Raw genomic sequence first — 50,786 nt, forward strand, 5'->3', positions numbered from 1 at the left:
GGTGGCGCACACCAGCAGCCGCTCGTCGCCCTCCCGGAATCCGGGGATCAGCTTGAGCAGCTCGTTGGTGACCCCGTGGATCCCGCCGGGCTGCGCGGGCTCGGTGCGCACGGGCGCGATCTCCTCGACCTCGTCGATGAAGACGAGGACCCGCTCCAGCTCGGCGATCCGGGCGAACGCGTCGCGCAGCGCCGCGGCCAGATTGCCCTCGTCGGCGAGGCGGGAGGGCAGCAGTTCGACGAAGGGCCAGCCGAGCCGGGAGGCGATGGCGCGGGCGAAGGTGGTCTTGCCGGTGCCGGGCGGGCCGAAGAGGGTGATGGCGCGCGGCGGCCGCACGCCGTGCGCGGCGGCCCGCTCGGGCTCGGCGAGCGGCAGCACCACGCGCCGCTCTATGAGGTCCTTCTCCTGCTCCATGCCGGCGACCTTGTTCCACAGGTCGTTCGGCAGGAAGCGGCCGCCGAGATCGTCGAGGAGACCGGCCGCCGGTCCGTGCAGCGGCTCGGTCTTCTCGAAGTAGGCGACGGCGGGCTGGCGCGTGTAGCCGGCGTTGAGCAGGCCCTCTCCGAGCAGGTCCTCCTCGGGCAGGACGTACGCGATCCGGCCGACGCGGGCGGCGATCAGCCGCCGCTCCAGCTCGACGAGCAGGGCACTGGCCAGGCCCCGGCCGCGCCAGCCCGCGGCGATCGCGATGCGCATCACCCAGGCCCGCTCGCCGGTGACGCAGGCGAGGGCCGCGCCGATCGGGACGCCCTGGTGGACGGCGACCACGCACGGCTGCCGGTCGGTGAGGGCGCTGATGCACTCGGCGAGCGAGAAGACGGATTCCTGGCCGAGTTCGGCCGTGGTGTCGATCAGATGGACGACAGCGGCGAGATCGCTCTCGCGGTAGTCGTGGATGAGCCAGTTCACCGGGTACCGCCCCTCGTTCGTGCTCCTGCGGCGAGGCTAGGGGCGGCCGGGCCCGGCGATCACGCTCCGCGGTGCACAACAGCCGGTCCGGAAACCGTCCGTGTCGTCCATAGACTGGTGTCTTCCACCCGAACGCCAGACCGAGGATTCCAGCGCCTTCATGCTTTGCCACATACCCGCGGCCCGTCGCGGGCCCCTCATCTGGCTCATCCCCTCCCTGTGGACCCTGGCGCTCGGTCTGTGGGGGCTCTCCCGGCAGGACAGCGTGTGGCGGGACGAGGCGGCGACCTGGCAGGTGGCCGGCCGGCCGGCGGGCGAGATCCTGGACATGCTCGGCAACGTCGACGCCGTGCACGGCCTGTACTACCTCCTCATGCACGGGCTCTTCGAGCTCTTCGGGGCGAGTACCGCCACGCTGCGGCTGCCGTCGGTGCTGGCCGTGGCGGCCGCCGCGGCCTGCGTGGCCCTGATCGGGCGGCGGCTGGCCGGGTTCTGGGCCGGACTGGGCGGCGGGCTGGCACTCGGGCTGCTGCCGGCCGTGCAGTTCTACCTCCAGGAAGGCAGGCCGTACGCGCTGGTCGCGGCCGGTGCCGGGCTGTCGACCCTGCTGCTGGTGTCGCTGCTGTCGGCGCCGCCCGGGCGGCGGGCCTGGCCGCGGTGGACGGGGTACGCGGTCACGGTGCTGGTGTGCGCACTGCTGAACTGGCTGTCGCTGCTGATCCTGCCCGCGCATGCGGCGACGCTGTGGTGGGTGCGGGCCGGGCGCGGTGTGTGGCTGCGCTGGGCGGCGTACGGGGCGTGCGCCGTGGCGGGGTCGCTGCCGCTGGTGCTGTTCAGCCGCAGCCAGTCCGACCAGGTGTCGTGGATACCGCCGCTGACCTGGCACATGATGATCGGCCCGGCGATCCTGCTGGCCGTCGGCGGCCTCGGGGCCTGGCTGGACCGGCCGCGCGCGGGCCGGCTGTCGGCGGCCGCGGTGGGGCTGCCGCTGCTGGCGGTGCCCCAGCTGGGCCTGATCGGGATCTCCCTGGTCCAGCCACTGTTCCTGGACCGGTACGTGCTGTTCAGCATGCTGGGCCTGGCCCTGCTGATCGGGGCGGCGCTGGGCGCTTGCGTACGGGCCGCCCGGGGTCGGTTCCCGCGGGCGGCGCACCTGCTGGTGCCGGGCGTGACCGGGATCGCGGTGCTGGCGCTGCTGCCGGTGGAGCTGGGCAAGCGGGCTCCGGCCAGCCGGGTCGACGACGTGCTCGCCGTGGCCGGCGAGGTGGCCCGGCTGGGGCGGCCCGGGGACGCGGTGCTGTTCGTGCCGGCCGCCCGGCGGGACACGGCGCTGGTCTCCCCGGGGGCCTTCACGGGGCTGGTGGACGTCGCCCTGGAGCGGAGTCCGGCGGCCTCGGACACCCTCAAGGGCGAGGAGGCGGACCCGGCGCGGATCCGGGCGGCGCTGCTCGGGCAGCGGCGGGTGCTGCTGGTGACGGACGCGGCGAAGGTGGCGAAGCCGTCGGGGGCCGCGCGGGACGCTGCGAAGGCGGCGGTGCTGAAGGAGCGGTTCACCGTGGTGGAGGACCGCCAGGTCCGGGGACGCCGCGTGACGGTGTACGAGCGCCGCTGACGGCTAACGGGCGCCGGTGGACGCTGCCGCCGGTCAGGCGGCGTGGGGGTGGGCCGCCGCGGTATGGGAATCCAGCCACGAGAGCGAGGCCTGGGCCAGGTCCGGCCAGCCGTGGTCGACGGTCAGGGAGTGGCCGCGGTCCTCGAAGCACTGGTACTCGGTGGTCGCGTGGGAGTGCCGGTACTGCTTGTAGGTGGAGCGGGTGAGCAGGTCCGGGACGGTGTGGTCGAGCCTGCCGGACAGCAGGAGCAGCGGGCCGCGGCTGTCGTTCTCCGTGTCGACCTTGGTCGGTGAGTGCGGGGTGAAATTGCCGAGGGCCAGCTGGAACAGCGGGCGGGCGGAGCTCGGGATCGTCCACTCCTCGAAGAGCTCCTCGGCCTCCTGCTCGGAGACGGCGTTGGCGAAGCCGTAGCGGAACTGCTCGCGGTTCAGCGAGACGGACCGCCGGGTGTTGCCGGGGTCGCGCAGCACGGCGAACGTCGACTTGGCCTGGGCCGGGGCGATGGCCTTCACGCCCTTGATCTGCCCGGGGCAGATGGCCACGGCAGCGTCGGCGAGACCTTGGCCGAGCAGGTGCTGGGCGATGAACCCGCCCACCGAGTGCCCCACGAGGACGGGGCGGACCGGCAGGGCGCGGATCACCTTGGCGTGCGCCTCGGAGATCTCGACCAGGCCGACCCCCGCCTGGTCGTCGGGCCGGCGTCGGGCCTCGGTGACGGTGCCGGGGACCCCCGGCCACTCCGGCAGGACGGGCTCGTACCCGGCTTCGGTGAAGGCGTCGGCCCAGCCCTCCCAGCTCGAGGAATGCAGCCAGAGGCCGTGGATGAACACCACGGGCGTTCGGCGCTGTGCGGTCATGGCGGGACACCTCCTGGACCCCCCTGGCGCCTCTGCCAGTCTCGCCCGTGCGACGCGCCCCCGCCTGCGGAGCCCGGATTCACAGCGCATTCATATGGAATACCGGGCTCCGGGCATAGCTTCTGCGGGGAGGCTCGGTGCATGATCCCGCGCATGCTTCCCCGACCGGCCCACGGCACCCGCGCCCGGCGGGCGTCCCGGATCCTGCTGGCGCTGGCCGCGATGGCCGCCCTGGTGAGCGTGGACCTGCCCGACGCCGCGGCGGTGCCGCCGCTCGGGGTGACGGCCGAGGCCGGGTCCGGCCGGGCGGCGGACCGGGTGGGCGCCCTCTTCGCGGGTACCCTCGACGGCGGGCACTTCTGCACCGCGGCCGTGGTGCACAGCGACGACCGCAACGTGATCGCCACCGCCGCGCACTGCCTGGACAACCCGGACACCACGGTGTTCGCGCCGGGCTACCGGGACGGCAAGGCCCCGTACGGGGTGTGGAAGCTGACCGGCGTGCACGTCGCCCCGGACTGGACGGCCGGGCGGGACCCGGACGAGGACATCGCCTTCGCGACGGTCGCCGCGGCGGACGGCGGCACCGGGCGCATCGAGGACGCGGTGGGCGGCTTCCCGGTGGCGCCGGAGCAGCCGGACGACGTGACGGTGACGGTCCTCGGCTACCCCGCCACCGACGAGGCCCCGCTGCGCTGCGCCAACACCACGAGCCTGTTCTCGCAGACCCAGCGCCGGATCGACTGCCCCGACCTCAGCGGCGGCACGAGCGGCAGCCCCTGGCTGGCGAACGGCGCCCTGGCCGGTGTCCTGGGCGGCTACGAGGGCGGCGGCACGGTCCCGGAGGTCTCGTACAGCGCGGTGATGGACGACCAGGCCCTGGAGCTCTACCGCGAAGCCGCCGTCTCCGCCGGCTGACCACCCACCGGCCCGTCAGGCAGGGCGCGGTTCCTCCTGGACCCCGACCGAGGGTTCGAACCAGGCCGGGTCGTGGCGTCGGGCGCGGTGGATGCGGTCCAGTGCGAACTGTTCCAGCGGGGGCAGGGCGTCCGGTTCGAACCAGGCCACCTCCAGGGACTCGTTGTCGTTGGCCCGGGCCTCGCCGCCGGTGGCCCGGCAGCGGAAGGTGATGTCCTGGAACTGGCAGATGTCGCCGTTCGGGTAGGTGATCGGCTCGAGCATCTGGACCAGCACCACCCGCTCCGGGACGCAGTGCACCGCCGTCTCCTCGTACACCTCGCGCACCGCCGTCTGTGCGGGCTGCTCCCCCGGCTCCGCGATCCCGCCGACCACGGCCCACCGGCCGGTGTCGGAGCGCCGGCCGAGCAGCACCCGCCCCCGGTCGTCGAAGACGATGGCCGTGACCCCGGGCAGCAGGAGCAGCTGGTTCCCGGCGGAGGCGCGGATCGCGCGGATGAAGTCAGGTGTGGTCATCCCCCGACCCTACGAGGCTGCGCCCGGCGCCCCGCGTCAGGCTGCCCGGCGGGCCCTGATCCGGCGGACGAGAGTCCAGCCGAGGCCGCCGGCGGCGGCCAGGAGCAGCACGTACTCGGGCAGCGGGCCGAAGCGGGTGGCCGGGGTCTGCGTGGAACGCAGCGGGATCTCGGCGACCAGCGCGTCCGCGGTGAACATCTCGGTCTGCCGGACGATCTCGCCGTCGGGGCGGATGACGGCGCTGACACCGCTGGTGACCGGGACGAGTACGGTCCGGCTGTGCTCGACCGCGCGGACCCGGTCCATCGCGAGCTGCTGGTAGGTCATCTGCGACCGGCCGAACGTGGCGTTGTTGCTCGGTACGGCGATCACCTGCGCGCCGTCCCGGACGGTGGAGCGCACTGCGTCGTCGAAGGCGGCCTCGAAGCAGGTGACCATGCCGACCCCGCTGCCGCCCATGTCGAAGACGCCCGGTTCCTTGCCGGGGCCGAAGTCCCGGCTCACCCGGTCCACGTCGGAGCTGAAGAGCCGGACGACGGAGCGCATCGGGATGCGCTCCCCGAAGGGCTGGATCTTGCGCTTGTCGTACGTGTCGATGGGGCCCTTGACCGGGTCCCAGAGGATCATCGTGTTGCGCAGCGGGCCGGTCTCCGGGGCCAGCACGGAACCGATCGCGACCGGCACGCCGATGGCCTTGACCGCCTTGTCGATGACGCCGTACGCATCGGGCTGGGTGTACGGGTCGATGTCGGAGGAGTTCTCCGGCCAGACCACGAAGTCGGGCTTCGGGACCCGGCCCGCCTTGATGTCGTCGGCGAGCTGGATCGTCCGGTTGGCGTGGTTGTCGAGGACCTGGCGGCGCTGGGCGTTGAAGTCGAACCCTGCGCGCGGGACGTTGCCCTGGACGACGGCGGCCACGACGGTGCCGTCCTCGGCGGCGTCGGACACCAGCGGGCGGGCGGCGAGGGCCGCGCCGACCGGGGCGGCGACGGTGAGGGCCGCGAGGGCCGCGGCGGCCCGGCGCGGGTGGCTGCGGGCGACGCGCAGGGCCTCGTACAGCCCGAATCCGCAGAGCGCGACGGCGAAGGAGAGCAGCGGGGTGCCGCCGAGGGCGGCGAGCGGCAGGAAGAAGCCGTCGGCCTGGCCGAAGGCGAGCTTGCCCCAGGGGAAACCGCCGAACGGGGCCCGGGCGCGCAGCGCCTCACCCGCGATCCAGACGGCCGCGCCCCACAGGGGCCAGGCGGGGAGCCGGCTGACGAGGGCGATCCCGAGGCCGGTGAGGCCGATCAGGAGGGCTTCGAGGGTGACGAGGGCGAGCCACGGGACCGGGCCGACGCCCTCACTGGTCCAGACGAGCAGCGGCAGCAGGAAGCCCAGGCCGTGCAGGAGGCCGAGGCCGAAGCCGGCGCGGGCGCGGCGGCCGTGCAGGCAGCCGCCGAGCACGGCGAGGGCGACGGGGGCCAGCCACCACAGCGGGCGGGGCGGGAAGCTCACGTAGAGCAGTGCACCGGAGCCGGCGGCGAGGGCGGCGCGCACGGGCCACGAGGCCGCCCACCCCTTCCAGCGGGATGCGGCGGCTTCGGTTGCGGCGGTTCCGGTTTCCGCTCGGGCTTCCGCTTCGGCGGTCGAGCCGGGGTCTCGGGTGATGCTGCTGCTCATTTGGCGGAGTGTACGTCCCCACGCGCCGGGGGCGGGAGAGCGACTCAGCGGGCGAGAGCGCGCAGGTGGGCGCGGATGACACGGACCGCGTTCTCGGCGTCGTCGACGGTGACGGTGAACACCTTCCCGTCGCCGAGCCGCAGCTCCACCCCCTCGCCGCGCCGGACGATGACCGCGGTGCCCTTCTCGGGGCGCCAGCGATAGCCCCAGCCGCCCCACTGCTGCGGGGTGATCCGGGGGAGGAACTCGGCGGAGGCCACCTCCGCGAGCTTGATCTTCCGGCGCGGCACCCCGATGTGGCCGCAGCGGACCTCCAGCGCCTCGGCGTCGACGCTGACGGCGACGTGCACGAAGGCGAGGGTGCCGTAGAGGATCAGCAGCCCGACGGCGAGGCAGCCGATGACGGACATCAGCAGCGGGACGATTCCGGCGGTCCAGGACGAGTCGACGGCGAGCTCGATGCCGAGTGCGAGACAGGCCGCGCCGGCGGCGGCGAGCAGCCACTGCACGCGGTTGGAGGCCCGGCCCGTCCACAGCGGACCCGGGGGGTGACCCGTCATGTGTAGCAGCGTACTCACGTTCCGCATGTACGCCACCGCCTCTCGCCCACACGGCGCGGGCGCGTCGGACCACGTGCGCTCCCGCGTGGTCGCGTCTGCCCGGCATTGACCTCAAGCAAACTTGAGGTCCTACGGTCGTCCGCATGACCACTCACGAGTCGGCACAGCACGCCGTACAGACCGTTCCGGAGCGCTACCGCACAGCGGTCGTCGCACACGTCATGGTGGCCGACGCGGCCGCCGCACTCTCCTTCTACGGGCGGGCCTTCGGCGCCGTCGAGGACTTCCGGCTCGACCATCCCGAGGGCGGGGTGATGCACGCCGAGATACGGATCGGCGGGGCCGTGCTCATGCTCGGCGACACCTCCGAGGGCCCCTTCACGGCGCCCTCGGAGCTGGGCGGCACCTCGGTCGCGCTGCACGTGTTCGTACCGGACGTGGACGCACTCGTACGGACGGCGGTGGCCGAGGGCGCGGAGCTGGTCCAGCCGCCGGCGGACCAGTTCCACGGCGACCGGACCGCCATCCTCCGGGACCCGTTCGGGCACCTGTGGGTGTTCCTCACCCACCTGGAGGACGTGTCCTGGGAGCAGTTGGAGGGCCGGCTCGCGGGCGCGTAGCCCGAGGGCCCCGAGCCCCGGGGGCCTCAGCCGGGCAGCAGGCCGAGGAGCGCGTCACCCAGGGCCGGGCGGCGGGCACCCTCGCCGCCGCCGGCCTCGACGACCTGGAAGGCTTCGCACGCGGTGTACTGGCCTGCGTATGCCCCGAACCGTCCGAGGAGGAACCGTGATCACTCGACTCGACCGCGCCGTGGGGGCCGTTCTGGGCTCGGCCGTCGGTGACGCGCTCGGCGCGCCCTACGAGTTCGGGCCCGCCGGCGAGCTGACCGCGCGCGGCGAGGAGATGCGCGGGGGCGGCGGCTGGGACCCGGGCGAGGCGACCGACGACACGCAGATGGCCGTCCTGGTCGGCGAGTCCCTGCTGGAGCACGGCGGTCTCGAACTCCCCGACGTCTTCGGGCGGTTCCAGCGCTGGGCGGCCGGCGCACCCAAGGACATCGGACTCCAGACGGAGGACGTGCTGACCAACGGCGAGGCCTGGGACCTGGCCGCCGCACTGCACTTCCAGATCAACGCGCGGGCGGCGGGCAACGGTTCCCTGATGCGTGCCTCCACCTCGGCGGTGTACTTCGCCTCCGCCGGGCGGGAGGGCACGATGGGCGCCGCCCGCCGCATCGCCGCACTGACGCACGGCGACCGGGCCGCCTGGGAGGGCACGGCCCTGCTGCACGAGCTCGTACGGGTGACTCTCGACGGGGGCGATCCGCTGACCGCCCTCCCCGGGGCGCTCACCGCGGTCCACCCCGACCACCGCGAGCGGTACGGGCTCGTCCTCGGCCACGACTGGCATCCGGGGCTGGCAACCGAGTTCAACGGAGCGGTCTGGCCCTGCCTGGGCTCGGCCGTGTGGGCGCTGCGGACGACCACCGGGTTCGCCGAGGCCGTACGGGCCGCCGTGGACCTGGGCGGGGACACCGACACGGTCGCGGCGGTCACCGGCACCCTGGCCGGGGCCCGCTACGGGCAGGCGGCGATCCCGCCGGAGTGGACCGCCCCACTGCACGTACCGCTGCCCGGGTTCGGGGACCGGGTGCTGGACGCGGACGGGCTGCGCGCGCTCGCTCAGTCGCTCGCGGGGCGGACGTAGCGCTCGGGGAGCAGATCCGCCACGGGCACGGCCCGCAGCGCGCCGCCTGAGCCGACGATCACCCGAAGCCGCGGGTGGAGGTCGAGGAGCACCTGGCGGCAGCGGCCGCACGGCGGGAGCACTCCGCGGTCGCGGTCCCCGACGGCGACGATCGTGTCGAGCCCGCGGATGCCCTGCGCGACGGCCGCGCCGAGGACGACGAGCTCGGCGCAGGGGCCTCCGGTGAAGTGGTACACGTTCACGCCCCCGACGGTCCGGCCGTCACGGGCACGGGCCACCGCCGCCACGGTGTGGTCCTCGCCGTGGCAACGGGCCCGGGCCAGATCGGTGGCGGCCGCGACGAGCGCGAGGTCCTGCGGGGTCATCGCCCGATCATCGCCCGACGGCCGCGCCCTCTTCCGCGAGCAGCCGCCCTTCGGCGTACCCGAGCGCGGCGGCGGGGAGCGCCCCCTCCTGCCCGCTGAGCAGGACGGTCAGGGTTCCGGTCCGGGGCAGGCCCGGCTCGGGGAGGACGCCGAGGCGGCGCAGCGCCTGTACGGCGACGGGCTCGGCGGAGCCGTGGAAGCGGAGGTCGGCGCCACCGGTCCGCTCGTCCAGGGCGGCCCGGATGGGCGCCTCGACGAGCTCGTAGTGCGTGCAGCCGAGGACGACGTCGGTGACGTCGGCCGGGGTCAGCGCGGCGGCCGCGGCGACGGCCGCGGCGATGGCGGTGCCGTCCCCCACCTCGACGGCATCGGCGAGTCCCGGGCAGGGCACTTCGGTGACCCGGGCCCCGGCGGCGAAGTCGCGGATCAGCCCGCGCTGGTACGAACTGCCGGTGGTGGCGGGGGTGGCCCAGATGGCCACGCGCCCGCCCGCGGCGGCGGCGGGCTTGATCGCCGGCACGGTCCCGATCACCGGGATCCCGGGCTCGAGCTCGGCCCGGAGCGCGGGCAGGGCATGCACGGAGGCGGTGTTGCAGGCCACGATCAGCGCGTCCGGCCGGTGCCCGGCGGCGGCCTGTGCGACACCGAGGGCGCGCCCGGTCAGATCGGCGGGGGTACGCGGCCCCCAGGGCATGCCGTCGGGGTCGCAGGAGAGGACCAGATCGAGGTCGGGCCGCAGCCGCCGCATCACGGCGGCTGCCGCGAGGAGGCCGATTCCGGAGTCCATGAGGGCGATCTTCACCTGGTCACCTTAATCGAAGCCCCCGGGAAAACCCCCAATCCGGGGCGGGGGCGGGGTGAGGGGGCGGGGGTGAGGGGGCGGGGGCGGCTGGCGTGGCGGGATCTGACCGGCGGGGTCACCTCGACGGGAGGCGGTTACCGCAACGGGGGCAGAGCGGCAGGGTCAGCCGACCGGGATGCAGGGCGCGGCGGGACCTGAGCGGCGGGATCCGCACACGCGGCGTCGACCAGCCAGTCGGGGCTGCGGGCGGGGCCCGCGGAGGCGGAGTCGCTCGGGCGGCGAGTGGACGGGCGGCCTGCCGAGTCGGCGTCGGAAGCGTCGGTCGGGACGTCGGGGGCAGGTTCCTCTGCTCGGCAACGGAGGTCGATCGGGACGCCGGCGGGCCGCGTAATCGGCGACGGAAACGTCGATCGGGAGGACGGGGGCGGGGGCCGCGGACGCGGGGTCGGTGTGTGTCCGGGGGCGTCCCGTCAGTCCACTGTCCTTCCGTGTCGTGCCGGTCCCTCAAGGGCGCTCCTCCTTCGTCGTCGCGTCGCTTCGCGATGGCCTTCGGCCACCCTTGACCGACCGGCCCGCCCCGGAAAGACAACAGACTGCCGGGAAGCCCCCGAAGGATGGCCGGGGGGTTCATGTTCCGATGAGGGCCCATCAGAGATCCTGACCGGCAGCCCCTGTCCATCCGCACCCAGCCCACCAGGAGCATCGAGAGGGGTCGGAATGGGCGCCCGGGGAGGGCCATGCCTCCCTCAAGGGCCCATAGGCACCCTTTCCGGACCCAGGCAGGGTCAACCTGCACCAGACAGCGGCCAGATGCCCATGCCGGCACCCGTGGCCCGCAGGCGCCCCAAATCGCTACGCGCTCCTCTCTGCTTGGCGTCCTCCCCCCGCCTGGGGCTGGACATAGGCCGCCCACGACCGGCACAGGGACGGCCCGGCATGCGACAGCGGGTCGTTTGCCCCATTTTGTTCGCCAGTTGAGGGTCAGAAGGCGCCCTGTCGGAGTGAGAGGTGGAGAAATCCGACATCAGGCTCCCTCTCGCCCTCCTTTCGCCCCCACTGGCGTGCAGACGCCGAAAACCCGCCCACGGGAGGCATCTGGCGGCCTACGTCCAGCCCCGGACGGCCGCCGGACGCCGAGAGATGAGGAGCGCGTAGCGATCTGACGCGATACGGGCCAACCGGCACCGCAGGGTCATCTCATCGCTGTCTGGTGCAGGTTGACCCCACCTGGGTCCGGAAAAGGTGCCTATGGGCCCTTCAGGGAGCCATTCCCTCCCCGCGGCCCCGTCACCGGCCCGGCTCGCTGGTCCTGGTGGGCTGGGTGCGGATGGACAGGGCCCCTGCCCGGCATCTCCGATCGGGGCTGATCGGAACCCTGAACCCCCTGGCCATCCTTCGGGGGCTTCCCGGCAGTCTGTTGGCATTCCGGGGCGGGTCGGTCGGTCAAGGGTGGAGCGCAGCGACATCGCGAAGCGACGCGACCGCAGGGAGCGCCCTTGAGGGACCGGCACGACACGGAAGGACAGTGGACTGACGGGACGCCCCCGGACCCCTCCCGACCCCGCGTCCGCGGCCCCCGCCCCCTGCCCCCCCGACCAACCCCTCCGTCGCCGAGCACACGAACCCCGCCCCCGCCCTCCCGACCGGCTCCTCCGACCCCGAACACACGAACCCCACCCCCCTCCCGCCCCGCCCCCTCCCGCCCCACCTCCCCGACCCCGAACACAAAGACCCCGCCACCCCAGCGCCCGCCCCCGCCCGAAATGCGGGACACGTCCCGCGGGGTTCGGCAGACTGCCCGCATGGGCCTTCTCTGCGCCGCCTGCGCATCCCTCGTCGTCTGGATCTGGCTCACGTTCGCCCAGGGCATGTTCTGGCGGACCGACGTCCGGCTCCCTCCGCGCAGCGCCCCCGCCCGCTGGCCCTCCGTCGCCATCGTCGTCCCGGCCCGGGACGAGGCCGGGGTGCTGCCCTGCAGCCTGCCCTCGCTCATCGCCCAGGACTATCCCGGCGAAGCCGAGGTCATCCTGGTCGACGACGGCAGCACCGACGGCACCGGCGCCCTCGCCCTGCGGCTGGCCCGGGAGCAGCCCGGGCTGCCCCTCACCGTCGTCTCCCCCGGCGAGCCGGAACCCGGCTGGACCGGGAAGCTGTGGGCGCTGCGGCACGGCATCGCGCTCGCCCGGACCGCCCACGCCACCGAGCCCGAGTACCTGCTCCTCACCGATGCCGACATCGCGCACGAGCCCGACAGCCTGCGTGAGCTGGTCGCGGCCGCGACGACCGCCGAGCTGGACCTCGTCTCGCTGATGGCCCGTCTCCGTGTCGTCAGCCCCTGGGAGCGGCTCGTCGTACCGGCCTTCGTGTACTTCTTCGCCCAGCTCTACCCGTTCCGCCGGATCAACCGCCCGACCGGCCGGACCGCCGCCGCGGCTGGCGGCTGCGTCCTGTTGCGTACCGAGGCCGCCGTACGGGCGGGCGTGCCGGAGTCGATCCGGCAGGCCGTCATCGACGACGTCTCCCTCGCCCGTGCCGTGCGGCGTTCGGGCGGCCGGATCTGGCTGGGGCTCGCGGAGCGGGTGGACAGCGTGCGCCCGTACCCGGGGCTCGCGGACCTGTGGCGGATGATCTCGCGCAGTGCGTACGCGCAACTGCGCCACCGGCCGCTGCTGCTGGCCGGGACGGTGGCCGGGCTCGCGCTCGTCTACCTCGTCCCCCCGGTCGCCTGCTTCGCAGGTCTGGCCGCCGGGCACGCCGCCACAGCGTGGGCGGGCGCTCTCGCCTGGCTCCTGATGGCCGGAACCTATCTGCCGATGCTGCGCTACTACCGGCAGCCGGCCGTGCTGGCTGCGCTGCTTCCGCTCACGGCCCTCCTGTACCTCCTGATGACCGTCGACTCGGCCGTCCAGCACTACCGGGGCCGCGGCGCGGCGTGGAAGGGCCGTACCTATGCCCGTCCGAGTGACGCCTGAAACGGCGAGCTGCCGCCCCTGCCGATGTCATCCCAGGTCACCGTGTTGTGACACTGCGTCAGCAGCAAGTCGGTGCAACACCCAACCGGTGAGTACGAGTAGGAACAACCCGGGGCGGAAGTGGCGAAAACGTGCACATGAACGAGAAGTGAAGGGTGTGGCTCTGACCTGCGAATATGCAGGTCAGGGCGGTGTTCGTCACACCTCGCTATGGACCCGGTGAAGTCGTGGGCTTAACTTAGGTCCCATGACCTCCCCCCGCTCCACTTATGGCGGCGGTTACTACTCCGCGCCCTCCTTCCCGGACACCCCCATCTACGACTCCCTCGTCGCCGAACGCGGCACCCCGCAGATCGCCCCGATCCGCGTTCCCGCCGCGTACGACTCCCCGAGCGCCGGCTATTCGAGCGGTGGGTACCTCCCGGCCCTCGCCTCGTCCATGCCCGCGCTGCCCCCGGCCATGCCGCAGCAGCAGGCCCCTGCGTACGGGTACCCGTACCAGCAGCAGGCGGCGCCCGCGCCGATGCCGCTGCAGAACGCGCCCGCCCCGTACATCCCGCAGCAGCAGCCCGCCGTGGCCCGCGCGGGCTACATGCAGCAGGCGCAGCAGCAGCCGCGACCGGTGGCCACGGGCACCGGGTACGAGGCGATGCGTCCGGCCGCACCGCGCCCGATGCAGGTTCCGGTTCCGGCTCCGGTTCCGGCCGCCTCGTACGAGGACCCGTACGGCCGCCCGTACCAGGGGCGTGGCTACTGACGGGCCTCTGACCTTCGCCGGGGCGTGCGTGGGAGCTCCTGGCAGGATGCTCCCATGGCGAACTTGTATGTCCAGGCGCTCCACGTCCATCCCGTCAAGTCGGTAGCGGGGACAGCTCCCGACGAGGTGGTCGTGGAGCCCTGGGGTCTGTCCGGGGACCGGCGGTGGGCACTCGCCGACACCGAGGGCACGGTCATCACCCAACGCCAGCAGCCCCGGCTGGCGTTGGCCGCGGCGCGTCCGCTGGGGGGCGGCGCCGTCGCGCTGTCGGCGCCGGGCATGGGCGAGCTGGTCGTGGAGGTGCCGGCGCCGGGTCCGCTGGAGCCGGTCGTGCTGTTCGGCAAGAAGGTCGAGACCGTGGTCGCCGCGAGCGCCGCTGCCGACTGGTTCAGCGCCTACCTGGGGGTTCCGGCGCGGCTGGTGCACATGGACGACCCGGCCGTGCGGCGGCCCGTTGACCCGGAGTACGCGCTGCCGGGCGAGACGGTGAGCCTCGCCGACGGCTATCCGGTGCTGCTCACGACCCTCGCGTCGCTGGACGCGCTCAACTCGCTGATCGCGCAGGGGGACCATCCCGAGGAGGGTCCGCTGCCGATGAACCGTTTCCGCCCGAGCCTGGTGGTCGCCGGCGCCGAGGCGTGGGCGGAGGACGGCTGGCGGCGCATCGCGATCGGCGACGCCGTTTTCCGCGGGGCCCGGGAGTGCGGGAGGTGCATCGTCACGACCACCGACCAGGCGACGGCGGAGCGGGGCAAGGAGCCGCTCAAGACCCTGGCCCGGCACCGGCGGATCGGCAAGTCGCTGGCCTTCGGGCGGCAGCTGGTCCCGGTGCGGGTGGGCACGGTGCGGGTGGGCGACGAGGTCCGCGTCCTGGAGTGAACGCGCGGCGGCCCCTCGGAATGACACCTTCGAGGGGCTCTGGGGGAACGCTGGAACCAAGCACCGTGGGCGGGCCGTTGGTGCATTCGACAGGTGTGGCGGGAAGGTGCGGGAGTTCTGCTTCGGCTTCCGTGACTTCGTGCACCGGATCGGGTGACACGACTGCCGCGCGTCCCGGAATGCGCGTTGCCGGGGCATGCGGGAGGCTTGGACCGCAGGCAGACGGAGGCAAAGGGGGTGCCGGACCGTGTGGACAGCCATGGGTGTGTGGCGTTGGCGGCGCAATCCGCTGCGCCGGCCGACAGATCTCTTCGAGGCGTGGGTGGCGTTCGCGGCGCTGGTGTGCGTCCTGCTGGTGGCTCCGGCCGTCGGCACGGTCGCGGGCCTGGAGGTGGACGGTACGCTGCAGCGGGCCGCGCGCGAGCAGCGGCAGGAGCGGTACCTCGTCCCGGCCGTGGTGCTCCGGCCGGCCGCCGAGCCGGCTGCGGGGACGGCCGCGGGTGCGGGGACGGCCGCCGATCCTTCGGCGCAGCGGCAGAGCCCGCAGCGCACGCAGATCGTGGCGTCGTGGACGGCGCCCGACGGCAGCAGCCACCAGGGCACGGTGCCGGCCGCGGAGGAACCGCCGCAGGCAGGGGACCGGTTCCGGATATGGACCGATACGCAGGGCCGGCTCGTGGGGCGTCCGCTCGACGCGTCCTCGGCGAGCGCCCACGCGGCGGTGGTGGGCCTGGCCGCCGCTCTCGGCGCGGCCGCGCTGGTGGAGACGGTCCGCCGGCTCGTCGTACGAAGGCTCATGCATCGGCGGTACACACGCCTGGACCGCGCCTGGGCGGCGGCGGGTCCGGACTGGGGCCGGGCGGGCGCGGGCAGCTGACCTGGCATCTCACTGGCTCCGCGCGCGCTACGGTGGAGCGGCCGGAGTCGATCGCCGCCACTGTGGTGGGCGGCGGCGGTGGTTTCAGTCGCTTCGACAGCGCGAGTACGAGGGCGGGGGCACGACAGCACCATGGCACAGGGCACGGTCCAGGTGACACACGGCGGGTCTTCGCGGTGGCGGCGCCGCTCCGGTGAGTATCCGACGCTGGCCGCCGCGCTCGCCGTCGCGGGTGACGGGGACGTGCTGTCCATCGCCCCCGGCACCTACCGGGAGAACCTGGTGCTCAACCACGCCGTCACCCTGCGCGGGCCGGAGGGCTCGGTGGGTTCGGTGCGGATCGCCCCGCTCGACGGGGTCGCGCTGACGGTGCGCGCCTCGGCCGTGGTCCAGGACCTGCACCTGGAGGGGCAGGACCGGGCGGCGCCCGCGCTGCTCGTCGAGGAGGGCTCCCCCGAGCTCACCGATCTGCGGGTGAGCACCCGGTCGGCGGCCGGCATCGAGGTGCGCGGCGGGGCCCGCCCCCTGGTGCGGCGGTGCACGGTGGAGAATCCGACGGGCGTCGGGATCGCCGTACTGGACGGTGGCGGCGGGGTGTTCGAGGAGTGCGAGGTGGTGGCCGCCGGGCAGGCCGGGGTCTCCGTCCGCGGCGGCGGGCATCCGCGCCTGGAGCGCTGCCGGATCCACCATGCTTCGGGCGCGGGCATCGCGGTCACCGGCGAGGGTTCGGGCCTGGAGGCGCTGGGCTGCGAGGTGTACGAGATCAAGGGCACCGGTGTGCAGATCGCCGCGCGCGCGGCGGCCCGGCTCACCGACTGTGCGGTGCACCGCACCTCGGCGGACGGGGTCACCCTCGACACGGACGCGGTGCTCACCCTGGCCGGCTGCGACATCCACGACATCCCGGAGAACGCAGTGGACCTGCGCTCCCGTTCGGTGCTCACGCTCAGCCGCACCACCGTCCGCCGGTTCGGCCGCAACGGTCTGTCGGTGTGGGATCCGGGTACCCGGGTGGATGCCGAGTCCTGCGAGATCCACGACAGCACGGGCGACTATCCGGCGGTGTGGATCAGCGACGGGGCCACCGCCTCGCTGAACTCGTGCCGGGTGCACGACGTGCCGGACGCGGTGTTCGTGCTGGACCGGGGCTCGCGCGCCGACGTCGTCGACAGCGATCTGTCCCAGGTGCGCAACACGGCCGTCTCGGTGAGCGACGGGGCGACCGCGCAGGTCGACGACTGCCGGATCCGGGAGGCGGCGACCGGGGCCTGGTTCCGCGACCACGGCAGCGGCGGCACCCTCGCCAACTGCACGATCGACGCGGTGCAGACGGGGGTGATCGTCACCAAGGGCGCCGATCCCTCGCTGGAGCGGTGCACGGTGAGCTCCCCGTCAGAGGCCGGGTTCTACGTGTCGGCGGGCGGTCGCGGAAGCTTCCATTCCTGCCGGGTGACGGGCAGCTCCGGCTTCGGCTTCCACATCATCGACGGCTGCCGCACCACGCTGACCCGCTGCCACACCGAGCGCTGTGCGCGTGGGGGTTACGAGTTCTCGGAGGACGGCCCGCTCGCCGAGGAGTGCACGAGCGACGAGTCCGGGTCGCGGCTCGCCGCCCAGTCGGCCGCGGCCGGGGCCCTCACCGGTGAGCGCGCGGGCATCCGCACGGTCGGCGCGGTCCAGAGCCCTGCGGCGCAGACGGCACAGGTGCCCGCTGCGCGCCCGGTGGAGGAGGCGGACCGCGGGTCGTCGGCGGCGCGCGGCTCCGGCGAGGTGCTGGGCCAGCTCGACGCACTGGTGGGCTTGGAGAGCGTCAAGCGCGAGGTGCGGGCGCTCACCGACATGATCGAGGTGGGCCGGCGGCGCCTGCAGGCGGGCCTCAAGGCCGCCTCGGTGCGCCGCCATCTGGTGTTCACCGGATCCCCCGGTACCGGCAAGACGACGGTGGCCCGGCTCTACGGCGAGATCCTCGCCTCCCTCGGGGTCCTGGAGCGCGGCCACCTGGTCGAGGTGTCCCGCGTGGACCTGGTCGGTGAGCACATCGGCTCCACGGCGATCCGTACCCAGGAGGCCTTCGAGCGGGCGCGAGGCGGGGTGCTGTTCATCGACGAGGCGTACGCGCTGGCGCCGGAGGACTCGGGCCGGGACTTCGGGCGCGAGGCGATCGACACCCTCGTGAAGCTGATGGAGGACCACCGGGACGCGGTCGTGGTGATCGTCGCCGGGTACACGGCGGAGATGGACCGCTTCCTGACCGTCAATCCGGGTGTGGCCTCGCGGTTCTCGCGAACCATCACGTTCGGCGACTACGGGCCGGAGGAACTGCTGCGGATCGTGGAGCAGCAGGCGGAGGAGCACGAGTACCGGCTCGGCGAGGGCACCGCCGAGGCGCTGCTGACGTACTTCACGGAGCTGCCGAAGGGGCCGGCGTTCGGCAACGGCCGCACGGCCCGGCAGACGTTCGAGTCGATGGTCGAGCGGCATGCGGGCCGGGTGGCGCAGTTGTCGGATCCGGGCACGGACGAGCTCACCCTGCTGTTCCCGGAGGATCTTCCGGCTCTGCCGGCGCTGCCGGCTCCTTGCTGACCCTGGGGGCCGGCACGGCGGGTGTGGCGGGCGGCCCTGCCGGCGCGGCCGACCGGGCGCGGCGGGCGGGCCCCGCCAACCGGGCCAGGAGGGCGTCGCGTTCGGCGGCGAAGACGGGGTCGGCCTGGTAGTCGAAGTGGCCCAGGATCGGTGCGGGCAGCGGGTGGCGGGCACTGCGCCCGTAGGCGAGCGGGTCGGCGAGCGGCCCCCGGTCCACGGAGTCGGCAGGGGCGGCCGGGCCGATCGGGCCGATCGGGCCTACCGGGGCAGCCGGGTCTACCGGGACGTGGGGGGTTGCCGGGCCGATCGGGCCGTCCGGGCGCGTGGTGTCGCCGGCCTCGGCGAGGACCGGGCCGCCGATCGGGTCGGTGGCGCGCCAGAGGTTGCGCCAGCAGTCCACGTCGCCGTGCAGCGCGTCGAGCGCGCCCGGGCCGAAGTATGCCGGGAACCAGCGCCCGTAGAGCCGCCGGAGCGGGGAGCCGTACGTGAGCAGGGCGACCCGGCGGCGGACCTGCGGCGGCAGTTGCCAGACGGCGGCCGCCGCGAGGACGCTGCCCTGGGAGTGACCGGAGATCACCAGACGGCCGCCGGTGCGGCCGGTCCAGCCGGTCATCCGCCAGGTCAAGTCGGGGACGGCGCGCTCGGCGTAGCAGGGTGGCGCGAACGGGTGGGCGGCGCGCGGCCAGAAGGTGCCGACGTCCCACAGCACGCCGATGGTGCGGCGGGCGGCGGGGTCCCGGTAGGCGCGGCGGCCCCAGGTGACGAACGCGGCGATGCCGAGGCCGATCAGCCAGGACCCGGCGTCCTGCGCGGCGCGGGCGGCGGTCTCCAGCAGCGGGTGGGCACCGCGGGCGGCCTCGCCCGGGACCCGGCCGCTGATCCAGGCTCCGGCGAGGGCGCCCGCGCCGAGCAGCAGGGTGATCCCGGAGACGGCGGCCAAGAACCAGGGCGCGGAGTCGGTGAGCGCGGCGGCGGCCCGGACCCCGGCGATCCGGCGGCTGCGGTCTTCGTCGGGCGGCTCTCCCGGGTACTCGGCGGCCACCCCGGCGGCGAGCCTGCGCCGGGTGCGGATACCGCGTACGGCGAACCAGGCGGCGAGCAGGGCCAGTACGAGGAGCAGCGGGGGAAGTACGGCGGCCTGCCAGGACAGCAGCACGGGCGGCGCGGGCAGCGGAGTCCCGGCCGGGCCGGGGGCTCCTGTTCCGTCCAGCCAGTCGGCGACCCGCTGGGCGACGCCGCCGGACATCACCCCGCCGAGGGCGCAGCCGAGCATGGCGATGGCGGGGCCGCCGAGGCCGTACAGGGCGGTCGCCGGGTCGGGGGCCAGCCGGTACAGGCGGACGGCGACGGCGGCGAGGAGCAGGGCGCAGCAGCCCTGTCCGAGCATGAGGGCGCCGAAGGCGAAGTCGCCGGGGAGCCGTCCGGTGGAGGTCCACCCGGGGCGCGACCAGCCGGCGTACAGCAGGGCGGCGGCGAGCAGCGCGAGGGCGGATCCGGGCAGCAGGGTGACGGCGGCCCGGTCGAGGCGGTGGTCGGCGCGGGCCTCGGTGCGGCCGCGCCGGCAGACGACCCAGGCGACGGCGAGGGCCCCGGCGGCGAGCAGCACCTCCAGGGCCCAGCCGAGGGCCTCGAGCGCGGGGGTGCCGGCGCGGCGGTCGTAGCGGGCGGTGGGTGCGGCGACGGCGGCCGCGACGGTGAGCAGCCCGGCGGCGGTGTGCGCCGCGCGCAGCCGGGCCACGATGCGCCGCCCGTACCAGAATCCGGGCCGGCCGAGCGCGGGCGCAGTGCCGACGGCGGCTGCGGGACCGGCCGTGTCCGCGGGCGGTGGCTGGGACTCGTACGCGCTCCACGTGCGGTTCGACAGGAACCACAGCAGCCCGGTCAGCGCGGCCGGGACCAGCGCGCCGAGGGCGAGCCGCCGCCCGGGCTGGCCCCACCAGCCGCCGGGTTCGAGGAACCCGAGCCAGGAACGGGAGCCGGTGCAGTGCGTGGACCCCGCGCACTGCCAGGCGAGGAGGTCGAGCGAGACCTCGCAGGCGGCCGCGATCAGCAGCAGGGTGAGGCTGAGGGCGAGGACCCGTACGAGGACCCCGTACGTCCGCACCCCGCGCGGTGCCGGACCGGTGGCGGGCGCGGCCGGCCGGGCCCAGTGGGCGAGGTTGACCACCATGAAGGGCAGGAGCAGCAGCCACAGGGCGCGGGCGCCGTTGCCGGAGGTGAGCCGGGACCAGCAGTAGGCCTCGACCACGGGCCGTCCGGCGTACCACTCGGGATGGTCCTCGGCATCGGCGTCCGCGGCGCGGCGGAACACGGCGGCGGTCGAGTCCCCGGTGATCCGGACGGTGCGCGGGTCGCCGAGCAGCTCGTCGGGGGGTGCACCGTGGACTCCGTGCACGCGGAGTTCGAGGGCCAGGGGCCGTGGGGGTGTGAGGAGTTCGAGGGCCAGGGGATGCGGGGGCTTGGGGGTGTCGGGCACGGCGGCCTCCGCTGGGGGCGGGATCTGCGCAGCTCCAGCATCCCGCGCGCCACGCCCCGTGCCTAGGCCCCCTCCGGGCGATCCTCCGGGCGGTCCTCCGGCCCGGGCCCTGCCACCGGCCGGTCCGGGAGGCGGGGCCGCAGCGGACATCTGACGGGGCGCCAGCTATGGTACGCGCACCACACGCGCACGCACGTTCCGCTACACACCAGGAGGCACCGCCATGGCACGCCGACTCCGCCCGGTGGGGCTGGACTTCATCGAGGACGCGCCCGTCCGCCTGAGCTTCGCCGCGCGGACGGCGGCGGCGCCCGGGGCCGTGTACCGGGCCCTGGCCGAGGAGGTCGAGGGCTGGCCGCGCTGGTTCGGGGCGGTGACCCTGGCCCGGCCGACGCAGGGGGGTGCGGGCCGGGAGGTCCGGCTGGTGGGCGGGGTCCGCTTCCAGGAGACGATCATGGCGGCGGATGCCGGGCGTCGTTACGCGTACCGGGTCGACGAGACCAACGCCCCCGGGGTCCGGGCCCTGTTGGAGGAGTGGCGGCTCGCCCCCGCCGGGCCGGGATCCGGCACCGTGATCCGCTGGACCTTCGCCGCCGACGGCCCGGCACTCTTCCGGCTCGCCCTCACCGGTGCCCGTCCGGGCCTGGGCCACTCGTTCCGCTCGGCGGTCCGGGCCCTGGACGCCCGCCTCTCGGCGCGGCGCCCGACGGGCGGCGCCTGACACGCCGCCGGCCCGGGCGCAGGGCGGTCCCCGCCGGTCAGGCCGTCGGCTCGCGCCAGACGCCCGTGGCCAGCAGGGTCTCGAGCGTCTCCGTGTACGGGGCGATGTCCAGGCCCTGCGAGGCCAGCCACTCGTCCGAGTAGTACTTGTCCAGGTAGCGGTCGCCCGGGTCGCACAGCAGCGTGACCACGCTGCCCTTGCGCCCCTCGGCCACCATCTCCGAGATGATCTTCAAGGCGCTCCACACGCCCGTGCCGGTCGACCCGCCCGCCTTGCGCCCTATGGCCTGCTCCAGCACCCGGCACGCGGCGACGCTCGCCGCATCCGGCACCTTCATCATCCGGTCGATCGCGCCCGGCACGAAGCTCGGCTCCATCCGCGGCCGGCCGATGCCCTCGATGCGCGAGCCGCAATCGCTGCTCGCGTGCGGGTCGTGGTTGGTCCAGCCGTCGAAGAAGCAGGAGTTCTCCGGGTCCGGGACGCAGACGCGGGTGTCGTGCTGCATGTAGTGCACGTAGCGCGCGATGGTCGCGGACGTACCGCCGGTTCCGGCCGTCGCCACGATCCACGCGGGCTCCGGATACCGCTCCAACTGCAGCTGCTGGTACATCGATTCTGCGATGTTGTTGTTGCCGCGCCAGTCCGTCGCCCGCTCGGCGTACGTGAACTGGTCCATGTAGTGCCCGCCCGTTCGGGCGGCGAGCTCCGCCGACTCCTCGTACATCTTCATCGAGTCGTCCACGAAATGGCATTCCCCGCCGTGGAATTCGATGAGGCGGCACTTCTCCGGGCTCGTCGTGCGCGGCATGACGGCGATGAACGGAACGCCGATGAGCTTGGCGAAGTACGCCTCGGAGACGGCGGTCGAACCGGACGAGGCCTCGATGACCGGACGGCCGGGCCGGATCCAGCCGTTGCACAGCGCGTAGAGGAACAGCGAGCGCGCGAGGCGGTGCTTGAGGGAGCCCGTCGGGTGCGTGGACTCGTCCTTGAGGTAGAGGTCGATGCCCCATTCCTCGGGGAGCGGGAAGCGCAGCAGGTGGGTGTCGGCGGAGCGGTTGGCGTCGGCCTGGACCTTGCGGACGGCCTCCTTCAGCCAGGCGCGGTAGTCCGCGTCGCTACGGTCGACGTCGATCGTCGTAGCCGTCGTACCGGAGGTACGGGTGGTGCTCATGCGCCTTGCTCCTTCGTGCGGTTCTTCGCCCCCTGCTTTCGCAATGTACCTCCCTCACCTGCACAAACAGTCACTTTGGGTATCTATGCGGATCGCTTTCGATCGCGTTCGGTTGCATACACGGGCACCGTGGGTGACCCTGGTGGAGCATTACTGAGGGTGCAGCACCCGTAACACTCATGTCGGGGAGTCGCAGCCGTGATAAGTCATTCCCGCAGGCACTGCGTCGTAGAACTGCAGGCCTTGCCGTCCCGGATCGGGCAGATCCGAAGGATCGTTTCAGCGCAACTGCGCCACTGGCAGCTCGATCCGCTCATCGACCGCGCCGCGCTCGGTGTGACGGAGCTGCTCAGCAACGTCCACCGCCACGCGCAGCCGGACAAGACGTGCACGGTCGAGATCGAGCTGCGGCTGGGGCGGCTCACGGTCTCGGTGTACGACAGCGATCCGCGGCTTCCCGTCCTGCGGGAGGCGGCCGCGGACGCCCTGGAGACCTGCGGGCGCGGGCTCGCGCTGGTCGCGGCCGTCAGCGAGGCCTGGGGCGCGCGGAACCAGGCCGACGGCCCCGGCAAGGTGGTGTGGTTCTCGCTCCGCGCCGCCCCGGCGGCATCGCCGCAGCAGCGTCCGATCGGCAACGGATCCATGCCCGTACGAGAACCCGTGCCGGCGGTGGTCGTCGCCGTGGACCCGGGCGCCGTCCCGACCGGCATGTCGGTGGCGGCGTCGGTCGGCGCCAGGCCCGGGTGAGGGTTCCGCCGCCGCCCCCAGGGCTCGCCGCCCGGCTCGCCGCCAGGGCGCCGGCCGGCCCTGCATCGCCGCCCCGGCGGTGAGCCGGGCGGTGAGCCGGGCGGTGAACCGGGCGGTGAACCGGGCGGCGAGCCGGGCGGCGAGCCGGGTGACGAGCCCGGTGACGAGGCCGACGGCGAGCCCGGCGGCGAGCCCGGTGACGAGCCCGGCCAGGATCCCTTAAGCCGCCGCCCCCAGGGCCCCCAGCGGGTCGTCCAGCACCGGCTGCCAGGCCAGTTCCGCCGCGCCGACCAGGCTGTTGTGATCCAGGGTGCACGGCAGGATCGGTACTCCCCCGCTGCGGCCCCACAGGCTGCGGTCCGCGACCACCGCGCGCAGCCGCTCCGGGTCCGCGTGCAGCAGCTCCCGGTGCAGGCCGCCCAGGATGATCCGGTCCGGGTTCAGGATGTTCACGAGCCCCGCGAGGCCCAGGCCCAGCCGGTCGATGAGCTCCTCGGCGGCCGCCCGTACCGCCGGCTCCGCGTACTCCTCGCGCAGCAGGTCGCGGGCCTGCTGGAGCAGCGACACCTCGGGGCCCGGGGTGCGGCCCGCCGCGGTCAGGAAGGCCAGCGGGTCCGCCTCCACGTCCAGGCAGCCTCGGCCGCCGCAGTGGCAGGGCCGCCCCTCCGGGTTGACGGTGAGGTGGCCGACCTCCAGGGCCAGGCCCGAACTCCCGCTGTGCAGGCGGCCGTCCAGCACCAGCGCCCCGCCCACCCCGCGGTGGCCCGTGGCCACGCACAGCAGGTGCTGGGCGCTGCGGCCCGCGCCGTGCCGGTGCTCGGCGAGCGCGGCCAGGTTGACGTCATTGCCGGTCAGCGCCGGGCCGTCGATCCCGGCCGCCTTCACGCACTCGGCGAACACGGCCCGTACGGGAGACCCGGCCGGCCAGGCCAGGTGCAGCGGGTTGAGCGCCGTACCGTCCGGCTCCGCGACCGCCGACGGGACCGCGAGTCCCGCACCGATGCAGCGGCGGCCGGTGTCGGCGAGGAGCGCCGCACCCGCCTCGACGACGGCGCCCAGCACCTGCGCCGGATCCGCGGAGACGGTGACCTTGCCCGGGGCGGTGGCCACGATCCGGCCGCCGAGTCCGACCAGCGCGGCCCGGAACCCGTCTGGGTGCACTTGCGCGGCCAGCGCCACGGGGCCGTTCTCGTCGATGGAGAGCCGGTGCGAGGGGCGGCCCTGGGTGCCGCCCGCGCCGCCCGGGCGGGAGTCCACGCGGATCAGGCCGAGCGCCTCGAGCTCGGCGGCGACGGCCCCGGCGGTGGCGCGGGTGACGCCGAGCTCGGCCGTCAGTACGGCGCGGGTCGGTGCCCGGCCCGTGTGGACGAGCTCCAGCGCCGGGCCGAGGGCGCCGCGGCCCCGCTCCAGCTTGGTCCTCGAAGACGCCGACGCCGCGGAGGACGCCGACGCCGACGACGCAGATCCAGCGGACGCTGCGGACAGCGCGGACACCGTGGTCAGATCCCCCACCCGCGGCGGGGCCCCGTTGCCGTTCATGACAGCGATCCTCGCATGAGCGGCGGTGTGCGGGGCGCCGCCGGTCAGTCGGGGGGTGTCCCCAGCCCGCCGACCCGCAGGGTGATGTTCAGCCGCCCGGCCAGCCCGAGCCAGGGCGGGGCGGTGCCGGGCAGGACCTTCGGCACCCCGTGATAGGCCAGCCGGGCCGGGCCGCCGAAGACGAACAGATCGCCGCTGCGCAGCGGCACGTCCTGGTACGGGCGTCCGCGGAAGGCGGTGTTGCCGAAGCGGAAGACACACGTATCGCCGAGGCTGAGGGAGACGACCGGTGCCCCGGACCTCTCCTCGGCGTCGCGGTGCATGCCCATGCGGGAGTCGCCGTCGTAGAAGTTGATCAGCGCGATGTCGTACGCCTCGGCGGTTCCGATTCCGGTTCCGGTTCCGATTCCGGTTGCGGTCACCGCCTCGCGCCCCAGCTCCGCGAGCCAGCCGGGCATCGGTTTGACCGGGGCCCCGTCGCCGTCCACCGCGGTGCGGGCGTACCCGTACGGATACCAGTGCAGTCCGAGGCACACCTGGCGGGCGGTCATCGTCCCGCCGCCGGGTGTCCGTACGGTGCGCAGCCCGGCGGGCGGGCGCGCCCAGGCACGGCAGGCCTCGAGCAGCTCCCGCTGGCGCTCGGGCCCGAGCCAGTCGGGCACGTGTACGGCGCCGGGGGCGATCTCGGTCCGCTCGCGCGGGAAGAGTTCCCCGGGTTCCCCGTCCATGGCCCCATTGTCGCCGGTCGGTGGGACACTGCCCGCATGAAGATCACAGAGTATGTGGAGGCCCTTGCACGGGAGGGCGAGTTGCTCGCCGACACGGCCGAACGGGCGGGTACGGACGCCCCGGTGCCCACCTGTCCGGGGTGGCGGGTTTCCGATCTGCTGCAGCACACGGGTGCGGTGCACCGGTGGGCCGCCGGGTACGTCAGGGACGCCGTCGTGGAGCCGGGCCCGTTCCCGGACGCCCCCGAGCTGGTCGGCTCCGAGCTGCTGGCCTGGTACCGGGAGGCGCACGAGGCCCTGGTCCGGACGCTGACCGACGCTCCGGCGGATGTGCAGTGCTGGACCTTCCTGCCGACGGCCGCGCCGTCGCCGCTGGCGTTCTGGGCGCGCCGGCAGGCGCACGAGACGGCCGTGCACCGGATGGACGCGGAGGCGGCGCTCGGCGCGGTCTTCGCACCGGTGGCGCCGGAGTTCGCCGAGGACGGGGTGGACGAACTGCTGACCGGCTTCCATGCACGGCCGCGCAGCCGGATGCGGACCGGGGAACCGCGGGTGCTGCGGATCCGCGCCGCCGACACGGGCGCGGTGTGGACCGTGCACCTGTCGCCGGAGCCGCCCCGCACGGTGTCGGGCGACACGGGTGAGACGGCGGACTGCGAGGTCACCGGCGAGGCGTCCTGGCTGTACGCGGCGCTGTGGAACCGTCTCCCGCTGCTGGGCCCGGGGGTGGCCGGGGACGAGTCACTGGCGCGGCAGTGGGCCGAGACGGCCGGCATCGGCTGACCGGAGCGCTGCGACCCTCTTGTGACCGTACGGTACGTGCTGTGACACTGCGTGGATGGGGAGACGGACGCAGGCGGACCGCGACGCGATCACGATAGAGATCGGCTACGCCTTCGTCAGCGCGTGCTTCGCGGCCGCCCTCGTGTTCGGGGCGGTGTACGGTCCCGCCCTGTTCTTCGACGTCTCCCCCACCACCGATGCCGTCCTGACCCTGACGGGCGGGGTGCTGGCCGCGGTGGTGTTCCTGTTCCGGGTCACCCACGTCCTGTGGCGCTTCGCCCGCCGCCCGGAGAACAACGGGCGCTGACCGTCTGGTTCGGATCGTGCTGGTCCGGGTCGTGCTCGGGCCTCGGCCCGGTCACGGCCGGGCGGGCGGGCGGGCGGGCGGCAGCACACCCCTGGCGATCGTCGGGGGTGCGGCCCGCCGTTCGGCGGGGGTGCCCGGCCTGCGGGATTCCTACCGTCGGCGCCATGGACATGCTCACGCGGTATGGACGGGCCGGCGGGCCGTGCTGGCGGGCGCGGCGGCTACGACGGGGGCCGGGGCCGTGCTCTGGCCGGCGCCCGACGGCGGCCTCGGCACGGCCGGGGCGGTGCGCGTCACCGGCGGTGCTTCGGCCACCGGGTACCGGGTGCTGGCCCACACGAGCCAGGCCGGTACGAGGGCCACCGCCACGATGGCGGCCGCGACCACCGCGGCCAGCGCCAGTGGCGTGCTCCGCGCCCGCCCGGGCCGTCCGCCGGCGAGGAACGCGCAGCCCGCCTCGGGCATCACCCACCAGCCGCTGCCCGTGCCCGCGGCGGCGCCGGCAGCGGCCACGGTCCCGACGGCCGGAGCAGCTGCCGGGACGGGTGCGGGCCAGGGAATTTTCGATCATTGCTCGCCCGGGGCGACCCTACGGAATCGCCCCGGGCCCTCGGCACTGCCGAAAGTCCGCCCTTGGGCCGCGGGCGACGCGATCAGCCCACGGTGGCGGCGTACGCGGTCTGGCTGCGGAACTTCCAACTCGGCGACTCGTCCCACGGGTTCGGCATGAGCGTGCCGGTCGCGTACGCGTAGCCCGCGCCGCGGCCGAAGGCCGTGCGGAGGGTGGTGCGCATGGCGGCGGGGTCCGGGACCGCGTGGACGAGGTGCCAGAACGCTGTGCCGGCCGGGTCGAGTTCCGTGCCGGGGCGGTAGCCGCCCGAGGCGCCGAAGACGTTCCCGCCGAGCCAGCCGCCGCCCGTGTACGCGGCGTACGTGTCCTCGTAGGTGACGAAGACGTCCGCGGTGCGGTGGCCCGGCTCCAGGTAGCAGTCGGCGATGGCGGTGCCGGGGTTGTCGACCACCAGGTCCGCAGCGGTGGGATCGGCGGCGTTCATGGTGTCCTGTACGTACGCGCGCAGCTCTGCGTAGTGGTCGCGGGTGGCGTTGCCGGGGCCGCAGTCGCGGCTGACCACGTCGAAGAAGATGCCGTCCACGTGCAGGCGGCCGTCGCGGGTCTTGAGGTAGTTGTCGACGGAGGCCTTGACGGCGGCGATGTCGCGGCTGCCGTGGTCGGTGTGGACGTAGCCGAGGACCTTGGTCTTCTCGCCGGTGGCGGTGGTCCCGGCGCGCAGCACGTCGGCGCGGGCCTGCCAGGGCGCGTCGAAGGGGGCGTCCCCGTTGCCGGGGTTGAGGACGACCACGGAGGCGGCGGGTGTGGTGGCGACGAGGTCGCCGAGCATGGGGTCGCCGGCCCACGCGTACGCGGGGACGCCGATCTCCAGGCCCCGCACGCCGGCTATCCGGGGTCTGGGGGCCGGGGCGGCGTCCTCGGCCGCTGCCACGTCGCCCGTGCCGGCCGAGGCGGTCACGGCGGGCGCCGGGGCGGCCAGTAAGGAGGTGATCAGGACGGCGTAGAGGGCCTTCACTGCGCGGGCCATGGCTGTTCCTCCGACGAGGGGCGGGGGCAGGAGCACGACCCGACGAACACTAGACGGGCGCCCGTTCGGTGAAAGCCGAACCACTCTCATTGATACGAGGAACAGACAAGCGATCTGTCACCTCATCATGTGAGCCGCGGTCATACGGCGGGCAGCCCGACCCCGTGGGCCAGCTGGCCCGCGGCGTGCGTGAAGAAGGTGGCGCGGTCCTCGACGACCCGGTTGAACTGGCCGAACAGCTCGAAGGAGACGAGCCCGACCAGCTGCGCCCAGGCGGCGACCAGGGCGGCGGTGACCTCGGGCGGCAGCCCTTCGGCGAAGTCCGCGGTCATCCGGACGGCCTCGGGGCGCAGGTCGGCGGGCAGCGGCGGGAGGGCGAGGCCGCGGCCCGCGTGGGCGGCGCGGACGATGGCGATGAGGGTGTTGCCGACGCGGGAGGCGGGGCCGACGGTGTCCATGGGGGCGCTGTACCCGGGGACCGGGGAGCCGTAGATGAGGGAGTACTCGTGCGGGTGCTCCAGCGCCCACGCCCGGACGGCCTCGCAGACGGCGATCCAGCGCCCGCGGGGCGGGACAGCGGCGGCGAGGGCGCGGGCGTCGGCCTGCTCGGCGGCGGCGCCGATGCTGTCGTAGGCGTCGACGATGAGGGCGGTGAGGAGCTCGTCGCGGCTGGGGAAGTAGCGGTAGAGGGCGGAGGAGACCATGCCCAGCTCGCGGGCCACGGCGCGCAGCGAGAGCTTGGCGGCGCCCTCGGCCGCCAGCATGCGGCGCGCCTCGTCCTTGATGGCGGCGGTGACCTCGATACGGGCCCTCTCCCGGGCCCCGCGCACGGTACTCATACGAGCAGTGTGCCACGAAGTCAGAGCAGTGCCCAAAAGCGGGATCGCCAATCCATTTCGAGAGCGGTGCTCTTGCTTTGGTGCAGCAATCCGTGCACACTGATCTCAAGCGAGAGCACCGCTCTCCCCTCGACGCCGGAGGCAGTCATGAGCAGCAGGCCCACCCCGTACTACGTCCAGGCCGGCCCGCTCGCCACCCGCTTCAACTCCCTCTTCGGAAAGCTGGCCCGGTTCGGCATCAGCCTGGCCGGCACCGCCGAGCTGTCGGTGCGCGGCCGCAAGTCCGGCCAGATGCAGCGGATCCCGGTCAACCCGCACACGTTCGAGGGCGAGCAGTACCTGGTGTCGGCGCGCGGCCACTCCCAGTGGGTCCGCAACATGCGGGTGGCGGGCGGCGGCGAGCTGCGCGTGGGCCGCAAGGTGCGCACCTTCACGGTCGCCGAGCTCACCGACCCGGCGCAGAAGGCCGCCGTACTGCGCGCCTACCTGGCGAAGTGGGGCTGGGAGGTCAACCGGTTCTTCCAGGGCGTGACCGCGGACTCCTCCGACGCAGAGCTCCAGGCGGCGGCCGGCGACCACCCGGTCTTCCGGATCACGATGTCGAACTGACGGTCAGGGCGCACCGCGCTCCACCCGCCGCACCCGTACCGACACAGCGGCGGCCTTGCCCGCACTCCCGGCAAGACCGCCACCCAAGACCGCCACCATCGTCCGCGCACCGGCCCGGAAGAGGCAGGCCCTCGCGGCCCGGACCCAGCCGTCGGCCCTGCCCCCGGACCTGCTCCCCCGACCCGGTCCCGGCCCCGGCCCGCGACCCCTTAAGCCTGCTCCCGCTCCTGCTCCTGCTCCTGCCCCTGCGCCCGGTTCCGCGCTTGCCTGCCGTCCAGGGCGTGCAGCGCCTTGCGGGCCATCGGGTACGTCCGCACCAGGTCGGGCAGCGTCGTCGCACCCCGGGTGATCCGGGCGAAGGCCCGCCATGCCGGGCGGAAACCGGTGATCGCCGCGTGCATCAGCCCCGGCCGGGCCTCGAAGGCGGTCAGCATCCGCTTGCCGACGCTCATCTCCACGCCCAGTCCGGCCTTGACCGCGAACGCGTAGTTGAGGGCCTGGCGGCGTGCGTCGACCGCGTCCTGCGCCTCGGAGATCTTCACGGCCCACTCCCCGGCCAGCCGGCCCGAGCGCAGCGCGAAGGAGATGCCCTCCCGGGTCCACGGCTCCAGCAGTCCGGCCGCGTCCCCCGCGACCAGTACCCGGCCGCGCGAAAGCGGCGAATCGGGCTTGCGGCAGCGGGTCAGGTGCCCGGAGGAGACGGCGGGTTCGAAGCCGGCGAGTCCGAGGCGGGCGATGAAGTCCTCCAGGTACTGCTTGGTCGCGGCGCCGTCGCCCTTCGCCGAGATGACCCCGACGGTGAGGACGTCGCCCTTGGGGAAGACCCAGCCGTAACTGCCGGGCAGCGGGCCCCAGTCGAGGAGCACCCGCCCCTTCCAGTCCTCGGCGACCGTCTCCGGGACCGGGATCTCCGCCTCCAGGCCGAGGTCCACCTGGTCCATCTCGACCCCGACGTGCGCGCCGATCCGGCTCGCACTGCCGTCGGCGCCGACCACCGCGCGCGCCAGGACGGTCTCCCCGTCGGCGAGCACCACGGCGACCGTGCGCCGGTCGGGCACTGCCGCCCCGTGCTGTTCGACCCGCGCGACGGCCGTACCCGTACGGACGGTGGCGCCGGCCTTCTCGGCCTCGGCGACCAGCGCGGCATCGAACTCGGGCCGGTTGATGAGCCCGAACAGCATCTGCCGCGAACGGCGGGTCCGGGTCAGCTTCCCGTTCAGCGAGAAGGTGACCGCGTGGATGCGGTCCTTGAACGGCAGGACGAAACCCGGCGGGAGGGCATCGCGCGAAGGGCCGATGATCCCGCCGCCGCAGGTCTTGTACCGGGGCAGCTCGGCCTTCTCCAGCAGCAGTACGCGCCGCCCGGCCGTCGCCGCCGCGAACGCGGCCGAGGCGCCGGCCGGTCCGGCCCCGACCACGACCACGTCCCACACCTCGCCGGTTCCCCCGGCACTCCCGGCCATCCCGTCCCCCGCCCCCTGAGCGGCCTGCCCTGCTGCTGAGTCGGGTCCCCCGACGGTGCTGTCGTCGCTGCTCACGATGTGCTGCTGCTCCTGATCATGCGGTTGCTCCGATGCAGGGAAATCCTACGGCGCGAGTCCGCCCCGTCCTGCTGTGCGAGGATCGGGACTGTCTTTCGACGTACCCCGCATACGCCCACGACGCGGATGCGGGCGGCGTACACGTACACAACGTCGCACCCAAGAGGAGCGTGCCCATGTCCCAGAATCCGATCGCCGAGACCATCGCCTCGATGATGCCCCGCGCCAAGCAGGAGCTGACCGAGCTGGTGGCCTTCCAGTCGGTGGCGGACTGGGCGCAGTTCCCGCAGAGCGAGAGCCAGGGCGCGGCGAACTGGGTGGCCGACGCGCTGCGCGCCGAGGGCTTCCAGAACGTGTCCCTCCTGGACACCCCGGACGGCACCCAGTCGGTGTACGGCTTCCTGCCCGGCCCGGAGGGTGCGCCGACCGTTCTCCTGTACGCGCACTACGACGTGCAGCCGCCGCTGGACGACGCCGCCTGGATCTCCCCCGCCTTCGAGCTGACCGAGCGTGACGGCCGCTGGTACGGGCGCGGCGCCGCGGACTGCAAGGGCGGGTTCATCATGCACCTGCTGGCGCTGCGCGCGCTGAAGGCCAACGGCGGTGTGCCGGTGAGCGTGAAGGTGATCGTCGAGGGCTCGGAGGAGCAGGGCACCGGCGGTCTCCAGCAGTACGCCGAGGCGCACCCGGAGCTGCTGAGCGCCGACACGGTCGTCATCGGCGACGCGGGCAACTTCCGGCTCGGCCTGCCGACGGTGACGGCGACCCTGCGCGGCATGACCCTGATCAAGGTGAAGATCGACACCCTCGGCGGCAACCTGCACTCCGGCATGTTCGGCGGTGTCGCCCCCGACGCGCTGGCCGCGCTGATCCGGCTGCTGGACTCGCTGCGCGCCGCGGACGGTTCGACCACGGTGGACGGCCTGGCCTCGGACGCGGTCTGGGAGGGCCTGCAGTACCCGGAGGCGGACTTCCGCGCCGACGCGAAGGTGCTGGACGGGGTCGAGCTGATCGGCGAGGGCACGATCGCGGACCGGCTGTGGGCCCGCCCGGCCGTCACCGTGCTCGGCATCGACTGCCCGCCGGTGGTCGGCGCCACCCCCTCGGTGCACGCGAGTGCCGGCGCGCTGATCAGCCTGCGCGTACCGCCGGGCGTGGACACGGCCGAGGCCATCAAGCTGCTGGAGGCCCACCTGGTGGCGCACACCCCGTGGCAGGCGCACCTCGAACTCGAGGTCGTGGGCCAGGGCCAGCCGTTCCAGGCGGACACGAGCAGCCCGGCGTACGCGTCGATGGCCGCGGCCATGCAGGTGGCGTACCCGGGCCAGGAGATGCAGGTCGCGGGCATGGGCGGATCGATTCCGCTGTGCAACACGCTGACCACGCTCTACCCGGAGGCGGAGATGCTGCTGATCGGGCTGAGCGAGCCGGAGGCCCAGATTCACGCGGTGAACGAGAGCGTCTCCCCGGAGGAGCTGGAGCGCCTCTCGGTCGCGGAGGCCCTGTTCCTCGTCAACTACGCGGAGTCCAAGCGCGGCTGATCTGCGCTACGGGCGAACTCCGCTCCCGGTGAAAGGCGTGCCGGGGGCGGAGTCGCCGCACTTACGTTCGGGGTATGGATCTTGTAGAGGTACTCCCGCAGCGGCTGCACATGCTCCGTTTCCCGATCGGCCAGGCGTACCTGTGGCGCGACGGCGGAGCCCTGACCCTGATCGACTCCGGCCATGCCGGATCGGCGGCGGCGATCGAGGAGGCCGTCCGCTCCCTCGGGCTGAGCCCGGAGCGGCTGGAGCGGATCGTCCTGACGCACTGCCACCGCGACCACATCGGCGCCGCGGACGAACTCGCCGCCCGGTGGGGCGCGCAGGTGGTGGCGCACCGGCTGGAGGCTCCGGTGATCCGCGGTGAGCTCCCGGTGCCGGAGCCGGTCCTGCTGGACTGGGAGATCCCGCTGTACGAGCACGGCCTGACGGTCCCCGAGGCGCCGCCGACGCGGGTCGACCGCGAGGTCGAGGACGGCGAGGTGCTCCCGTTCGGCGACGGCGCGGTGGTGGTCCACGCCCCGGGCCACACGCCGGGCAGCATCGGCATCCACCTGCCGCGCCACGGCGTGCTGTTCGCGGGCGACTGCATCGCGGGGGTGGGCCAGGTGATGCTGGGCGTCTTCAACGTGGACCGTGACGAGGCCCAGGCCTCCTTCCGCCGCCTCGCGGCGCTGTCCCCGTCAGTGGCCTGCTTCGGCCACGGCGACCCGCTGACGAAGGACACGGCGGCCACCCTCCTCGCGGCAACGGAGTCGGAACCGGTCCTTCCGTAGCCGCTCCCCCTGCGGGCCCGGGAGGGAGGCTCCCGGGCCCGCCGGATTACGGGGTGGGGCGGCCCGCCTCCAGGTACAGGGGGCGGCCCCGCTCCCGGGCCCGCAGGGCCCAGCGCAGCCGCTCGTAGCGCACCGGGGGCAGCAGCCCGGCAGCCTCCTCCTCCGTCACGAACCGCCACGCCCGCAGCTCCGGGCCCGGCAGCCGGAGCCCGGCCGCGGCGGCGGCCGAGAGGCGGCCCCCGTCGAACAGCAGCCGCAGCCCCCCGTACGCAGGAGGCATCGGCGGCTCCCAGTCCACGACCAGCAGCCCCGGTACGGCGTCCAGCGTCAGGCCCAGTTCCTCCGCGACCTCCCGCACCCCCGCACACCCCGGCGCCTCGCCCGCCTCCACCACCCCGCCCGGGAACTCCCAACCCGGCTTGTACGTCGGATCGACCAGCAGCACCCGGTCCTCGTCGTCGAAGAGCAGCACCCCCGCCGCCACCGTCTCCCGCGTCGGTTCCGGCGTCTGCACGATGTCGCAGACCCGGGCCGCGTCCGTGCGTACGGCTTCGGCGATCCGCTCGGCCGTCTCCCGTACGGTCAAACCCCCGTTGTCGATGACGTGCGCGTCCGCCGCGAGCCAGCTGCCCAGCGCCTGCTGGTACGCGGGGATGTGGTCGTACGCCCACTGCCGGACCCGCACGTCCACGTCGGCCGGGTCGCCCGGCTCCTCCCGCGTCGCGATCCGCTCCCGCAGGATCGTTTCCTCCGGGGCGAGCAGCACATGCCGCACCGGTATCCGGCGCGCCGCGAGCCCGCCGAAGATCTCGTCCCGGTACTCCTGCCGCAGCAGCGTCATCGGTACGACCAGCACCCCGCCCAGCTCCGCGAGCATCGCCGCGGCCGTGTCCACCACCAGGCGCCGCCAGCTCGGCAGGTCCTGGTAGTCGGAGACCTCCGCGAGGCGTTTGCGCGGCAGCAGTTGGCGTAGTGCGTCCCCGACGAGCTCCGGGTCGTACAGGGTGCTGTCCGGCAGGATCCCGGTCAGTTCGCGGGCCGTGCTGGTCTTCCCGGCGCTGAATGTGCCGTTGATCCAGACAATCACGTCTACCCCTCTCCCCATGGCTCGTCCGGAGCCCCCAGTGGCTTGCCCGCATCACCCTGCCATGGAAACCCGCTCATCGGCCCAGTGCTTATCCTCAAGGTCAGAGCCGTACCCCGACGCTTCCGGAGGATTCCGTCCCGTGCCGCAGACCCGCCGCCCGTCCGACCCCCGCTACGGCAACCGGCCGACCATGAAGGACGTGGCGGCCCGCGCGGGCGTGGGCCTGAAGACGGTGTCCCGGGTGGTCAACGGCGAGGCGGGGGTCACCCCGGACACGGTGCGGCGGGTCCAGGAGGCCATCGAGGTACTCGGGTTCCGCCGCAACGACAGCGCGCGCGTGCTGCGCAAGGGCCGTACGGCCACCGTGGGACTGGTCCTGGAGGACCTCGCGGACCCGTTCTACGGGCCGCTGAACCGGGCCGTCGAGGAGGTGGCCCGGGCCCACGGGGCGCTGCTCATCAACGGGTCGAGCGCCGAGGACCCGGACCGGGAGCGGGAGTTGGCGCTGGCGCTGTGCGCGCGCCGGGTGGACGGGCTGATCGTGATCCCGGCCGGGGACGACCACCGCTACCTGGAGCCGGAGATCCGGGCGGGTGTGGCGACGGTGTTCGTGGACCGCCCGGCGGGCCGGATCGACGCGGACGTGGTGCTGTCGGACAGCTTCGGCGGCGCCCGCGAGGGGGTGGCGCACCTGATCGGGGGCGGCCACCGCCGGATCGGCTTCATCGGGGACCAGCCGCACATCCACACGGCGACGGAGCGCCTGCGGGGCTACCGCGCGGCGATGGCGGACGCGGGCCTGCCGGTGGCGGACTCCTGGGTCTCCCTCGGCCCGACGACCCCGGAACGCGTCGGGGAGGCCGCCCGGGCGATGCTGGCGGCCTCCGACCCGGTCACCGCGGTCTTCGCGGGGAACAACCGGGTGACGGTGACGGTGGTTCGTGTCCTGGCCGGACATCGGCCGCCGGTGGCCCTGGTCGGCTTCGACGACTTCGAGCTGGCCGACCTGCTGCGCCCCGGGGTGACGGTGGTCGCCCAGGACGCGGCGGCCCTGGGCCGGGTGGCCACCGACCGCCTGTTCCAACGCCTCGCCGGCGCCGCCCTCCCCCCGGCCCGCATCGAACTCCCGACCCGCCTGATCCCCCGCGGCTCGGGCGAACTCCCGCCGGCCTGAACCGGGCCGGGCGCTACTGGGTCAGGAGGCCGATGCCCAGTTCGATGCCGGCGAGTGCCGTCTGCCCGGCGAGCGCGGGCGCGGCCTGGAGCAGGCCCGCCCTGATCCGGCGCCAGGCACCGGCCCGGCGGGCGGGATCCTGCTCCACGTCCTGCACCAACGCCACGTCCGCGTCGAAGGCGGCACCGCCGAGCCCGTGCTCGGCTGCGAGGGCCCGGATCCGTTCGGCGAGCAGAGCCGTCCCGAGGGCCGGGCCGCCCAGGTGCTGCGTGACGGTCACGCCCTGCGCAGCGGCGCCTCCGTACACGTTCATGGTGAAGGCGGGCGCTGCCTGGGGTCGCTGGTCGTTCATGTAGTGCCTCACGGTCGAAGTGGAGATCGACATCGCGCAGTCCTCGCCGCGCGAGGTGAGCATCAGGGCCGGCGCGTCCGGGTCGTCCGTCCACAGCTGGGCCAGCCCGTGGCCCTGGAGATAGCGGGCGGCCCGCCAGACGATGCCCTCGCACAGCGGGAGCCCCAGGAAGCGGGTGCCGGCGAGGAAGGGGAGCAGCCGGACCACGGCGTCGGGGGCTTCGGCGGCCTGCCGGACCAGCTCGTCCAGGACGTGGCTGAACTGCGCGTCCACGCGTCCGCGGGCCCGGGTGACCTGGTCGGCCTCGGCCAGTCCCGCCGCGGTCGGGCCGACGAGCGCCCCGCCGAAGACGTACTCCAGGGTCAGATGGCCGCGGCCGCGGAGCATGCGGGCGGCTGCTTCCGCCGGGGCGGCCCGCGGGTCCTCGTCGGCGACGAACTCCCCGAGGGATACGGGAATCCCGGCTGCGGACCGGCGGCCGTACATCCAGATCAGTAGCTCGACGGCCAGATCGGCGACCGATCCCTCGGCGGCGCCGGAGGCGCTCACGGGTGGGCGACGGTGCCGGCCGCCGCGCAGAACTCGTCGATCCCTGCGCGGAGGCCGCGGTGCCCGCGGAGGGCAGCGTGCTCGTTCTCCCTGGCCCGGCCCAGGAGTTCGAGCAACCGCAAGGTGTACTCGGTACGCCAAGCGGCCGCGTAGCGCTCCGGGTTGAGATCGGAGGCGCTCTGGACGGGTCCTGCGGTTTCCAATGCGGCCAGCCCGGCCAGGGCCTCGCCGAGGTCGGCGATCAGGCCCTCGCGCCCGGGAGCCTGCGCCTCGGAGGTCTTCGCCCCGGCGGGCCGCGCCTCGAGGCGCGGTGGCGGCAGCACGGTGAGGCACTGGGCGAGTTCGGTGCCGAGCTCGGCGGCGCGGGCGCAGTGCTGCTCGGCCCAGGCTTGTTCGTCGGGCCGGTCGCGCAAGGCGCGGGCGTAGGCCACCCGTTCCGCCTGCTTGAGCCGCCTGCCGCTGGCCTCGTCGAGGTCGGCTCGCAGCTGGAGGTGGCGCCGTTCGGCGGCCTGCCGGGACTTCAGCCCGAGGGCGCCCGCGATCCGGGCCCAGGTGACCTTCTTGCGGCGGGCGGCCCCGAGCAGCCGCGCCTCGTCGGTCTGGAGCTTCTCGCGGAGCTCCCGGATGACGACCAGGGCGGCGAGCAGTTCCGTCTCGGTCACTCCGTCGACGGCGTCGTACTCGACGCAGCGCGCGATGCGGTCGTACTTTTCGGCGATCTCGATGAACTGACGGGTCGAGTCGTGGATGTTCGGCAGTTCCGCGAGTCGCCCGAGCCATTTGTCCTCGGGCTGGACCGGTCGCGTCGTCAGGAGCAGCCAGGCGCTCGGCCGGTCGTATTCGGCCGCGGGGCGACCTTCGGACGTCGTCTCCCGGACGACGGATTCTGTCGTCCGGGAGACGACGTCCCGACGTTCGATCATGGGTGAATCTCCTGGAGCATGCGATTCGGCGGGCACGGCAGAGGGAAGCGCGTAATGCCGGGCATGCCGGGCACTCCGCTCCCTGCGCCATGCTCCAGGACGCCTGTCGGTCACAGGGCCCGTGGAGACCATTCGCCAGGGTTCGCCAGGGTTCCGCCTCACGATGCGCACCACCACCTTCAGGACATACCGCGCCAAAGGAAAGCGGCCCCGCCCGGGGTCGTCCGGGCGGGGCCGCGTGAGGCCGTGTGACCTGCTACGAGCGGGACATCCCTCAGGCGGTCGCCGTCAGGGTCGCCGAGCGGCGGGGGATGGCGAAGGCGTCCAGTTCGGCGCGGGTCAGGCCCGTCAGGGCGGTGACCTCGTCCGTGCCCACCGCGCCGCAGTCCAGGCCGCGGACCAGGTAGCCGGCCAGGGCCTTGGCCGTGGCCGGCTCGTCCATCACGTCACCCTCGATCTTCGCGACGTACGCCTTCAGACGCGCGGCAGCCGTCTCGAGGCCCTCGCGGTAGAAGGTGAAGACCGCCGCGTAGCGGGTCGGGAGGTGACCCGGGTGCATGTCCCAGCCCTGGTAGTAGGCGCGGGCCAGGGCCCGGCGGGTGAGGCCGTAGTGCAGCTTCCAGGCCTCGTGGACGTGCTCGGTGGTGCCGATCGGCAGGACGTTCGTCGAGCCGTCGGAGACGCGTACGCCGGTGCCGGCGGCCGCGACCTGCATGATCGCCTTGGCGTGGTCGGCGGCCGGGTGGTCGCTCGACTGGTACGCGGCGGAGACCCCGACGCAGGCGCTGTAGTCGAAGGTGCCGTAGTGCAGGCCGGTGGCCCGGCCCTTGGAAGCCTCGATCATCCGGGCCACGGTCGCGGTGCCGTCGGAGGCGACGATCGACTGGCTGGTCTCGATCTGGATCTCGAAGCCGATCCGGCCCGGGCGCAGGCCACGGGCGGCCTCGAAGGCCTCCAGCAGCTTGACGAACGCGCTGACCTGCTCGGCGTACGTGACCTTGGGGAGGGTGAGGACCAGCCCGTCGGGAAGGCCGCCGTGCTCCAGCAGCCCGGACAGGAAGATGTCGGTGGTGCGGATGCCGCGGTCGCGGACGTTGGACTCCATGCACTTCATGCGGATGCCCATGTACGGGGCGTTCGTGCCGTTGGAGAAGGCTTCGGAGACGAGGCGGGCGGCGCGGGCGGCCGCCTGGTCCTCCTCCTCGTCGGAGCGGACGCCGAAGCCGTCCTCGAAGTCGACGCGGAGGTCCTCGACGGGCTCGGAGGCGAGCTTGGCGCGGACGCGGTCGTAGACGGGTACGGCCAGTTCGTCGCTGATGCCGAGCACCTTGGCGAAGGTCGCGGCGTCCGGGGCGTGCTCGTCGAGGGCCGCGAGGGCCTGGTCGCCCCAGGAGCGGATGGTGTCGGCGGCGAAGACGTCACCGGGGACGTAGACCGTGTGGATGGGCTGGCGGGTGCCGGGGTCACCCGGGTAGTGGCGCGCGAGCTCCGCGTCCACCGGCGCGAGGGAAGCGCTGATGCCCTCGCTGACCGCGCCTGCGAGGCTCGTCGCCACCTTCTCCTGCTGACCCATCGTGCACTCTCCTCTTTTTCCGCTTCACGGAAGCTTAGATCCGCATAGCAGAATTTAGTGAGGGGTCTTTGTCTAGTCAATGGTTGCAGGAAACAGCTCGGGGCCGCGTGGTGAGTGTCACCACGCGGCCCCGAGTCACAGCATCGACGCAGGTCAGCCCTTGCGGGCCTGGATCTCTTCGGTCAGCTGCGGGACGACCGCGAAGAGGTCGCCGACCACGCCGTAGTCGACGAGGTCGAAGATCGGGGCCTCGGCGTCCTTGTTGATGGCCACGATGGTCTTCGAGGTCTGCATGCCGGCCCGGTGCTGGATCGCGCCCGAGATGCCGGAGGCGATGTACAGCTGCGGGGAGACCGACTTGCCGGTCTGGCCGACCTGGTTGGAGTGCGGGTACCAGCCGGCGTCGACGGCGGCGCGCGAGGCACCGACGGCCGCACCGAGGGAGTCCGCGAGCGCCTCGATGATGTGGAAGTTCTCGGCGCCGTTGACGCCGCGGCCGCCGGAGACCACGATCGCGGCCTCGGTCAGCTCGGGACGGCCGGTCGACTCGCGCGGGGTGCGGGCGACGACCTTGGTGCCGGTGGCGAGAGCGCCGAAGGTGACGGCGAGGGCCTCGACGGCGCCGGCGGCCGGGGCGGCCTCGACCGGAGCCGAGTTCGGCTTGACGGTGATGACCGGGGTGCCCTTGGAGACACGGGACTTGGTGGTGAAGGACGCGGCGAACGCGGACTGCGTCGCGACCGGACCCTCGTCACCCGCCTCCAGGTCGACGGCGTCGGTGATGATGCCGGAGCCGATGCGGACGGCCAGGCGCGCGGCGATCTCCTTGCCCTCGGCGGAGGACGGGACGAGCACGGCGGCCGGGGAGACCGACTCGTACGCGGCCTGCAGCGCGTCCACCTTCGGCACGACCAGGTAGTCGGCGAACTCGGGGGCGTCGGCGGTGAGGACCTTGACGGCACCGTGCTCGGCGAGCACGGCGGCGGTGTCGGCCGCACCGGCGCCGAGGGCGACCGCGACGGGCTCGCCGATGCGGCGGGCCAGCGTCAGCAGCTCGAGGGTGGGCTTGCGGACGGCGCCGTCCACGTGGTCGACGTAGACGAGAACTTCAGCCATGGGACTGCTCTCCTGCTATTGCGAAGTGTCTGGGGGCTATGAGGGGGTGACCGGAGTTCTCAGATGAACTTCTGGCCGCCAGGCTGCCTCTTAGATGAATTTCTGCTCCGCAAGGAAGGCGGCCAGCTGCTTGCCGCCCTCGCCCTCGTCCTTGACGATCGTGCCGGCGGTACGGGCCGGGCGCTGCGCCGCGGAGTCGACCGCGGTCCAGGAGCCCTCGAGACCGACCTCGTCGGCCTCGATCTCGAGCTCCTCCAGGTCCCAGGACTCCACCGGCTTCTTCTTGGCGGCCATGATGCCCTTGAAGGAGGGGTAGCGGGCCTCGCCCGACTGGTCCGTCACGGAGACGAGCGCCGGGAGGGAGGCCTCCAGCTGCTCGCTCGCGGAGTCGCCGTCGCGGCGGCCGGTCACGGTGCCGTCCTCGACCTTGACCTCGGAGAGCAGGGTGACCTGCGGGACGCCCAGGCGCTCGGCCAGGATCGCCGGGAGCACGCCCATGGTGCCGTCGGTCGAGGCCATGCCGGTGATGACCAGGTCGTAGCCGGCCTTCTCGATCGCCTTGGCGAGCACCAGCGAGGTGCCCATGACGTCGGTGCCGTGCAGGTCGTCGTCCTCGACGTGGATGGCCTTGTCGGCACCCATGGACAGCGCCTTGCGCAGCGCGTCCTTGGCGTCCTCGGGGCCCACCGTCAGGACGGTGATCTCGGCGTCGTCGGCCTCTTCGGCGATCTGCAGCGCCTGCTCGACGGCGTACTCGTCGAGCTCCGACAGCAGACCGTCGACGTCGTCGCGGTCGACCGTCAGGTCATCGGCGAAGTGCCGGTCGCCGGTGGCGTCGGGCACGTACTTCACACAGACAACGATCCTCAGGCTCACGCCGGCTCTCCTACCGCATCGTCTTTTTTCTGATACCGCCTTGTGCAGGCAGCATAGGCGCCTTGTCGGGCGGATCCCGGTCGGGGCGGCCCGCGCTCCGATGGGAATGTTACTCGTCAGTACACCGTGGCTCCCCCACGGTTGCAAGGCCGGTGAACTGTGATCTGTCCAACGCCGCCCGAACCCGCCCCAGCAGGGACGATTCAGTCGCGCAACGCGTTGAAGCGACCCTGGTGGTACAGCAGGGGGCGGCCCTCCCCGGCCGGGTCCCCGGCCACGGCCTCCGCGATGATCACCCGGTGCGCCCCGGCCGGCACCCGAGCCACGACGCGGCACACCAGCCACGCCAGCACCCCGTCCAGCAGGGGAACCTCGTGCGGACCGTGGGCCCAGCCCGTGGCCGGCCCGAACCGGTCGGCTCCGCTGCGGGCGAACAGGCCCGCCAGTTCCGTCTGGTGCTCGCCGAGTATGTGGACGCCGAGGTGCTCTGAGTCGCGTATCGCGGGCCAGCTGGACGACCCGGTGGCGATCGTGAAGGACAGCAGCGGCGGATCGGCCGAGACGGAGTTGAGCGAGGTCGCGGTGAATCCGACCGGCCGGCCGCCGTCGGCGGCGGCGGTGATCACGGCCACTCCCGCGGCATGCCGGCGGAAGACGGAGCGGAGCAGGTCGGGCGAGCCCGGCTGGGCGGTGCTGAATCGTGCGGACTGGGCCGTCGGGATGGCCGGCGGGGCTGTCATCGGGGTACTTCCTTCTGCCGCGATGGCGGCGGACACGGGCGCGGTCGGATCGGGTCGGAGGCCGGGGTCGTTCAGTGGCTCCGACAACGCGCGCTCGCGTAGCGGACGAGGTCCACGTGGACCCGCCCGTAAAGCAGGAGTTCATACCGCATGCGGCCAGCCTGGCGATCTCTCGTGTACACAGTCAAGCCGCACGGGGCAGATGCGAGGCGCGTCACGCTGCGTGCGGGCGCATGTACCGGCGCGCCGGTCATACCGCGGCACCCAGCGCGGCGATCACATCCGCCTTGCGGGGCATCCCCACCGCTCGCCGCACGATCCGGCCCGCGGAGTCCAGGACGAGCACGGTCGGCGTCTTCTCGATGCCCAGGGCGCGCACCAGTTCGAGGTGGGCCTCGGCGTCGATCTCGATGTGCGCGACCCCCTCGACCAGCTCCGCCACCTCGGCGAGGATCCGCCGCGTGGCCCGGCAGGGCTGGCAGAACGCACTCGAGAACTGCACCAGGCTGGCCCGCTCCCCGGGCTCCGCGCCCAGTTCCGACGCGCCCAGCCGCCCGACACCAGCCGTCACCGCGGACCTCGTTCCTGCATCATTGAACGTGTTCGTACGGTGATCCGAGCGCCCCGGACACGCGCCGCATTCCCGGCGTGACGAGAATCTCCTCGGGCACAGACGTCTGGGCTGGCCAGCAGCCCGCGTATGGGGCACGATCCCCAAGGGCCGCGTACCTACGCAGCCGTAACTTCCGGCCGGGAGCACCTCCCCAGGCAGAAAGCGGGGTCTCCCCCTCATGGCTGAGCTCGTCTACCCTCCGGTGATCGGCGCCGCCCACACGCTGTTCCGGGCGCTTGACATCCGCATCGACATGAAGGGCACGGAGAACATCCCGCGCAAGGGCGGGGCGGTTCTCGTGTCGAACCACATCGGCTACCTCGACTTCATCTTCGCCGGCCTGACCGCGCGGCCGCAGAAGCGCCTGGTCCGCTTCATGGCGAAGGAGTCGGTTTTCCGGCACAAGGTGTCCGGCCCGCTGATGCGCGCGATGAAGCACATCCCGGTGGACCGCAAGCAGGGCGAGACGGCCTACCAGCACGCCCTCGACTCGCTGCGCGCCGGCGAGATCATCGGTGTGTTCCCGGAGGCGACGATCTCCCAGTCGTTCACGCTCAAGAGCTTCAAGTCGGGTGCCGCGCGCATGGCCCAGGAGGCCGGCGTCCCGCTGATCCCGGTGGCGCTGTGGGGCACCCAGCGGCTGTGGACCAAGGGCCGTCCGAAGAACCTCAAGCGCAGCCACATCCCGGTGACGATGCGGGTGGGCGAGCCCATCGAGGCGCCGAGCGACCAGTACGCCGGGGCGATCACCCGCCGCCTGCGCGAGCGGGTGCAGGAGCTGCTGGATGCGGCGCAGCGCGCCTACCCGGCCGCCCCCAAGGGTCCCGAGGACTCCTGGTGGCTGCCGGCGCACCTGGGCGGTACCGCGCCGACGGCCGCCCAGGTCAAGGAAGCGGGCTGATCCGGCACCACCGGGTCGGGTGATCGTGCGGCCCCGCTGTTCACGCCGGGGCCGCAGAGCCGCGCCTGCGCGTCAGTTGGGGTTCTCGGCGTGGGTCAGCGTCTCCCACGCCTCGAAATGGTTCTCGGTGCCCGCGGGGCGCCGCCCCTCGGTGAGCTTGCGGGTGTTCTCCATGCCGATGCCCAGCCGCGTGTGCAGGGCGTTGTAGCCGACCTCGGTCGCCGGGCCGATGCCCTTGGCCAGGCTCCCGCCGCACAGCCAGGAGGGCACCGGCGCGCCGAGCTCGTACGCGGCGTGGAAGCCGAGCGCGTGCCGGAAGCGGTCCTTGAACTGCGGGTAGAGGTCGCGGCCCTGGATCCTCGAGGTCTCCGCGACGTGCATGGTCGCGGCGATCCCCATGCCGGTGTGGCCGAAGTCCCGGCAGGTCTCCTGGGCGAGGCCGTCCACGAACGTGCTCTGGCCGTGCCAGTAGTCCACCAGCTCGCTCTTGGTGTCGATGGATGAGCGCGGCGGGTACTTCGGCTGCGGGCCGTCGGAGGCCAGGTAGAAGTACGCGGGGACCCGGCCCAGGTAGATGGCCATGGCCTTGTCGTAGCTCGCGCGGTCGTCGAGGTGGACGGAGATGCCGACGGCGGCGTCCATCATGATCAGTTCCCAGTTGCCGTTGCTGTTCGGCTTGCCGTCGATGACCTCGGGCAGGTAGACGTCGCGCAGCATGGTCGCGAACCGCCCCTGGTTCGGCCAGCCGCCGGTGTACGTGTGCTTGATGATCTCGGCGGCGCGCGGCCAGGTGGATCCCGCCCAGCCGCTCTGCAGCGGGGCGTTGCTGTTGGTGTGGTCCTTGATCTTCGCGGACCAGGCGTCCATCAGCTCGATCGACTTCTTCGCGTACTTCGCGTCGCGGGTGATGTACCAGGCGAGTGCGTCGCCGTACGCCGCGATGGCGTCCTCGCGCTCGTCGGAACAGCCGATGTCCGGGTTCGAGTACGAGCCGCACTCGACGACGGCGCGCGGCTTGGGCGTCCGCGACAGCGAGCCGTACTTGCTGGCGAGCATCGCGTCGAACGCGCCTTTCCACGGCTGCTGTCCGGCCGCCACCTTGGTGCGTACGAAGTCCAGCTGGGCGCGGCTGTTCAGGACTCCGGGGTGGGCGAACTGCGCGGGGGCGGCCGCGACGGAGGGGGCCGGCCGTGGGGGGCCGGCCTGGGCGGTGGGGGTGAGGGTCAGGGCCGCGGTTAAGCCGAGTGCGAGGGCGGCCAGCCCCGCGGGGACTCCGTAACGCATGAAGCGCCTTCCGGTCGGAGGTGGGGGGAACGGGGAATTCCTGCCGCCGAAAGTACCCATGGGCATGCCAAGTTGACAACGTTATCCGACAGGAAACTTTCCTATTGCTTCCGCCCCCCCGGGGCGCCTAGGCCTCCCCGGCCGCCGCCACGTGCCCGGACCCCTCGGCGCGCCTGCGCCTGCGGTGCGCGGCGACCCGCGCGCGCGTCGCGCAGGCGGTGGAGCAGTAGCGGCGGGCGCTGCCGGGCCCGGCGCCGAGGAAGAACCGCCCGCAGCCGCCGGCGGCGCAGGCGCCCCACGCGATCCGCCCGTACCCGGTGAGCAGTTGGGACAGCGCCAGGGCTCCGGAGGCCAGGAACCACTCGCCCCACCCGGCCCGCTCCCCCCGGTCCACGTGCAGGTGCCAGGGGTGGCCGTCGTGCCGGGTCAGCCGGGGCCGGGTGCCGTACTGCGCGAAGAGCGCGTTGAGGGCTTCGGCGGCGCGGTCCTCGTCGGTCTCGGCGAGCACCGTCCCCATCCGCCGGGCAGCGGACCGCAGTTCGGCCGCGCCCGCCTCCGTGAACGCCTCCTCGGTGAGGTCGCCGGGGTGCTCCCCGTGCCGCGCGAGGAGCGCTGCCAGCTCGGCGCGCGGGAGTTCGGGGTCCGCACGGACCGCCTCGGCGAGATCGATCAGCCGCCGGCCGACCGAGAACCCCTCCGCGGAATCGGTCATCTCCGGATCCTTTCGCTCTACACCCGTATCGCGTAACGTCTTGTGCCGCTATCACGTTACACATCTCGAGGGGGGTCCAGGGATGCACGGGTTCGGGCGGTACCTGGCCGCCGCACTGGCCGCACGGTTCGCCTCGGAGGGCATGAGCCTCGCGGTGGTCCTGCTCGCCCTCGAGCGCACCGGGAGCGCCGCGCACGGGGCCTTCGTGCTGACCGCCTGGCTGGCTCCGCACATCCTGGCGGCTCCGCTCGCCGGAGTGGCCGCTTCCCGGACCCGCCGGCCGCGGCTGTTCCACGTGGGGGCGCTGGCCGGGTTCACCTGCGCGGTGGCGGCTCTGTCCGTGCTGCTGGGCCGGGCCCCGGCGCCGCTCGTCCTCGCAGTGGCACTGCTGGGCGGCAGTTGTGGGCCGATGGTGACGGGCGGGATGTCCAGCCTGGTCGCCGGCCTGGTCCCGGCGGGGGCCGGGCGGGACCGGGCGTACGCGTGGGACGCGTCCACCTACAACGCCGCCGCGGTCACCGCCCCGGCGGTGGTGGGCCTGGCCGCCGCGCTGGGCTCCGCCGCACCGGCGATGGCGGCGCTCGCGCTGGCCGGTGCACTCGCGGCGGCACTGGCCGCGACCCTCCCGTACGGAACCCCGCAGCCGGCCGCGGCGGCGAACGGCGGGGCCGACGCGGGTGCGAGCCCGGGCGCGGCCCCGACGACCCCTCCCCCGGTCGGTCTGGGCGCCGGACTGGCGGCCCTGTGGCGGATCCGGGAGCTGCGGGCGATCACCTCGGCCACGACGCTGGCGTTCGTCGGCATCGGCACGCTCACCACCACCTCCGTACTGCTGGCCTCCAGGCTCGGCAGCCCGGGCGCCGGGGGCGTGCTGATGACGGCCTTCGCGTTGGGCGCGCTGGCGGGCTCCCTGACCCTGGGCCGGATCACGGCGGTGGAGCCGGGGCGGCTGGCGCGCTGGGCGATGGCGGGCACCGGTGCCGCCCTGGCGGTGGCCGCCTTCGCGCCGTCCGTCACCCTCGCGGCGGTGCTGTTCGCCGCCGCCGGGGTGTGCGACGGGCCGCTGCTGACGGCCACCCTCCGGATCCGCTCGGAGTACGCCCCCGACGCCGTGCGGACCCAGGTGTTCACCCTCGGGGCGGGGCTCAAGCTGACCGCCGCGTCGGTCGGCGCCGCCCTCGTGGGCTTGGCCGCGGCCGCGCCGCCGCAGGCGCTGCTGGCCGGGATCTCCGTACTGATCCTGGCGGCGGCCCTGCTGCACGCACTGGTGGCCCGGCAGGCCCCGGCACCGGCCGACGCGGCGGCGGCTACAAAGCCGTCGGGAGATTCCGCCACAGCTCCGGCCGGTCGGCGGACTCCCGCAGGGCCTTGAGCGCGGCGGGGTGCGGGGTGGCGTACAGCTCGGGGTAGTCGACCTCGCCGAGCTCGGGGCGTACGGGGAAGGCGAGCCGCTCGGCGTCCAGGGTGAACTGGGCGTCCACGCCGGGCTTGTTGCCGCGGGGGTCCTGGCGGGCCCAGTCCGCGGCGCCGGGCAGCCGGAGGGCGATCAGCCCGTGGACGACGGGGTTCGAGCCGTCGTCGTCGGCGAGCCGCTGGTAGCAGAGGCCGGCCGGGATGCCCTGGGCGCGCAACAGGGCGACCAGCGCATGGGACTTGGCGTAGCAGATGCCGTTGCGCGTGCCCAGCACGTCCGAGGCGCGCCAGGAGACGCGCAGGTCCCCGGAGTCGCCGGAGTGCGGGATGGTGTCGCGGACGAACTCGAAGGCGACCTTGGCGTATGAGTATGCGTCGCCGGTGGCGGTCCAGAGGGCGTCGGCGGTCTCCCGAACGAGCGGGTGGTCGTGGTCGATGACCTCGTCCGCCGCCATGAAGGCGTGGCTGTCTGGGCTTTGCGGGATCAGCTGCATGGCCCGGAGCATAGGCATACCCCCGACCGTGGATCAATGAATTTACGGTCGGGGGTATATCTATTCAGCTATCGGGGGGCCGGCACCCTTATCGGGCGAGCTCCTCCTTGAGCGCCTGGAGGAAGCCGTCCACGTCCTCCTCCTGGGTGTCGAAGCCGCACATCCAGCGCACGTGCCCGGCGACCTCGTCCCAGAAGTAGAAGCGGTAACGCTTCTGCAGTCGCCGCGACACCTCGTGCGGCAGCTTCGCGAACACCGCGTTGGCCTGCACCGGGTAGAGGATCTCCACCCCGTCGGTCTCGCGCACGCCCGCGGCCAGCCGCTGCGCCATCGCATTGGCGTGCTGGGCGTTGCGCAGCCACAGGTCCTTGGCGAGCAGCGCTTCCAGCTGCACCGACACGAACCGCATCTTCGACGCGAGCTGCATCGACATCTTGCGGATGTGCTTCATCTGCCGGACCGCGTCCGGGTTGACGACCACCACGGCCTCGCCGAACATCATGCCGTTCTTGGTGCCGCCGTACGACAGCACGTCCACGCCCACCGTGTTGGTGAACGTGCGCATCGGCACGTCGAGCGAGGCCGCGGCGTTGGCTATCCGGGCCCCGTCGAGGTGGACCTTCATGCCGTGGCCGTGCGCGTGCTCGCAGATCGCCCGGATCTCGTCCGGCGTGTACACCGTGCCCAGCTCGGTGTTCTGGGTGATCGAGACGACCTGCGGCATCGCCCGGTGCTCGTCCTCCCAGCCCCAGGCCTGCCGGTCGATGAGCTCGGGGGTGAGCTTGCCGTCCGGGGTGGGGACGGTGAGCAGCTTGAGCCCGGCCATCCGCTCCGGGGCGCCGCCCTCGTCGACGTTGATGTGCGCCGTCTCGGCGCAGATCACCGCACCCCAGCGGTCCGTCAGGGCCTGGAGGGCCGTGACGTTCGCGCCGGTGCCGTTGAAGACCGGGAAGGCCTCCGCGTACGGGCCGAAGTGGCTGCGGATGATCTTCTGCAGGTTCTCGGTGTACTCGTCCTCGCCGTAGGCGACCTGGTGGCCGCCGTTGGCCAGGGCAAGGGCCTCCAGGATCTCTGGATGGACCCCTGCGTAGTTGTCGCTCGCGAAACCGCGTACCGCCGGATCGTGGTGGCGGCGGGCATCGGTTTTCACGGTTGCGGAGTGAGCCACAGACGCTGTCCGTTCACATCGATGGCGGGCCGCTCCCACACGCCGGCGATGGCCTCGGCCAGCTCCTTGACGTCGGTGAAGCCCGCGAACTTCGCATTGGGGCGCTCGGCGCGCATGGCGTCGTGCACCAGTGCCTTGATCACCAGGATCGCAGCCGCGGCGCCCGGGCCCTCCTCGCCCCCCGCCTTGCGGAAGGAGTCGGCGAGGGAGAGCGTCCAGGCCTCGGCGGCCGCCTTGCCTGCGTTGTACGCGGCGTTGTTGGCGACCGGCTTGTGCGCGCCGGACTGGCTCACGAGGACGTAGCGGCCACGGTCACTGCGCAGCAGCGCGTCGTGGAAGGCGAGCGACGTGTGCTGGACGGTGCGGATCAGGAGCTTCTCCAGGAAGTCCCAGTCCGCGAGGTCCGTATCGGTGAAGGTGGTGCTGCCGCGCCAGCCGCCCACGAGGTGGACGAGCCCGTCCACGCGGCCGAACTCCTTCTCGGTCCGCTCGGCCCAGGCCTTGGTGGCCTCCAGGTCGAGCAGGTCCACGGTGTCACCGGTGACGGTGGCGCCGCCGTGCGCGTAGCGGGCCGCGTCCACCGACTCCGCGAGACGTGTCGGGTTGGCGTCGGCCGCCACGACCACGGCACCCGCCTCGGCGAGGCGGAGCAGGGCGGCGTGGCCGGCCGGGCCGCCGGCTCCGGCCACCGCGACGACCGCCCCGTGGAGCGTGCCGTTCCCGGTCTTCCCAGCGCTGTTCATCTGTGCAGCCTCCTGTGGGCGAGCGCTCACGCGGCGACCCGCTCGGCCGAATCGGCGTTCACTGCAGTGATGCCCTTCGTGGAGGCGATCACTCCCTTGAGCTTCTTGGCGAGCGCCTCATAGAACATGCTCAGCGGAAACTCGTCGGGAAGCACGTCGTCGACGAGCTTGCGCGGCGGCTGCGTCAGGTCGAGGGCGTCGGGACCCTTGGCCCACTTGGAGCCCGGGTGCGGGGCGAGGTACGTGGAGACGAGCTCGTACGCCTTGAACCAGTGGACGAGCTTCGGGCGGTCGATGCCGGCCCGGTAGAGGTCCTCGATCTCGGCGCACAGCTGGTTGGTGACCTGCGGGGCACGCATCCAGTCGATCTTCAGCGTGTTGTCCGTCCAGCGCACGACGTCGTGCTTGTGGAGGTACGCGAAGAGCAGCTGGCCGCCGAGGCCGTCGTAGTTGCGGTTGCGGTCGCCCGACACCGGGAAGCGGAACATCCGGTCGAAGAGGACGGCGTACTGCACGTCACGGCCGTGCTCGTTGCCCTCGGACTCCAGCTTCACGGCCTCCTTGAAGGCGGTGAGGTCGCAGCGCAGCTCCTCCAGGCCGTACATCCAGAACGGCTGGCGCTGCTTGATCATGAAGGGGTCGAACGGCAGGTCGCCGTGGCTGTGGGTGCGGTCGTGGACCATGTCCCACAGGACGAAGGCCTTCTCGCAGCGCTCCTGGTCCTCGACCATGCGGGCGATGTCCTCGGGCAGCTCGATGCCGAGGATGTCGACGGCTGCCACGGTGACCTTGCGGTAGCGGGCCGCCTCGCGGTCGCAGAAGATGCCGCCCCAGGTGAAGCGCTCGGGGGCCTCGCGCACGGCGATGGTCTCCGGGAAGAGCACGGCGGAGTGGGTGTCGTAGCCCGGGGTGAAGTCCTCGAAGGTGATGCCGAGGAACAGCGGGTTGTCGTACCGGGTGCGCTCCAGCTCGGAGAGCCACTCGGGCCACACCATCTTCAGGACGACGGCCTCGAAGTTGCGGTCGAGGTTGCCGTTCTGCGTGTACATGGGGAAGACGACCAGGTGCTGGAGGCCGTCGGCGCGCTCGGCGGCCGGGTGGAAGGCCAGCAGGGAGTCCAGGAAGTCCGGCACCTTGAAGCCGTCCGCGACCCACTTGCGCAGGTCCGAGACGAGCGCACGGTGGTACGCGGTGGCGTGCGGCAGCAGCGGCGACAGCGTCTCGACGGCAGCGATCGCCCGCTCGACGGCGGCCTCGGCATCGACCGGGACGGGGGCGCCCGCGGCCTCGAAGTCGATGGAACCGTCCTTCGACTGCCAGGGGCGGATCTCCTCCACGGCGGCCTTGAGCTCGGGCCACGCCGGGTGGTCGACCACCCGCGCACCGGCGGCTATCACCGCACCGCCAGAACCCGGCACAAGAATTTCCGTCATGTCACTTCCTCCACAGGAGAACCTCGCGTAAACACAGCGTATGCATGCGAGCCTCTCCTGCTCAAGAGGTTGCTCGGGAAATTATCCTGCGAGACCCCTACCGGCACCGTAATTCTTCCCGCCGTCCACCCTTCGAGCGACGGCTTCGCCCCTTTCGCATACCGGGGTTCGCGTTTGCCCGGCCCTGTGGGCAGCCACCCTCCCGGGGGGGGGGGGGGGGGGGGGGGCCACAAAGAGGGGGGGGGGGGGGCCTGCCAGGGAGGGAGGGGTGGGAGCTTCGCT

General features: G+C 73.3%; 49 protein-coding genes (1 of these 49 cut by a window edge). 19 read left to right on the forward strand and 30 right to left on the reverse strand.

From position 1 onward, the window contains the following. Nucleotides 1-909: the 5' portion of an ATP-binding protein gene (locus tag ACZ5WG_RS05885; RefSeq protein ID WP_468720948.1), read on the reverse strand. Its footprint begins 381 nt before the window's first position; 909 of the gene's 1,290 nt are visible here — the first part of the coding sequence; it begins with the start codon at nt 907-909; its stop codon lies beyond the left edge, outside the window. 160 nt (nt 910-1,069) lie between these two features. On the opposite strand from ACZ5WG_RS05885, the gene ACZ5WG_RS05890 reads away from it, so the two are divergent. Continuing rightward, nucleotides 1,070-2,521 (forward strand): glycosyltransferase family 39 protein, encoded by a 1,452-nt coding sequence (locus ACZ5WG_RS05890; RefSeq protein WP_468720950.1) that lies wholly within the window; start codon nt 1,070-1,072, stop codon nt 2,519-2,521. A gap of 33 nt (nt 2,522-2,554) precedes the next feature. Here the strand turns inward: ACZ5WG_RS05890 and ACZ5WG_RS05895 are convergent, their stop codons facing one another. Continuing rightward, nucleotides 2,555-3,379, reverse strand: a complete 825-nt coding sequence (locus tag ACZ5WG_RS05895; RefSeq protein ID WP_468720951.1) for an alpha/beta hydrolase — start codon at nt 3,377-3,379, stop codon at nt 2,555-2,557. Nucleotides 3,380-3,532: 153 nt separating this feature from the next. On the opposite strand from ACZ5WG_RS05895, the gene ACZ5WG_RS05900 reads away from it, so the two are divergent. Continuing rightward, a complete protein-coding gene (locus tag ACZ5WG_RS05900; RefSeq protein ID WP_468720952.1) occupies nt 3,533-4,297 on the forward strand; it encodes a trypsin-like serine peptidase in 765 nt (254 codons plus the stop codon). A gap of 15 nt (nt 4,298-4,312) precedes the next feature. On the opposite strand, the gene ACZ5WG_RS05905 is transcribed toward ACZ5WG_RS05900, so the two are convergent. The 3 genes from ACZ5WG_RS05905 to ACZ5WG_RS05915 are packed head-to-tail and all read right to left on the reverse strand — an operon-like array spanning nt 4,313 to nt 7,032. Beyond that, complete coding sequence (locus tag ACZ5WG_RS05905) at nt 4,313-4,813, reverse strand: NUDIX hydrolase (RefSeq protein WP_468720954.1); 501 nt, start codon at nt 4,811-4,813, stop codon at nt 4,313-4,315. Between the two features lie 36 nt (nt 4,814-4,849). Next, nucleotides 4,850-6,472: an apolipoprotein N-acyltransferase gene (gene lnt / locus ACZ5WG_RS05910; protein ID WP_468720956.1), complete on the reverse strand. Its 1,623-nt coding sequence runs from the start codon at nt 6,470-6,472 to the stop codon at nt 4,850-4,852. Nucleotides 6,473-6,516: 44 nt separating this feature from the next. Beyond that, a complete protein-coding gene (locus ACZ5WG_RS05915) occupies nt 6,517-7,032 on the reverse strand; it encodes a hypothetical protein (RefSeq protein ID WP_468720958.1) in 516 nt (171 codons plus the stop codon). A 143-nt stretch (nt 7,033-7,175) separates the two neighbouring features. Between ACZ5WG_RS05915 and ACZ5WG_RS05920 the strand changes: the two genes are divergently transcribed. Both ACZ5WG_RS05920 and ACZ5WG_RS05925 read left to right on the forward strand, forming a co-directional pair. Then, entirely contained in the window at nt 7,176-7,652 is a 477-nt protein-coding gene (locus ACZ5WG_RS05920; RefSeq protein ID WP_468720959.1) for a VOC family protein, read from the forward strand. 139 nt (nt 7,653-7,791) lie between these two features. Further along, nucleotides 7,792-8,739, forward strand: a complete 948-nt coding sequence (locus ACZ5WG_RS05925) for an ADP-ribosylglycohydrolase family protein (protein ID WP_468720960.1) — start codon at nt 7,792-7,794, stop codon at nt 8,737-8,739. Here ACZ5WG_RS05925 and ACZ5WG_RS05930 read toward each other — a convergent pair. Both ACZ5WG_RS05930 and ACZ5WG_RS05935 read right to left on the reverse strand, forming a co-directional pair. After that, entirely contained in the window at nt 8,715-9,104 is a 390-nt protein-coding gene (locus ACZ5WG_RS05930; RefSeq protein ID WP_468720961.1) for a cytidine deaminase family protein, read from the reverse strand. The genes ACZ5WG_RS05925 and ACZ5WG_RS05930 overlap by 25 nt on opposite strands. 7 nt (nt 9,105-9,111) lie before the next feature. Next, entirely contained in the window at nt 9,112-9,906 is a 795-nt protein-coding gene (locus tag ACZ5WG_RS05935) for a glutamate racemase (protein WP_468720962.1), read from the reverse strand. A gap of 1,802 nt (nt 9,907-11,708) precedes the next feature. Between ACZ5WG_RS05935 and ACZ5WG_RS05940 the strand changes: the two genes are divergently transcribed. The 5 genes from ACZ5WG_RS05940 to ACZ5WG_RS05960 all read left to right on the forward strand — a co-directional run bounded on the left by ACZ5WG_RS05940 (nt 11,709) and on the right by ACZ5WG_RS05960 (nt 17,974). Then, nucleotides 11,709-12,878, forward strand: a complete 1,170-nt coding sequence (locus tag ACZ5WG_RS05940; protein WP_468720963.1) for a glycosyltransferase — start codon at nt 11,709-11,711, stop codon at nt 12,876-12,878. A 247-nt stretch (nt 12,879-13,125) separates the two neighbouring features. Next, nucleotides 13,126-13,635 (forward strand): DUF6643 family protein, encoded by a 510-nt coding sequence (locus ACZ5WG_RS05945; protein WP_468720964.1) that lies wholly within the window; start codon nt 13,126-13,128, stop codon nt 13,633-13,635. Nucleotides 13,636-13,689: 54 nt separating this feature from the next. Further along, the gene (locus tag ACZ5WG_RS05950; protein ID WP_468720966.1) at nt 13,690-14,514 is read left to right on the forward strand and encodes an MOSC domain-containing protein; all 825 of its coding nucleotides are present in this window, start codon (nt 13,690-13,692) and stop codon (nt 14,512-14,514) included. Nucleotides 14,515-14,773: 259 nt separating this feature from the next. Continuing rightward, nucleotides 14,774-15,391, forward strand: coding sequence for an Rv1733c family protein (locus ACZ5WG_RS05955; RefSeq protein ID WP_468720967.1), 618 nt, complete (start codon nt 14,774-14,776; stop codon nt 15,389-15,391). 132 nt (nt 15,392-15,523) lie between these two features. After that, complete coding sequence (locus ACZ5WG_RS05960) at nt 15,524-17,974, forward strand: right-handed parallel beta-helix repeat-containing protein (protein ID WP_468720969.1); 2,451 nt, start codon at nt 15,524-15,526, stop codon at nt 17,972-17,974. On the opposite strand, the gene ACZ5WG_RS05965 is transcribed toward ACZ5WG_RS05960, so the two are convergent. Continuing rightward, nucleotides 17,916-20,600, reverse strand: coding sequence for a hypothetical protein (locus tag ACZ5WG_RS05965; protein WP_468720970.1), 2,685 nt, complete (start codon nt 20,598-20,600; stop codon nt 17,916-17,918). The two genes, ACZ5WG_RS05960 and ACZ5WG_RS05965, sit on opposite strands and share 59 nt — an antisense overlap. Before the next feature lie 73 nt (nt 20,601-20,673). On the opposite strand from ACZ5WG_RS05965, the gene ACZ5WG_RS05970 reads away from it, so the two are divergent. Next, entirely contained in the window at nt 20,674-21,171 is a 498-nt protein-coding gene (locus ACZ5WG_RS05970; protein ID WP_468720972.1) for an SRPBCC family protein, read from the forward strand. A 37-nt stretch (nt 21,172-21,208) separates the two neighbouring features. Here ACZ5WG_RS05970 and cds1 read toward each other — a convergent pair whose 3' ends face one another. After that, nucleotides 21,209-22,345 (reverse strand): L-cysteine desulfhydrase Cds1, encoded by a 1,137-nt coding sequence (gene cds1, locus ACZ5WG_RS05975; RefSeq protein ID WP_468720973.1) that lies wholly within the window; start codon nt 22,343-22,345, stop codon nt 21,209-21,211. Nucleotides 22,346-22,543: 198 nt separating this feature from the next. Here cds1 and ACZ5WG_RS05980 point away from each other — a divergent pair, with 198 nt between their 5' ends. Then, entirely contained in the window at nt 22,544-23,092 is a 549-nt protein-coding gene (locus ACZ5WG_RS05980) for an ATP-binding protein (RefSeq protein ID WP_468720975.1), read from the forward strand. A gap of 219 nt (nt 23,093-23,311) precedes the next feature. Here ACZ5WG_RS05980 and ACZ5WG_RS05985 read toward each other — a convergent pair whose 3' ends face one another. Both ACZ5WG_RS05985 and ACZ5WG_RS05990 read right to left on the reverse strand, forming a co-directional pair. Continuing rightward, nucleotides 23,312-24,631, reverse strand: a complete 1,320-nt coding sequence (locus ACZ5WG_RS05985) for an ROK family protein (protein WP_468720977.1) — start codon at nt 24,629-24,631, stop codon at nt 23,312-23,314. Nucleotides 24,632-24,675: 44 nt separating this feature from the next. Continuing rightward, nucleotides 24,676-25,359: an alpha-ketoglutarate-dependent dioxygenase AlkB family protein gene (locus ACZ5WG_RS05990; protein ID WP_468720979.1), complete on the reverse strand. Its 684-nt coding sequence runs from the start codon at nt 25,357-25,359 to the stop codon at nt 24,676-24,678. A 36-nt stretch (nt 25,360-25,395) separates the two neighbouring features. On the opposite strand from ACZ5WG_RS05990, the gene ACZ5WG_RS05995 reads away from it, so the two are divergent. Further along, nucleotides 25,396-26,142 carry a maleylpyruvate isomerase family mycothiol-dependent enzyme gene (locus ACZ5WG_RS05995; protein WP_468720980.1) on the forward strand — a complete coding sequence of 249 codons (747 nt, stop codon included), beginning with the start codon at nt 25,396-25,398 and terminating at the stop codon, nt 26,140-26,142. 55 nt (nt 26,143-26,197) lie between these two features. After that, on the forward strand, nt 26,198-26,449 hold the full coding sequence (locus tag ACZ5WG_RS06000) for a DUF6332 family protein (protein ID WP_468720981.1): 252 nt from the start codon (nt 26,198-26,200) through the stop codon (nt 26,447-26,449). Nucleotides 26,450-26,623: 174 nt separating this feature from the next. On the opposite strand, the gene ACZ5WG_RS06005 is transcribed toward ACZ5WG_RS06000, so the two are convergent. The 3 genes from ACZ5WG_RS06005 to ACZ5WG_RS06015 form a co-directional block, all read right to left on the reverse strand. Continuing rightward, on the reverse strand, nt 26,624-26,962 hold the full coding sequence (locus tag ACZ5WG_RS06005; protein ID WP_468720983.1) for a hypothetical protein: 339 nt from the start codon (nt 26,960-26,962) through the stop codon (nt 26,624-26,626). A 140-nt stretch (nt 26,963-27,102) separates the two neighbouring features. After that, nucleotides 27,103-28,047 (reverse strand): spherulation-specific family 4 protein, encoded by a 945-nt coding sequence (locus ACZ5WG_RS06010; protein ID WP_468720985.1) that lies wholly within the window; start codon nt 28,045-28,047, stop codon nt 27,103-27,105. A 140-nt stretch (nt 28,048-28,187) separates the two neighbouring features. Then, nucleotides 28,188-28,886 (reverse strand): TetR/AcrR family transcriptional regulator, encoded by a 699-nt coding sequence (locus ACZ5WG_RS06015; RefSeq protein WP_468720986.1) that lies wholly within the window; start codon nt 28,884-28,886, stop codon nt 28,188-28,190. A gap of 147 nt (nt 28,887-29,033) precedes the next feature. Between ACZ5WG_RS06015 and ACZ5WG_RS06020 the strand changes: the two genes are divergently transcribed. Continuing rightward, a complete protein-coding gene (locus ACZ5WG_RS06020; RefSeq protein ID WP_468720988.1) occupies nt 29,034-29,495 on the forward strand; it encodes a nitroreductase/quinone reductase family protein in 462 nt (153 codons plus the stop codon). Nucleotides 29,496-29,704: 209 nt separating this feature from the next. Here ACZ5WG_RS06020 and ACZ5WG_RS06025 read toward each other — a convergent pair whose 3' ends face one another. Continuing rightward, nucleotides 29,705-30,958: a geranylgeranyl reductase family protein gene (locus tag ACZ5WG_RS06025; RefSeq protein WP_468721455.1), complete on the reverse strand. Its 1,254-nt coding sequence runs from the start codon at nt 30,956-30,958 to the stop codon at nt 29,705-29,707. A 254-nt stretch (nt 30,959-31,212) separates the two neighbouring features. Between ACZ5WG_RS06025 and ACZ5WG_RS06030 the strand changes: the two genes are divergently transcribed. Together ACZ5WG_RS06030 and ACZ5WG_RS06035 are read left to right on the forward strand one after the other, a co-directional pair. Then, a complete protein-coding gene (locus tag ACZ5WG_RS06030) occupies nt 31,213-32,577 on the forward strand; it encodes a M20/M25/M40 family metallo-hydrolase (RefSeq protein WP_468720990.1) in 1,365 nt (454 codons plus the stop codon). A 74-nt stretch (nt 32,578-32,651) separates the two neighbouring features. After that, complete coding sequence (locus tag ACZ5WG_RS06035; protein WP_468720992.1) at nt 32,652-33,353, forward strand: MBL fold metallo-hydrolase; 702 nt, start codon at nt 32,652-32,654, stop codon at nt 33,351-33,353. 46 nt (nt 33,354-33,399) lie between these two features. Here the strand turns inward: ACZ5WG_RS06035 and ACZ5WG_RS06040 are convergent, their stop codons facing one another. Beyond that, nucleotides 33,400-34,440 carry an NUDIX hydrolase gene (locus ACZ5WG_RS06040; RefSeq protein WP_468720994.1) on the reverse strand — a complete coding sequence of 347 codons (1,041 nt, stop codon included), beginning with the start codon at nt 34,438-34,440 and terminating at the stop codon, nt 33,400-33,402. 139 nt (nt 34,441-34,579) lie between these two features. Here ACZ5WG_RS06040 and ACZ5WG_RS06045 point away from each other — a divergent pair, with 139 nt between their 5' ends. Next, nucleotides 34,580-35,614: a LacI family DNA-binding transcriptional regulator gene (locus ACZ5WG_RS06045; RefSeq protein WP_468720996.1), complete on the forward strand. Its 1,035-nt coding sequence runs from the start codon at nt 34,580-34,582 to the stop codon at nt 35,612-35,614. Between the two features lie 13 nt (nt 35,615-35,627). Here the strand turns inward: ACZ5WG_RS06045 and ACZ5WG_RS06050 are convergent, their stop codons facing one another. From ACZ5WG_RS06050 to ACZ5WG_RS06085, 8 genes are all read right to left on the reverse strand, one after another. Then, nucleotides 35,628-36,515 (reverse strand): hypothetical protein, encoded by an 888-nt coding sequence (locus ACZ5WG_RS06050; protein WP_468720997.1) that lies wholly within the window; start codon nt 36,513-36,515, stop codon nt 35,628-35,630. Then, nucleotides 36,512-37,438 (reverse strand): hypothetical protein, encoded by a 927-nt coding sequence (locus tag ACZ5WG_RS06055; protein WP_468720998.1) that lies wholly within the window; start codon nt 37,436-37,438, stop codon nt 36,512-36,514. Before ACZ5WG_RS06055 ends, ACZ5WG_RS06050 begins: the two co-directional genes overlap by 4 nt. A gap of 274 nt (nt 37,439-37,712) precedes the next feature. Then, on the reverse strand, nt 37,713-39,011 hold the full coding sequence (locus tag ACZ5WG_RS06060) for a DUF6986 family protein (RefSeq protein WP_389411280.1): 1,299 nt from the start codon (nt 39,009-39,011) through the stop codon (nt 37,713-37,715). A 153-nt stretch (nt 39,012-39,164) separates the two neighbouring features. Then, the gene (locus ACZ5WG_RS06065) at nt 39,165-40,127 is read right to left on the reverse strand and encodes an electron transfer flavoprotein subunit alpha/FixB family protein (protein WP_468721000.1); all 963 of its coding nucleotides are present in this window, start codon (nt 40,125-40,127) and stop codon (nt 39,165-39,167) included. Between the two features lie 90 nt (nt 40,128-40,217). Continuing rightward, nucleotides 40,218-41,003, reverse strand: a complete 786-nt coding sequence (locus ACZ5WG_RS06070) for an electron transfer flavoprotein subunit beta/FixA family protein (protein ID WP_365957514.1) — start codon at nt 41,001-41,003, stop codon at nt 40,218-40,220. 203 nt (nt 41,004-41,206) lie between these two features. Beyond that, complete coding sequence (locus tag ACZ5WG_RS06075) at nt 41,207-41,743, reverse strand: flavin reductase family protein (protein WP_468721001.1); 537 nt, start codon at nt 41,741-41,743, stop codon at nt 41,207-41,209. 71 nt (nt 41,744-41,814) lie between these two features. After that, on the reverse strand, nt 41,815-41,997 hold the full coding sequence (locus ACZ5WG_RS06080) for a putative leader peptide (protein WP_389592345.1): 183 nt from the start codon (nt 41,995-41,997) through the stop codon (nt 41,815-41,817). Next, nucleotides 41,994-42,314 carry a thioredoxin family protein gene (locus ACZ5WG_RS06085; protein ID WP_468721002.1) on the reverse strand — a complete coding sequence of 107 codons (321 nt, stop codon included), beginning with the start codon at nt 42,312-42,314 and terminating at the stop codon, nt 41,994-41,996. The genes ACZ5WG_RS06080 and ACZ5WG_RS06085 overlap by 4 nt, the downstream gene beginning before the upstream one ends. Before the next feature lie 220 nt (nt 42,315-42,534). Here ACZ5WG_RS06085 and ACZ5WG_RS06090 point away from each other — a divergent pair, with 220 nt between their 5' ends. Continuing rightward, nucleotides 42,535-43,257, forward strand: coding sequence for a lysophospholipid acyltransferase family protein (locus ACZ5WG_RS06090; protein ID WP_389411277.1), 723 nt, complete (start codon nt 42,535-42,537; stop codon nt 43,255-43,257). A 72-nt stretch (nt 43,258-43,329) separates the two neighbouring features. On the opposite strand, the gene ACZ5WG_RS06095 is transcribed toward ACZ5WG_RS06090, so the two are convergent. After that, the gene (locus ACZ5WG_RS06095; RefSeq protein WP_468721003.1) at nt 43,330-44,541 is read right to left on the reverse strand and encodes an alginate lyase family protein; all 1,212 of its coding nucleotides are present in this window, start codon (nt 44,539-44,541) and stop codon (nt 43,330-43,332) included. 127 nt (nt 44,542-44,668) lie between these two features. Next, nucleotides 44,669-45,253, reverse strand: a complete 585-nt coding sequence (locus tag ACZ5WG_RS06100; RefSeq protein ID WP_468721004.1) for a CGNR zinc finger domain-containing protein — start codon at nt 45,251-45,253, stop codon at nt 44,669-44,671. Nucleotides 45,254-45,335: 82 nt separating this feature from the next. Between ACZ5WG_RS06100 and ACZ5WG_RS06105 the strand changes: the two genes are divergently transcribed. Continuing rightward, nucleotides 45,336-46,625, forward strand: coding sequence for an MFS transporter (locus ACZ5WG_RS06105; protein ID WP_468721005.1), 1,290 nt, complete (start codon nt 45,336-45,338; stop codon nt 46,623-46,625). Here the strand turns inward: ACZ5WG_RS06105 and ACZ5WG_RS06110 are convergent. From ACZ5WG_RS06110 to ACZ5WG_RS06125, 4 genes are all read right to left on the reverse strand, one after another. Next, nucleotides 46,561-47,160, reverse strand: a complete 600-nt coding sequence (locus ACZ5WG_RS06110) for a transglutaminase-like domain-containing protein (RefSeq protein ID WP_468721006.1) — start codon at nt 47,158-47,160, stop codon at nt 46,561-46,563. The genes ACZ5WG_RS06105 and ACZ5WG_RS06110 overlap by 65 nt on opposite strands. An 88-nt stretch (nt 47,161-47,248) precedes the next feature. Then, nucleotides 47,249-48,310, reverse strand: a complete 1,062-nt coding sequence (locus ACZ5WG_RS06115; protein WP_266631753.1) for a threonine aldolase family protein — start codon at nt 48,308-48,310, stop codon at nt 47,249-47,251. Continuing rightward, nucleotides 48,307-49,071 (reverse strand): SDR family NAD(P)-dependent oxidoreductase, encoded by a 765-nt coding sequence (locus tag ACZ5WG_RS06120; RefSeq protein ID WP_468721007.1) that lies wholly within the window; start codon nt 49,069-49,071, stop codon nt 48,307-48,309. The genes ACZ5WG_RS06115 and ACZ5WG_RS06120 overlap by 4 nt, the downstream gene beginning before the upstream one ends. A gap of 26 nt (nt 49,072-49,097) precedes the next feature. Then, nucleotides 49,098-50,504, reverse strand: a complete 1,407-nt coding sequence (locus tag ACZ5WG_RS06125; protein WP_468721008.1) for a DUF6421 family protein — start codon at nt 50,502-50,504, stop codon at nt 49,098-49,100. Between the last annotated feature and the right edge of the window lie 282 nt (nt 50,505-50,786).

Source organism: Streptomyces sp. NPDC032745 (assembly GCF_055579465.1).

Excerpts from the sequence above, each read along its gene's own strand:
- ACZ5WG_RS05890 (WP_468720950.1), top strand. The coding sequence starts at position 1,070 with ATGCTTTGCCACATACCCGCGGCCCGTCGCGGGCCCCTCATCTGGCTC.
- ACZ5WG_RS05895 (WP_468720951.1), bottom strand. The coding sequence starts at position 3,379 with ATGACCGCACAGCGCCGAACGCCCGTGGTGTTCATCCACGGCCTCTGG.
- ACZ5WG_RS05900 (WP_468720952.1), top strand. The coding sequence starts at position 3,533 with ATGCTTCCCCGACCGGCCCACGGCACCCGCGCCCGGCGGGCGTCCCGG.
- ACZ5WG_RS05905 (WP_468720954.1), bottom strand. The coding sequence starts at position 4,813 with ATGACCACACCTGACTTCATCCGCGCGATCCGCGCCTCCGCCGGGAAC.
- lnt (WP_468720956.1), bottom strand. The coding sequence starts at position 6,472 with ATGAGCAGCAGCATCACCCGAGACCCCGGCTCGACCGCCGAAGCGGAA.
- ACZ5WG_RS05915 (WP_468720958.1), bottom strand. The coding sequence starts at position 7,032 with ATGACGGGTCACCCCCCGGGTCCGCTGTGGACGGGCCGGGCCTCCAAC.
- ACZ5WG_RS05920 (WP_468720959.1), top strand. The coding sequence starts at position 7,176 with ATGACCACTCACGAGTCGGCACAGCACGCCGTACAGACCGTTCCGGAG.
- ACZ5WG_RS05925 (WP_468720960.1), top strand. The coding sequence starts at position 7,792 with ATGCCCCGAACCGTCCGAGGAGGAACCGTGATCACTCGACTCGACCGC.
- ACZ5WG_RS05930 (WP_468720961.1), bottom strand. The coding sequence starts at position 9,104 with ATGACCCCGCAGGACCTCGCGCTCGTCGCGGCCGCCACCGATCTGGCC.
- ACZ5WG_RS05940 (WP_468720963.1), top strand. The coding sequence starts at position 11,709 with ATGGGCCTTCTCTGCGCCGCCTGCGCATCCCTCGTCGTCTGGATCTGG.
- ACZ5WG_RS05945 (WP_468720964.1), top strand. The coding sequence starts at position 13,126 with ATGACCTCCCCCCGCTCCACTTATGGCGGCGGTTACTACTCCGCGCCC.
- ACZ5WG_RS05950 (WP_468720966.1), top strand. The coding sequence starts at position 13,690 with ATGGCGAACTTGTATGTCCAGGCGCTCCACGTCCATCCCGTCAAGTCG.
- ACZ5WG_RS05955 (WP_468720967.1), top strand. The coding sequence starts at position 14,774 with ATGGGTGTGTGGCGTTGGCGGCGCAATCCGCTGCGCCGGCCGACAGAT.
- ACZ5WG_RS05960 (WP_468720969.1), top strand. The coding sequence starts at position 15,524 with ATGGCACAGGGCACGGTCCAGGTGACACACGGCGGGTCTTCGCGGTGG.
- ACZ5WG_RS05965 (WP_468720970.1), bottom strand. The coding sequence starts at position 20,600 with ATGTCCGCTGCGGCCCCGCCTCCCGGACCGGCCGGTGGCAGGGCCCGG.
- ACZ5WG_RS05970 (WP_468720972.1), top strand. The coding sequence starts at position 20,674 with ATGGCACGCCGACTCCGCCCGGTGGGGCTGGACTTCATCGAGGACGCG.
- cds1 (WP_468720973.1), bottom strand. The coding sequence starts at position 22,345 with ATGAGCACCACCCGTACCTCCGGTACGACGGCTACGACGATCGACGTC.
- ACZ5WG_RS05985 (WP_468720977.1), bottom strand. The coding sequence starts at position 24,631 with ATGAACGGCAACGGGGCCCCGCCGCGGGTGGGGGATCTGACCACGGTG.
- ACZ5WG_RS05990 (WP_468720979.1), bottom strand. The coding sequence starts at position 25,359 with ATGGACGGGGAACCCGGGGAACTCTTCCCGCGCGAGCGGACCGAGATC.
- ACZ5WG_RS05995 (WP_468720980.1), top strand. The coding sequence starts at position 25,396 with ATGAAGATCACAGAGTATGTGGAGGCCCTTGCACGGGAGGGCGAGTTG.
- ACZ5WG_RS06000 (WP_468720981.1), top strand. The coding sequence starts at position 26,198 with ATGGGGAGACGGACGCAGGCGGACCGCGACGCGATCACGATAGAGATC.
- ACZ5WG_RS06010 (WP_468720985.1), bottom strand. The coding sequence starts at position 28,047 with ATGGCCCGCGCAGTGAAGGCCCTCTACGCCGTCCTGATCACCTCCTTA.
- ACZ5WG_RS06015 (WP_468720986.1), bottom strand. The coding sequence starts at position 28,886 with ATGAGTACCGTGCGCGGGGCCCGGGAGAGGGCCCGTATCGAGGTCACC.
- ACZ5WG_RS06020 (WP_468720988.1), top strand. The coding sequence starts at position 29,034 with ATGAGCAGCAGGCCCACCCCGTACTACGTCCAGGCCGGCCCGCTCGCC.
- ACZ5WG_RS06025 (WP_468721455.1), bottom strand. The coding sequence starts at position 30,958 with ATGGCCGGGAGTGCCGGGGGAACCGGCGAGGTGTGGGACGTGGTCGTG.
- ACZ5WG_RS06030 (WP_468720990.1), top strand. The coding sequence starts at position 31,213 with ATGTCCCAGAATCCGATCGCCGAGACCATCGCCTCGATGATGCCCCGC.
- ACZ5WG_RS06035 (WP_468720992.1), top strand. The coding sequence starts at position 32,652 with ATGGATCTTGTAGAGGTACTCCCGCAGCGGCTGCACATGCTCCGTTTC.
- ACZ5WG_RS06055 (WP_468720998.1), bottom strand. The coding sequence starts at position 37,438 with ATGATCGAACGTCGGGACGTCGTCTCCCGGACGACAGAATCCGTCGTC.
- ACZ5WG_RS06060 (WP_389411280.1), bottom strand. The coding sequence starts at position 39,011 with ATGGGTCAGCAGGAGAAGGTGGCGACGAGCCTCGCAGGCGCGGTCAGC.
- ACZ5WG_RS06065 (WP_468721000.1), bottom strand. The coding sequence starts at position 40,127 with ATGGCTGAAGTTCTCGTCTACGTCGACCACGTGGACGGCGCCGTCCGC.
- ACZ5WG_RS06075 (WP_468721001.1), bottom strand. The coding sequence starts at position 41,743 with ATGACAGCCCCGCCGGCCATCCCGACGGCCCAGTCCGCACGATTCAGC.
- ACZ5WG_RS06080 (WP_389592345.1), bottom strand. The coding sequence starts at position 41,997 with ATGACCGGCGCGCCGGTACATGCGCCCGCACGCAGCGTGACGCGCCTC.
- ACZ5WG_RS06090 (WP_389411277.1), top strand. The coding sequence starts at position 42,535 with ATGGCTGAGCTCGTCTACCCTCCGGTGATCGGCGCCGCCCACACGCTG.
- ACZ5WG_RS06095 (WP_468721003.1), bottom strand. The coding sequence starts at position 44,541 with ATGCGTTACGGAGTCCCCGCGGGGCTGGCCGCCCTCGCACTCGGCTTA.
- ACZ5WG_RS06100 (WP_468721004.1), bottom strand. The coding sequence starts at position 45,253 with ATGACCGATTCCGCGGAGGGGTTCTCGGTCGGCCGGCGGCTGATCGAT.
- ACZ5WG_RS06105 (WP_468721005.1), top strand. The coding sequence starts at position 45,336 with ATGCACGGGTTCGGGCGGTACCTGGCCGCCGCACTGGCCGCACGGTTC.
- ACZ5WG_RS06110 (WP_468721006.1), bottom strand. The coding sequence starts at position 47,160 with ATGCAGCTGATCCCGCAAAGCCCAGACAGCCACGCCTTCATGGCGGCG.
- ACZ5WG_RS06120 (WP_468721007.1), bottom strand. The coding sequence starts at position 49,071 with ATGAACAGCGCTGGGAAGACCGGGAACGGCACGCTCCACGGGGCGGTC.
- ACZ5WG_RS06125 (WP_468721008.1), bottom strand. The coding sequence starts at position 50,504 with ATGACGGAAATTCTTGTGCCGGGTTCTGGCGGTGCGGTGATAGCCGCC.